The following is a 57,671-nucleotide window of genomic DNA, read 5'->3' as shown; positions in this document are numbered from 1 at the left end:
CCGCCGGGCAGCCGCCAGCGTTCGGTGACGTGGCCGGTCTTGAACGAGATGAGCGAGATCGTGCCCTCGCCGCGGTTGGTGACGTAGAGCGTTGAGGAGTCGCGGCTGACGTAAAGGCCGTGCGCGCCTTTCCCGGTGGGGATGAAGCCGGTCTTGCGGAAGGTCGCGGCGTCGATCGTCCAGACGCCGTTGGTGGCCATGTCGGCGATGTAGAAGGTCCTGCCGTCGGGGGAGGTCTTCACGTCCTGAGGCATCGCGCCGTTCGCCAGTTTGATGACGCCGGTGACCTTCTGCCGGCGGGTGTCGAGGCGCAGCACGTCGCCGGAGAACTCGCATGCGGTGAGGAAGAAGTCGCCCGATGCCGAGAAGTCGGCGTGGTTGGGGCCGGTGCACGGCACGTTCACGCGTTTGTGCACCTGCATCGTGTGCGCGTCCCGGAAGTCGATGCGCTGCAGGCGTTCGGCCATGATGATCGCGAAGCGGCCGTCCGGGGTGAAGTACATGTTGTAGGGGTCGTCGACCTTTACCGGCTTGCCGGGCTTTCCGGTGCGCGGGTCGATCGGGACGAGGTCGTTCGAGTCGTTGTCGTTGACCCAGAGCGTTCTCAGGTCCCAGGACGGGACGACGTGCTGCGGTTTCCGGCCGACCTTGAAGCGTCCGATCTGCTTGAACGTCTTCTGGTCGAGCACGATCACGTCGTCGCTTTCCGAATCGGGGATGTACACCCGCGGCGGCAGGTCGCGCACGGCCGGGTCGAGCAGACCTGGCCGGTCGTGCTCGTACAGGTCCACCGGCGAATTCGCCGCCTTCGCGACGGCGCTCTTGGGCGCCTGTGGCTCCCTGTTCGCGGCGGGGCTTTCCGACGAACACGCGGTCGCCAGCGTCCCGGCGGCGGCCAGGATCAACCACCGGCGCTTCATGCGGCCACCAGCTCGGAAACGGTGACCGGACGCAGCCCGCGCGCACGGAGGCCGTCCAGGAGGGACGGCAGCGCCTCGACCGTTGCGGCGTGCCCCAGATGCATGCTCACCACCGAGCCGCCGCGCACCTCGCGGAGCACTTTGCGGGTGATGGCCGGCGCACCCGGATCGGTGAAGTCGAGCGAGTCCACGTCATAGGACAGGCAGCCGCGATACCCCAGCGCCGCCGCCTGAGCACGGACCCGCGGGGACGCGTGCTGGGCCTGCGACGGCCGGAACCACGCGCCCGGCGTCCCTGTCAGCTTCCGCAACCGCTCGGCGCACTGGGCGATCTCGGCGTAGGAGGCCGCCGCGGGCATCGCGTCGATGTCGCGATGGTTCTGCGTGTGATTGCCCAATTCATGGCCGCCGTCCAGGAACGACCGCGCCATGCGCGGCTCCTCGTCCAGCCAGCTCCCGACCGCCATGACGGTGATGCGCGCGCCCGCCGCGTTCACCTCCCGGAGGAGCCGCTGCGCCAGAGCCGGGTCGCCGGCTCCGTGGAACGTCAAAGCCACGGCGCGGGAGGTCCGTGCCCCGTGCACGATCTCCTCCGGCCGCGATCGGGCCGGCCGGGCCGCCGCGGCAGATCCTGCCTCAGGAGCGGCAGCGTGCCCGTGGACGGTACCCGTGTCCTGCCGAGAGCTCCCGCCGCACGCGGCGCAGAGTCCCGCGCCCGCCAGTCCGGCCACACCGGTCAATACGGTACGTCTCTTGATAATCACGATCTGTAGCCTACTTTTGGCTTCGCCCGGCCAAGGTCAACCATCCCGGCAAGATCCGGCAAGAGTTGGCGAAGCCGTCCGCTCCGCCCCTGGCCGCTCGGCGGGGTCGCGGCTCGGTGGACCGGATGGCCGGGCCATCGGCGGGGACGAACTACGATCGCTGTAGTAGGTTGTGGGGCGAATGGTCGATGTGACACGTTTGCACCGAGCTGAGCAGCGCATATCCAGGCTGTGAACGCAGCGGACGCCTCGGGCGCGGACGGGTCGCCGGCCGATCGCGCAAGCCCGGAAAGCCGACCACCCGCTCCTCGTCCCCAGGGACCGGCGATGCCCTCACCCGAAAGCCCCGCCCACCGCCCCGCCCGATCCGGCGGCCCCGTTCTCAGCGTCATCGTGCCCGTCTACGAGGTGGAGGGCTATGTCCGCCAGTGCCTCGAGTCGATCCTCGACCCGTCCGTCACCGACCTGGAGGTCATCGCCGTAGACGACTGCTCGCCCGACAACTGCGGCGCGATCCTCGACGAGATGGCCGCGGCCGACCCCCGGCTCCGCGTCCGGCATCTGGACCGCAACGTGGGGCTCGGGCAGGCCCGCAATACCGGGCTCGACATGGCGGCGGGCGACTACGTCTGGTTCTTCGACAGCGACGACTTCGCCGAGGAGGGAGCCGTCCGGGCGGTCCTCGACCGGCTGGAGGCGACCCGGCCCGACGTGCTGATCGTCGACCACGAGCGCGAACTGTGGGACGGCACCCGCGTGCCGAACTCGGGCGGCCGCTACTTCCGGGACCCGCCCGCGCCCGACGCCTTCACCTGCGCGGAGCGTCCCGGCGTCCTGCGGATCATGATGGCGGTCTGGAACAAGGTGATCCGCCGCGAGTACCTGCTCGACCTGGACCTGCGGTTCAGCGTCGGCTACTACGAGGACCTCAACGTCTCCTTCCCGCTGCTGATGGCGGGCGGACGGCTGAGCCTGCTCGACCGGGTCTGCTACGTCTACCGGCAGCGCCGGTCCGGCGGCATCACGAGCAGCGCGAGCCGCCGCCACTTCGACGCCTTCGACCAGTACGAGCGGATCTTCGCGTTCATGGACGCCCATCCCGGCACCGAGCCGTTCCGCGGCCTGATGTTCGACCGGGTGATCGGGCACGCGCTGATGATCCTGGAACGCGGCGACCGGATCTCCCCGCCGGACCGCGCCGACTTCTTCGGCCGGCTCACCGAGTTCTACCGCCGCCGCCGTCCGGCCGGGGACGGCGCCCGGGGCGGGCGCCTGAAGGCCGTGAAGTATCGCCTGCTCGAGAGGGGTGCGAACCGGCCGTACCGGATCGCCGTCACGCTCGTCGGGGCCCGGCGGGGAGCCAGGACGCTGCCGCGGACGGCCGTACGGTCCGCGCGGAGCGTCGGACGGACGGGCAGACGGCTGCTCGGCAGGCTCTATTACCGCTTTCAACTGCGCATGCCGATCGACGAGAACCTCGTGGTGTACGCCGCTTACTGGTATCGCGGTGTCTCGTGCAATCCGGCCGCCATCTACGAGAAGGCCATGGAGATCGCGCCGCACCTGCGCGGTGTCTGGATCGTCAAGCCCGCAGCCCCCGGACCCGTGCCGGACGGTGTGGACCATGTCGCCCCCGGCACCCTGCGGTATTGGCGGGTGATGGCACGGGCGAAGTACTTCGTCAACAACGTCACCTTCCCGAACGCAATTACCAAGCGCCCCGGGCAGGTGCACGTGATGACCCAGCACGGCACCCCGCTGAAGAAGATGGGGCTGGACCAGATGCCTTTCCCCGTGGGCGCCAAGGGCCTGGACTTCAAGGCCCAGCTCGCCCGCGCGGACCGCTGGGACTTCCTGCTGTCCTCCAATCCGCTTTCCAGCGAGGCTTGGCGCCGCAGTTTCCCCTGCCGCTACGAGTTGCTGGAAGTCGGATATCCGCGCAACGACCGGCTGGCGGCGGCGACCCGGGATGAGCAGGCCCGGCTGCGCACACGGCTCGGAATCCCGGAGGGCAGGAAAGCGATCCTTTACGCCCCGACGCATCGGGAGTATCGAGATGGCTATCGGCCCATGTTCGACGTCGAGCGGTTCGTGCGCGAACTCGGCGACCAGTACGTCCTGCTCCTGCGCTCCCATTACTACTATCCGCCGGCGGGGAACGGCCGGCACCCGGAAATGGTCATGGACGTCTCAGGTCACCCGTCGGTCGAGGACCTGTGCATCGCCTCCGACGTGCTGCTGACCGACTACTCCTCGATCATGTTCGACTATGCCGTCCTGGAGGACCGTCCGATCGTCGTCCTCGCCAACGACTGGGAGACCTACCGGCTCACCAGGGGCGTCAACGTCGACGTCACGGCGGTTCCGCCGGGAGTGGTCGCCCGCACCGAGGACGAGCTGATCGATGCCTTCCGGACCGGCGAGCCGTGGAACGACACCGCTGCCAAGGCCCGCGACACGTTCCGTGCCCGGTTCTGCCCTTGGGATGACGGCCATGCGGCCGCGCGGGCGGTGGAACGCATCTTCCTCGGAAACTCCTGAGCGCACCTCGCCCGATACAAGCCGCGGTCGGCTCAGTCGGCTCCGCTGGTGCCCGTGGCGCTACGCGGTCCGGGTCGGGCGGCGCCGAAGACCGCGATCAGGGCCATGATGACGAAGGAGACCCTTAGCAGGCCGAGCTGGGCGTTGGTCAAAGGCACGGCATGGACGTTCGACAGCTGGCGGGAGAGGTAGAGGGTGCCCGCGGCGACGATGGTGACCAACGGGAGCCGCCGCCGGGTGGCGACCAGGTCGAACACCACGGTGCCGAGGAGGACTCCGGCCGTGTAGTAGCCGTAGACCTCGGGGTCCAGAAGGATGCGGGCGGCCGTCGCGAGCAGGATCACCGCCTCCCAGCGGCGGCGCAGCACCGCCGCGGCGCCCAGCAGCCCGCCGAGCGCGAGTTGCGCGGGGCGGTCCCACGGCGGTGTGTGAGGCCCGTGGTAGCCCAGCACCCGCAGACCCGACCCCGCCGCGTTGGCGATGGTGAAGTGGGCGGCGTGCATGGTCCGCGGGTCGTAGACCAGGAACGGCAGCCACACGGCGGCGATGGTTGCGAGGCAGACCCCGAACGCGGCGATCGCGGATCGCGCCGGGCGCACCAGGAGAACGGCCGCGAAGGCCAGCGCCCACGGCTTGGCGTCGGTCGCGGCGCCCACCAGGAGGCCCGCCAGGACGGGTCTGTCGCGGGCACGGGCGTGCAGGGCACCGATCGCCAGCGACAGCGCCAGGACGTCGTCCAGATGCCCCGCATGGGTCGCCAGCTCGGCCCAGACCGGAAGGAACACCAGGCCCGCGGCCAGCAGCCGCTCCGGACGTCGATGCGGAAGCGGGACGAGCTTCCAGATCGCGGCGAGCAGCAGCGGGCCGGTGCACGACATGAGGAACACCGCGACCGCCCGGCCCCAGGACGGCCCGAGTGCGTCCAGCGGCAACGCCACCGCGAAGGACAGCGGACCGATCTGCAGCTCCGGATGCGTCGCGTACAAGTGGAGGCCTTCGCCCCGGTCGTCACCGAACAGGACGGCGGCGCCGGTGGCGAAGTAATGCCATGAGCCGCCGGCGCCATGCGAGCGTGCCGACACCCACAGCAAATGCCACGCGCACAGACCAGCCCAAAGACCGACGCGCCCGTCGATCGACCGGACAGCCTTGCGAAGCCGGGCCGTCAGACCGCTCGGCCCTGGAGCATCGGTGGAAAGGACCTCCAGTTGCCCGGGTTCTCGCATCGCGGACTCCCTCCGGGAATTCGTGGCCAGAGGTCAGGGGGTGTCGGTGTCCTCCCAGACGTCGTCGTCCTGGGTCGCGTCGTCACCTTCGATGAGGACGACGGTGCGCGGAGGCGGAGGGCCGAGCCGTCCGTATCCCGCGCGGACGGCAAGCAGTAGCGACAGCCACGCCGCGCCGAGAAGGAACCCGCCGATCACGTCGCTGAGCCAGTGGACCCCGAGGTAGAGCCGCGACGTCCCGACCAGGACGATCACTGCCGCGCAGGCCCAGGCGAGCGCGAGGCGGGTCCGCCGCCGCAGGGTCCCGCTCCCGATGGCGAGGACGGCCAGCAGTCCCCAGCCGGTCATGGCCTGGACGCTGTGCCCGGACGGGAACGCGTAGCCACCGGCACGGGTGATCATGTCCGCGGCCGGCGGCCGAGCCCGGCCGAAGATCACCTTGCCCGTCTCGCCGAGGACCACGGCACCGGCGAAAGCGGCCCACACGAACAGGGGAGTGCTCCAGGAACGGCGGCTCCAGACCAGGTATCCGCCGACGGCCAGCAGCAGCGGTACCAGCACCGCCGTCGACCCGAGCCAGGTCAGCGTCTCCATCAGCCCGGTCACCGCCCCGTACCGATGGCCGACGAACCAGGCGTGCACCGGCCGATCCCAGCCGCCCGTGTGCTTCGCCGCGACTTCCACGCTCAGGGCCGCCAGAGCGAGCACGAACCCGAGCGAGAGCACGGTCAGCGCGGACACGGGCGTCCCAGCGGCGGCGCTGACACGCTTGAGCGCCCCCATCACCGGCCGACCGCCCAGAGCAGCCCTCCGGTGACCTGCCAGAGCGCGTCAAGAGGGTTGAGGGCTGCGTCCACACCGATCCTTGGGGCTCACCAGCATATTTCTACACGACTGTAGACAGTCGTGGAATAACACCAGGTAAGCGGCAGCCTTACTCGCCGATGGGATCGACCGGACTGGGAGCGGCGTGGCGGGGGTCTGGGCGGGTGTAGGCGGGCGGTGGTCAGGTGGTTGGGGGGATGTGGGTTGAGCCGGACGGCGTGAGCTTCTGGAGGGTGTACTGGGGGTTGCGGGTGGGGCGGGCGGTGTCGGTGAGGTGGAAGACGGCGCGGCGGCGGACCACTTCGGTGCGGAGGTCGGCCGGGTTGACGAGTTCGACGCGCTGGGCTCCGGGGGCCCAGGCGAAGCGGACGCATTCGACGTAGGCGCGGTCGCCGGTCTTCTGCCTGCGCAGGAGGGCGTAGGCCGCTTCGGTCGCGGGGATGACCGGCGCTTCGACGATGGTGATGTCGAGCCGCACCACGGCTGGTTCGACCTGTCCCGAGTCGACGTGCAGGACGAGTCGCAGGCGCTCGCCCGGGCTGAAGGGGCCGTTCAGTTTCTGGATAGCGGCCAGGGAGAGCTGGTAGAGCTTCCCCGGGACGAGGGCGCCCGCGGGGTTCGGAGCGGTCAGGTCGCGCGGGGTCTGGTCCAGGTCGATCTTCTGGAGCGTCAGCGTGACGTTCGGGGTGCCCGGGGGCGGTTCGTCCCAGTCGAAACGCAGGGCCAGCGTGCTCGTCGCGTTGCACTCGCGCCGCTCGGCGGAGAGCGTGATGGCGCGCTGCGGGCTGGTGCCGGGTCCAGGGAACTGCACCGAGACGCCGGCGTGGGCGGACGGGGAGGCGAGGCGCCGGTTGTATTCGGGGTCCTCGAAGTGGACGTGGCACGGGACCAGGGGCAGGGACGGCGCGCTCGGGTCGGCCACGCGGAGCGGGAAGCGCAGCTCGTGGCCGTAGCCGTCGTGGTACCCCTCGGCGCCGGGCTGGTGCGGGGCGAACTGCGCGGTGGCGCGCGCGAGGACGGAAGCGCCGGGAGGCAGGGCCGCGATCAGCTGGCGGGCTCGGGCGGCGCGGGTCCCCGGGTCGCCCGGAAGCGCGAACTGGCGGATCGAGAACTTCGTCGTGTCGATGGTGTCGGCGTCCGGCACGGCCACGCCGATCGCACCGAGCTGGGCGCGCAGGGGCGGAGTGAGGGCGAGGGCCGGGGTGGTGACGTCCTGGAGAGCCGTGACCTGTCCGGCGGCGACGAGGTCCAGGGCCAGGATCCAGTCGCGGATGCCGGACGCCGGGGTCTCCGGCTGCTGCCCGCCGACCAGGGGGACGCTGCCGTCGATCCGGTAGACGAAGGTCAGGACGCCGTCCCACGCCACGTCGAGGGTGTGGCGCTCGCCCGCGGCCAGCTGCATGCGCAGGCGCTGGGCGGTCTGCCGGTAGGTCGGGTTCTCCGGCGGGTCGGAGAAGGCGGCGCGGAACGCCTCGTCGGCGGGCGACGGCGTGACCAGCGCGAGCTGCTCGGGGTCGAAGTGGCCGGCCCAGGTGCGCAGCGCGACCGTCTGCCGTCCGTCGACGTTGGCGGGCAGCGGTACCGGACGCGGTGCGCGGTGCTGTACCGGCAGCCCGCCGGAAAGCATGCCGAGGCCGCGCGGACGCACGTGCTCGCCGGTCAGGACGATGCCGCTCTGGCGCAGGAGCTGGTTGCGCAACGTCACGAAGACACCGGGGCGGATGCTGGTCACCAGGTAGCGCAGCCCGCCGGGCAGGACGGGCTGCCAACGGTCCAGCGCTGGGCCCTCCGGAGCGCCTGGCGAAGCGAGGGGAGGCTGGTCGAACTGATCTCCGGTCAGCGCGGGCAGGGGCGGGTCGGGCGGTGCGGGAAGCAGACTGCGGACGGCGGGCGCCCGGAAGCGGCGCGGCAGGCCGCCGGTGGGCCGGTCGGTGTGCAGGGCGGAGCGGAACTGCACCGTCCGCTGGACGGTCTGCCACCAGAGCGTCTGGCCGTCCGTGCCAGGGGCGGCCGTGCCGATGACGCCCTGCTCGTCCTTGGTGTAGCGGACGCCGACGCGCAGCGCGCTCAGACCCCAGGGCCACGCAGGCAGGTCGGTGCGAGGGCGCTGGGTGAGGTAGAGCGGCTGCACCCCGACCGTCTGCGGTGGCGCGAGCTCGAAGTCGCGGGTGCCGGCGGGCAGTGCCGCGATGTTGCACTGACCCTCGCGGTAGCGTAGGGCGGCGAGGTCGGGACGGATGCGGAACAGCCGCTTGGCCAGCGGTGACGCGCTCGTCACCGGGACCAGGGCGAAGGCGTAGCCGGTGGTCAGGGCCGCCTCTCCCAGGTTGTCGGGGCGGGTGTTGTCGCTGATGATCCGGTAGCGCAGCACCGCGATCGGCGACTCCGGCGCCAGCAGGCGCTGGGACTGCGCGGCCCAGCTCTGTGCCTGGGCGCGCAGGTGGCTCTCGTCGGCCAGGTCGGGGTTGTCCGGTTGGACGCTCCACATGCGGCTCGCCACCGGCTGCAGCCGTGCGGTGCCGGGCGCCAGGCAGAGCAGCTCGGCTACCAGAAGCCGAGGCGCCAACGGAGACGGCCCGCCCGCCGGGATCGCCGGGGCCGGACGCCACTGGAGTCCGAGGTACGGGCTGACCACGATGTTCAGCGGATGCGGGTTGGCGGCGCCGTCGAGCGAGAGCGGGGCAGGGATGAGCGTGGCCGCGGGATAGCGGCGAAGGCCGTCGGCGGGAGGCTGGCCGAGCAGTCCGCTGCTCGCGATGAGCGCCGCGGCCAGCGCCCAGCCGTAGGGCGGCTTGCCGGTGGGCGTCAGGGTGCTCACCGACTGGGTCAGCAGCAGTTCGTCCTCGCGCCAGACCGGGTCGGCGTACGGCGAGGGTGCGGGCAGGTCCGGCAGGCCGGACGGCCGGGGCGGGTAGAAGGGACGGCGCGGGTCGAAGGCCTGGCGCAGGGCGGCCGGGCGGCTGAGCCGGGCCGGGGTCTCGGGCAGCGCCGCGAGGACGCTCTGGAGCAGGTCGTCCTGCGGTTCGGGCGGCGGGTTCTGCGCGCGGAACCAGCTCTCCTCCAGGGCCGGCGGGTCGAGCCGGGCGAGGCTGCGGCCGACCGCGGTGTCGAGGCCGGCGAGGGTGATGGGCAGCGGCGTGCTGTCGGCCCAGCCGCACAGGGCGAGGGCCAGGGTGGGCAGGGCGGTGGTGGGGGCGCCGGCGCGCAGGCGGGAGACGAGCAGCAGCGGGTCGGTCTGCAGCGGGCTCGGCTGCTGCCCGGCGGGCGGCTGGGCCAGGTCGCGGGAGGTGTCCTGCAGGCGTCCCAGGAACGGCATGGTCAGCAGCAGCCAGCGCGGATCGGCCGGGTCGCCGGGCGCGTAGTCCGCCGGGCTGCTGAGCAGGGCGCCCTGGCTGCCGGTCGGGAGGTACTGCAGGGTCGTGGCCGCGCTGTCGGGGGCGGGGACGAGCCCGACCAGGTGGTGCCCGCTCGCCTCGATGAGCAGCGTGTCGCGGGGCAGCGCGTCGAGCGCCGCGCCCGGGTCGGCCAGCAGCGCCGACAGGCCGGCGGCCAGGTAGCCGCCGCTGACGCCGCCGAGCGGGCTGACGCCGGTGACGGGGTCGGTGGTCTGGAGGCCGGCCAGGCCCCGCAGGAACTGCGCGGCGCGCTGGGGCGCGAGCAGCCGCACCTCCTGGACGGACGTCCAGCGGGTCTCGCGGCCGAGGGTGCCGCCGCTCCCGTCGGCCGCCGGGGTCACCTCGACCAGCTGGTGTTCGACGAGGGCCAGGGGCTGCCAGCTCTGGCCCGGGGCGAAGGTGAACAGCAGCGGGCCGTCCGCGCCGGTGAGGACGGAGGCGGGCAGCTCGTGCTGGTTCAGCAGCACCCGGATGGTGTGGCGCAGGTGGGTCAGGGGCGGGGCTCCGGCGACGCGGGCAGCGGGCAGGGTGATGCGCACGTTGGACGCGTCGTAGCCGAGTTGCTGCGGCCAGGAGACCAGGTCGGTGGCGGTGAGCATCCCGTTGAGCAGGAAGCGCTCCTGCCACTCCGAGCCGTCCAGGCGCGAGGTGTAGCCGACCACGAGGTCGCCGGCCGAGGAGCCGTACAGCCGAGCCGCGTCGGCGGTCCGGTTCGGGACGGGATCCTGCAGCGAACGGCCCCAGTGGGCGACGAGCAGAGCCTCGACGAAGGCGCCGGTGAGGGGGAGCCGGGGCAGGTCGTCCGGCCGGGCGGTGGCGCGGAAGGTCACCGTGGCGAAGCCGGGGGCGGCGCGTTCGCTCAGCCCGGGCGTCCCGGCGTCGGCGAGGCGCATGCCGGGCAGGAACTGGAGACCGTCCGGGTGCGGGGCGCTGTAGCCGTTCCATCCGAACTGGAGCGTGGTGTCGCCGGCCAGAGCGGCGGGGGAGCCATCGGGATGGGTGACGGCGAGGGCGAGGTCGTCGAACAGGTTCGCGCCGTCGAGCGTGAACCGCTCCGCCCCGGCCTCGTCGGAAGCCATCAGGTTGAAGGTCAGCGCGGCCGCCAGGGCCTGACCCCGGGTCGTCATCGGCGCGGAGGCCGGGCCCGAGGCGAAGCGTGCGGCGACTTCCTCGGCGGTGAGGGCACGGTCGTAGAGCGCGACCATGCGGTAGGTGCCCAGCCAGGCCCGTCCGCCGGTGATCTCGTCACCGAGTGCCAGCTCGAACCGGTCGTTCCAGGCGGCCAGGCTTCCGCCGACGGTGTGCTCGGCCGTGAGCCGCCCGTTGAGGTAGATCCGGGTGCGGCCGTCGGCGGAGCGGGTGAAGGCCACGTGGGTCAGGGCGGAGCCGAGCGACCCGGCCGGGGTCGCCAGGTCGGGACCGCCGGCGTCGTCGGTGGCGTCGGTGCGCAGCCAGGCGTCCAGGCTGGACGAGTCGAGCAGGCCCTTGCTCTGCTGGAGCGTGACGTTGCGGTGCGCGTCGTCGGACGCGACGGTGAGGATGTCGAACTGCCCGTTGGTCAGCAGGCCGGTGACGGGCTTCACCCACGCCTCGATGCTGATCTCGTTGCTCGCCTTCACCGCCGCGTGCAGCTTCGCGGCGGGAGCGCCCGAGCGGATCAGCGTCGGCTTGGTGAGCGTCAGGCCGCCGGCGCTCCAGCTCATGCCCTGGGTCGTCGCCGCGGTCAGGTGCAGCGGCGCGCCGATGCCGGACGAGTCGTGGACGGTCGCGCCGCCGCCCTCGTCGAAGCGGTAGAGGGCCTGCAGCCCGGTCGGCGGCCTGCCGACCCGGACGGCGAGGGTGAGGCTCAGGGTGTGCTCGCCGCCGGTCATGTCGAGGCCGAGCGCGACCCGCTGCGGCACGATCGGGTCCTGGGCGGACGCGCCGGGCAGGGTGAAGGGCGGCGTGGCGGGATCGGGGAAGGCGATCGCCGGCAGTGCGACCGTCCACTCCACCTGGAACAGATGGAAGGACAACCGCACCTGGTCGACGGCCAGGCCGGTGCCACCGGAGGCCAGGGCGACACCGCCGACCCGCAGGCGCGGCGCGTCCCCGGCCTCGCCGGCCGAGACGGCCAGCGGCCACTCCAGCGCGGAACCCTCCAGCCCGATGGCGCTCAGGCTCAGCGAGGTGCCTGCGCCGGGACCCCCGGGACCGGCGCCGCCGGCGCCGGTGAAGGTCAGCCGCACGCAGTTGCTCAGCTCGGTCTGCTCGCCGGCGGAATCGGCCACCGGAAGCTGCAGCCGCCCGATCACCTCGACGGTGGCGACACCGTCGCCGGCGAGCAGCACGCGGTCGAGCACCAGCGGGAAGAAGCGCAGGCCGAACAGGTCGAGACCGGGCGCGGGCGCGTCGGGATCGTCGTCGAGCGGACGCAGCCGCCACTCGTATCCGGTGCGGTGCTCGTAGTCGCTGCTGCGCGCCTCCGGGTCGTTGCCGTCCAGGTCCAGCTCGACGGCTTCGGGCGAGCGGGCGGACGCCTTGGTGAAGGTCGGCCCCTGGGCGGGCAGGTCACGGAACCACAGCCGCCACGACGCCGTCCCGTGACCGAGGGTGAGCGGGACGCGGGTGGTGGTCAGCTGCACGTCGCCCGCGGTGGGGTGGCTCAGCGGCGTCCGGATCAGGTTGGACGCGGGCGCGCTCGCGCCGCGCACCAGCCCGCGCTGGTCGGCGAATCCGGTGCCGCTGACGGCGCGAGCGGCCATGCTGCCGGCCGTCAACCGGTACTGGGCGGCGCCGGCCGGCGCGTCCGCGGGCAGGCGGCGCAGCCCGGTGGCGCCGTCGGCGAAGTCGCCGTCGATCCCGCGCAGCGCCGCCTCGCCGGTCAGCGCCAGCGGGGCGCTCTGCGCGGGGTCGGCGTTGTCGAGGCGCAGCTCGCCGGGGTAGCCGTCCAGGGCGAAGGTCGCGTGGACGGGCCAGGCGCGCGTGGAGGCCAGGAAGCGCAGCACGGTCTGGCCGTCCTGGCGGGCGAAGGCGGTCACGCCGTCGGCGGCGGCGAGATCGGCGCGCTCGGCGAGGCGCCGCCAGTGCGCGGTGTAGTCCGCGCGGGTGAGCGGACGCGGCGGATCGGGCCGCGCGGTGTCGGGCAGCGGCGAGCTTTCCCGCGGGTCCCTGGGGATCCTCGGAAGCTGGGCCAGCGCCTGGATCTCGTCGGTGTAGGGCAGGTCGTGCCGGTACTGGACGGCCAGGCCGAGCGCGGGGTCGCTCTGCGGCGGGTCGCCGTCGGGGCGCGGGTCGAGGACCAGCCCGGGCAGCGAGAGCGCTGCCAGGGGCAGGTCGTACAGCTTGTCTGCGTCAGTGCCGAGCCATTCGCGGGCGGGCGCGGACGCGCCGCCATAGCGCGGCCATGCGGCGGCGCCGTCGGCGGCGAAGCGCCACGAGTCGGGCAGGTCCAGGCCGTCCAGGCGGGTCACCGGCAGCTCGAACGGGGCGAGTTGCCGGCCGGCGATCGGCACGTTGGGCGGGTCGATGCTCTGGGTGAGCGCCAGGGCCTGCACCATCGGCAGCGTCGGGTGGCGGCGCCAGACCAGCGGCAGCGCCGCGCCGAGGGTGCCGGGAGCCAGGACGCCGCTGGTCACCAGCGCGCGCAGCAGGACCGGGTCGACGCCGTACTGGAAGGCCCAGGCGCCCAAGGCGGCCGACGGCGCGGGGGTCCCGCGCCAGGAGAGGCCGATCGCGTCGAAGGTGAGCCGCACCAGCGGCGCGAACAGCTCGCGTCCGGTCACGGTGCGCAGGGGGACGGTCGTCAGGCCGCCGATCCAGTCGCCCAGGTCGGGCAGGGCGTCGGCCGTGGTGGGCGCCTGGGTGCTCAGCCAGAACAGGCCGTTGAGCGCCACCTCGGGCGCGTCCAGCGTCAGGTCGGCCGACTGGAGCCGGTACTCGGCGCCGGCCGGCGCGAGCACCCAGATGGCGGTCATGTGCCGGGCGGCGGCGAGGGTGAGGCTCCAGGGCTGCTCGCCGGGCGCCTGGCCGAGCCCGGAGGAGTCGTCGTTGCCGTAGCTGACGGCGCCGCGCAGCAGGTTGGCGGGCGCCGGGACGGGCTGCGCCTGGGCCACGCCCGCGTCGAGGAAGATCTGCTCGGACAGGTTGGGCAGCGGAAGCTGCGCCCAGCCGTCGTCCAAGGGCATGAACCCCCACAGCACGGGCGGATCGACGGGAGCGGTGGTCCCCGCCGCCGGCCGGGTCCAGGACGGTTCGGGCTCCTGCAGGGTGGCGCGGAGCCGTCGCGCGGTCTCGTTCGGGTCGAAGGCCAGCGTGGTGGCGGCGAGGGTGACCCGCTCGCTCCAGCCGGAGCCGTCGCGGACGGCGCGGTAGCCGAACGTGCCGGGGGATCCGGTGGGCGGGTCCCCGGCCGCCAGCTCCACCCGCAGGTTCGCGCCGTCGGCGGAGATCCGCGCGCCCGCCGGGGTGATCCGGGCGAGCGTGTCGGGCTGGACGGCCGGGTCGTAGGGCTGCCGGTCGCTCAGCAGCAGGCCGAACGTCTCGCCCGGGAAGCCGATCGGGCGCGTGCCGGGCTGCTCCTGCCACGGCGCGATCTCCCAGAACAGGCGCGGGACGGTGAGCGGGTCGGCCAGTTCGAGGGTGGCCCATTGCGGTGCGGGCACCGGCTGGACCGGCCCGTTCAGCGGGTTGCCGGGGTTGAGGTAGCGGTTGAGCCGCCGCCAGGAGGTGAGGAGCGCCGCCTGCTCGGCGCTGGTCAGCCGCTCGGTCTCGATCGTCATCCGGAAGCCGCGCACCGCCGGCCCCGGCGCCGGAGCCGGGTCGGGGACGACCCGGGCGAGCTGGAACACCGCGCTGACCGGTGCGCTGTCCCAGAGCAGGCGGATCTGGCCGAAGGCCGACAGCCCCCCGGAGTGGACGGCCAGGGCGCCGAGCAGGTGGGCGGGGCCGGTCCGCTGCGCGATCGCCGCCGGGGTCAGGCCCAGCGCCGTGTACAGCCGCTGGACCGCGCCGGCCTGGGGCGTCATCGCGTCGAGGACGATCTCGCCGCCGAGGCAGGAGAAGACCGGCAGGTTGCCGGTGATGCCGGTGGGCCACCCGTCGGCGGGGGCCTGAAGCAGCAGCAGGCTCGCGGTGCCGGCACTGATCGCCGCGCGGATCGCCTGGGGCGGGAGGTGCCCGTCGGGCTTGGTGCCGCTGCGCGTCCACACGTACTGCGGTGTCGCGCCGTTGGTCGGGTTGATGGTGACGCTGGTGACGTAGACCAGCGCCAGCAGGGAACCCGGCAGCAGCACGTTGTTCTCGCCCACCGCCTTGCGCGGCGTGGTATCCACGAACAGGGTGCGGAAGGCGAAGTTCGTGGCCGGGTCGGCCAGCCGGATCACGTCGGCCTCGGCCGTCCAGAAGGGGCCCGCGACCCTCACCTTCGGCAGGTCGGGAAGTTTCGCCATCTGCTCCTCCTGGTCCGCTCGTGGCCGGCGGGCACCGCCGGTTCCGGCCGTGAAAGGGCCGTCACAGGTCGGTCGGATCGATCGGTCGCGGGTCGCTCGGGGCGGCGCTGCCGCGCCGGGCCCGGATCACCAGGGACCGGCCGCGCATTCCGCTGCCCTGGCTGGTGCGGTGCAGCCGCCGGAGGGCGAGCTGGTCGGGCCGTCCGGGATAGGACGCCGCCAGCGCGGCCGGATCGTCCGCGCGCATCATGCCGTGGTAGCGCATCAGCACCGCGCCGAGCAGCAGCTTGTCGGCCAGGACGCCGCTGAGCCCACCCTGGACGGGACGGACGGCGACCGTGAACGGGACGGTGACCGACGGCGGCGGCGGGGTGCCCGTGCTCGCGTCGTGCACCGCCGCGATCAGCTTCTCGACGGCGTCCGCGAACTCGGGGAAGCGGGCCCAGCGGCGCAGCGCGGCGATGTCGTCGCCGCTCATCGCGCCGGTCCAGGTGATCCCGGTGTACCGGGTTCCGGACGCGTCGCGCGCGAGCGCTGCCTTGTTCTGGAGCTCGTCCGGGATCTGCTCGGGCCCGGCGGGGATCTCCACGCGGGTGACGGCGTCCGGGGCCGCGCCGGTGGCCTGGGTGATGATCTGCGCGATCGCGCCGGTGAAGGCGCTGTCGCCGGGGAGCCGCCGCAGGTCCGCGGCGGCCGCGTCCGAGGGACCCTGCCAGACCAGCGTCAGCACCGGCGCGGGCAGGAAGTCGATGAGGGCCCGGAGCCGGTCGGGCAGGTTCGCGGCGGGGGCGCTGACCGGCTCGGTGGTGTACCAGCCGTCGAAGAGGTTCCGGATCTTGGCCGCGTCCGGTTCGTGCATCAGCTGGACCAGGGCGTCGCGGTCGCCTCTGGTCATCACCCCGGCGAGCAGCAGCCGTCCGTGCGCGTCGATGGCGACCCGGTTGCGCGTGTCGAGCGGCAGGCCGCCGGTGTCGTAGCCGGTGCTCAGCTGCTCCTCGCTCACCTGGACGAGATCGACCGCGAGCGGGAAGTCGCCGAGCGCGCCGGCCGGAGGCGCGAGCGCCGTCTGCGCCACCAGGAAGTGCTTGCCGAGCTGGCGGTGGGTGAACCTCCGCGCGACCGGGTCGTAGAAGCACTCGGCCTGCACCTCGATGTTGCCGCTGAACAGCTCGACGATCTGGTAGACCACCTCGGGGTCGGGCAGGGCGCCCGGCTTGCGCGCGGTGGCGGTACCGCCCGCGGCGTCGGGCGCCTCGGCGGGCCAGCGCCGCTGGGCCTCGTCGGGCAGGCTGTCCCAGAAGCGGCGCAGCGGGATCGTGATGGTGCGGACGCGGGTGTCCTGCTGGACCGCGCCGTCGGCGCGGAGCAGGGGCGGGAACGGCGGCAGCCGGTGCCACACGATGTCCGTTCCGCTGACGGTCGCGCTCGGCAGCGGCGAGCGGTAGGTCAGGTCGCGCTGGGTGACGCCGTTGACCGGCGACACGGTGCCGTCGGTCTGGGCGATCACCAGCAGGCGGTGCTCGTAGTAGAACGGCAGGGCCCGCCACTGCAGGGCGAGGACGCCCTGCGAGAAGTCGCCGACGCGCTCGGGCAGGTCGAGGCCGCGCAGCTCGTCCTGGTCCGCCGTGCCGTCCAGGACGAGATGGTCCGGCGCGCCGGGCAGGGAGTCCGGGACGGGCGGGTAGGCGTCCTCGACCAGGCGGACGGGCAGCTCGCGCTGGTGGTCCTTGGCGAAGCCGCGCACCCACGCGTACCAGTCGGGGTAGCCGAAGCGGCGCAGCAGGGTGAAGGCGACCTGCCGGAACGAGAGCCGGCGGAGCAGGGTCTGGTTGCGTTCGGCCAGGGTCTGCTCGTGATGCTGGGCGATGATCACCTCCCAGATCGCGCCGGGTGCGGGCGGACGCGCCGGGGTGGCCGGCTCGTCCAGCCGCCGCGAGCCGAGGACGAGCGGGGCGTCGACGGCCTGGCTGCGGTCCAGCACGACGTCCAGCCCGCCCGCGTCGGGATCCACCTGCACGACGGGGGTGTCGGCCTCGCTCGCCGCGCGGCCGGGGAACAGCGTGGGGGAGCGGCGCAGGCTCTGCCACAGCAGGTCGTAGCGGCCGTACGGCTGGAGGTAGTAGCGCAGCGTGTGCGCCCAGCGGTCCTCGATCAGCTGCGTGTAGGTCAGCCGCCCATCGGCGCCGGGCGTGGCCGGCGCGGGCGAACCGGCGCGCGGGTAGGCCGTGGCGGTCCAGGGACCGGCGCCGGTCGCGCCGAGGCCGTCCGCTCCCACGTCCACCGCGCCGCTCGCGTCGAAGAACCGCGCCGTCCAGGCGAGGACGTCGGGCAGCGTCCTGGCGATCCCGGCCGCGTCGGTGGGGAGGGTGACCTTGCCCGAATCGGGCACCTTGGGGTCGTTGCTGTTCAGCGTCTCCAGGTAGTACTTGAGCCGCATCCACTGGACGTGCTCGGGGACGCCGTCGCCCGGTCCGGCGAACGCGGCGGCCAGCGCGCCGGTCGCGACGGTGAAGTGGTGGGTGCGCTCGTCGGCCGGGCCGAAGTCCTCGGTCCGGACCGTCCCGGCCAGGTTCTCCGCGGCCGGCAGGTCGGCCGGGGCGAGCGAGGGGCGCAGCAGCGCCAGCTGGTCGGCGCTGAGCAGGGTGCGGGCGCTGAGCAGCTTGCGGCCGGGGTCGTAGTCCAGCAGCGGCGCGATCGCCGGGTCGAACGGCGCGGGATCGGTGGTCAGCCGGGCCTGCGGACGGACCTCGACCGTCGCGGGCAGCGTGGCGCCGCGCAGCAGCAGGGCCGCCTCCCCGTTGAGCGGCAGCCGGATCGTGCGGGCGATCGGCTCGGGCCGCGGTTCGAGCTCCTGCTGCCCGGTGCCGCCGTCGGGCCGGGTGACCAGGCTGCACGGCGCGGAGAGGGTGAGGCGCACCTCGACGTCGGCGTTGGAGTGTCCGGTGAGGGTGACGGCGCGATAGCGCAGCCGCTGCCGTACGGCCGGCCGCAGGCTGATCTGGACGAGCGCCAGCAGGTCGTCGCCCGCGGCCGGACGCTCGCCGAGCTGGATGCTGCGCCCGGGCTGGAACAGCAGCTCGACGTGCAGGTGCCGGCGCAGCGCGGCGAAGGCCGCGGCGTCGGGGTCGGCAGGGGTGCTCTCCAGGTGCGCGAAGAGTTCCTTGAGCAGTTCCAGCAGCTTCGGTCCGCGCACGGCGCCGGTGTCGGGGTCGTGGAGGCTGAAGGTCACCGATAGTCCGAGACGTTGCAGCGCGCCCCAGCCGTAGCGGTCGGCGCCCGGCGGGCAACTGGCCAGGAAACCGGCCAGGTCGTTGGGCAGCGTCGGCGGGCTGAGCTGCAGGGCGGCGGCGTAGCCGTCGGCGACCCGGCCCTGCGGGTCGGTGACGCTGCCGGGGCGCAGCGCGCGCAGCCGCTCCACCAGGCGTTCCAGCAGCGGGTGCAGCGGCGTTTCGCGCTTGCCGCCGGGTTGGGTGACGCCCGGCCATTCGGGCCATTCGAGGTAGGAGTCCTGCCAGGAGTACCACGGACCGCGCTCGTCCCGCACGCCCTGGGCGGACGGGTCGGGCGGGCGGCGCCGCTGGACGGCCCCGGGGTACCACGCCTCCCACTGGCTGGTGTCGAGCGTGTCGCCGGGCACCAGCGGCAGGTCGTCGGCCGGGAGCATCTGGACCTCCTGCCGCAGCCGCAGCTCGGCGGCGAGCCGGGCGGCGCTGGCGAAGGTGTCGGTGGTGGCCGCGTCGATGTCCAGCTCGTACAGCCGGTAGCCGGCGTTCAGCTCCAGGGGGTAGGCGGCGTCGCCGCTGGGTCCCTGGTTCCAGCGGAACCGGATCGCCCGGATGCCCAGGGGATGCGGCCGGAACCCGACGCTCGCGCCGATGTCGCCGGTGAACACGAACGGCGGTGGGCCGCCGTCCGCCGTACCGGGCAGCGGCATGGGCGCGTGTGCCAGGCCCGGCTCGGCGCGTTCGTCCTCCGGGCGGACCACCGCGAAGCCGGTCGGGCGCGGCAGCCACTCCAGCTCGGCCGGGCGGCGTTCCTCGCGCGGGTTGCCCGAGTGTTCGATGCGGTCGGTCGGCGCGGGCGTGGCGGGCGGCGCGGCGACCGCTTCCGCGGCGAGCAGGAGCTGCACCGGCGCCAGGGCCGACGGGACGTCCCGGTCGGAGATCGTCTGGAAGAACACCCGCCACGCCTCGGGACGCCAGGCGCCGCCGGGCAGCACGCCCGCGTCCCGCAGCGCGGCGACCGGGACCACCGCCGCGCGCGCACCGGGCGGCCCGAAGACATGCTCGAGGTTGATCTTGATGTCGGTGGGCAGCGGGCGGGCGTTGGAGGTCGGCAGCCCGGCGGTGCGGCCGCGCTGGGTGGTGCTGTCCAGGCCGTAGGAGCCGATCGGGACGGTGCTCTCGCGGCGGAAGACCAGCCGGTAGGTGCGGATCGGCACCGCCGGGCCGTCCTGGCGGGCCGCCTCGCTCCACTCGACGTAGACCTGGCGCGGCTCCATCACCTGCGGGGTCACCGCGCCGGTCGGCGCCAGGTCGGACGGGGCGATGCTGTAGCTGACGGTGAGGTCGCCGTCCACCGGCACCGCCGGGGGCGTGGCCGGGTAGCGGGTCGCGATGAGGGTCAGCGGGCGTCCGGCGTTGCCGGCGAAGTCGACCGGCGTGATGGTGTACACGTAGCCGCGTCCCTCGCGCGGCAGCGCGGCGCGGTCGGCGGCGGTGTCGGGGAAGTGGTCGACCACCTGGAAGCGCGGCTGGAGCTGCGACAGGGTGTCGGTCGGCGTGACCCCGCCCGCCGCGGCGACGCCGGTGGTGTGGCGGTGCAGCACCTTGACCGGTTTCACCGTGGTGGTGCGCTCGGCCTCGGCACCGTCCAGGGCGCGCCGGCGCACCAGGTAGTGGGCCAGGTGGTGGTCGGGGTCGTTCTGGACGCGGCTGACCCCCGGCGGTGCCTGGCGCTGCCAGCCCAGCTCCCAGGCCAGGGCGATGGTGCTCGCGTCGCTGTACTGGCGCACCTGCTGGAACTCGGGCGGGAACAGGTCGAACCGGGTCTGGGCGACGTTGAAGGACCGCACGTCCTGGCCGGCGGCGCCGGGGCCGGTGGCGTCGGGCCGTTCGCGCTGGCTGATGGACGGCTGGGCGTCCAGGCCGGCGGCCACCTGGTCGAGCCAGGCGGGACGGCGGCCGTCGGCGGTGCGCACCGCGAACACCAGGCCCATCTGGAAGGCCAGGGACCCGGCGGCCAGCGCGGCGCGCCTGGCCGGGTCGGGTTCGGCGTGGAAGGCGCGCAGGTCGGCGATGATGTCGTGGATGATCACGCCGCGCAGCTGGTGGGCCTGCTGGTCGGCCTCGACGGCGCCGACCGTGCCGGGGTCGCCGCCGTCCTGCGCGGTGCCGTCGGCGGCGTAGATCGTCGTACGGGGGTCGAACGCGGCCTCCAGCAGCTGCTCGTAGAGCTCCTGCGGGTCGCGCTTGAGGTAGGGCGAGCCGCGGAACTGCTCGTAGGCCCCGCGCACGGCCGCCTCGAAGGAGCTGTCGGAGGGGTTCTGCACGCGGGGGTCGCCGACCGGCGGACGGTAGCCGGGGAGCGCACCGGGATCGCCGACCGGGTGCGCGACCGCGGTGTCCCCCGCGCCGGTGTAGGTCTGCTTGAAGGCGTTGCCGAGATGCTGGGCCAGGCTGAGCCCGTCCTGCAGGGGCGCGGGGTCGCTCGCCTGGCCGGTGGTCGGGTTCACCACGCGGCGCTCGGCCGCGCCGCCGGTGTACATCCGCGCGGCCCAGTTCACCGCCCAGGTGATCGGACTGCCGGCGGTGACAGCGCTGGTCACGTCGACGAACTGGGGCGTGGGCAGAGGCTCGAAGTGCCGCAGGGTGTAGCTCTCGCCGGCCGCCGGCTTCGGGACGCGCAGCGAGAAGTCCTTGGCGACCGTGGTGCCGTCGGCGGGCGGCGGCGGCAGGAAGCCGAGCTCGGGCTCGGTGATCGGGAAGCCGTCCTCGTCCGGGATCAGCCGTCCCTGCGCGTCCCGGTGCAGCCGTTCGGCCTGCGGCAGGAGGACGAAGTAGATCTGGTGGTCGGCGTCCCAGCTCGGCGCGTCCCGCAGCACGAACAGGACGTATCCGGGCACGTGGAACACATCGGGAGCCGGTGCGACCGCCCGCTCGCCGATCACCGCCGCCAGCGCGCGCGGCGGCAGGGCGGCACGGCGCGCGCCCAGCGCGGACGTGAACCGCGGCGCGGCGTCTAGCGCGCCGCCGGTGCCCGGTACCGGCTCGACCTCGGTGGCCTCCAGCCCCAGCGACAGGAACTGCCTGGTCCGGTCGAGGGCCGCCTCGACGTTCCCCTCCTCGAAGGCGATCTTGACGGTGGCCTGCAGGCTGTGGCCGCAGCAGGAGACGCCGACGGTGCCGGTGCCGCGCACGCCGGGAATGCTCAGCCCCTTGACGCCGATTTCCAAGCCCGCGCTGAAGGTGATCTCAAGGCTGAAGCTGAATGACAGCCGGATGGTGGTGAACACCAGCGGGATCTTGATCCAGAACTCGATGGCGAAGGAGACCTGCACCTCCAGCCCGATCGCGCCGTAGACGGCCGAGTCGTTCAGCGGGTCGCGGAAGTCGACCACGCCGATGTAGCGCGCCCCGAACGCCACCCGCGCGGTGGCGCTGATCCGCATGCCGACGAGCCCGAGGTCCACGCCGGCGCTGAGGTCGAGCCGTCCGCGGGCGAGGAAGCTGGTGCCGAGCACCATCTCGGTGGTGGAGACGCGGAAGATGAACCCGCCCTCGACCTCGACGGCCAGCGGACCGAGCGTGGTGTGCCAGCGCAGCATGTTGGGCCAGCCCAGCTCGTAGTGGAACAGGCCCGGCTCGATCAGCAGGGTGGCGGAGAAGCGGCTGCTGGCGATCGCGTCCCGGACGAAGTCGGGCAGTGGCGGGTGGACGCCCGGCTTGCCGCCCTCCGGCTTGGAGATGTGGGCCAGGAAGCGCTTCTGGCGCGGCGAGAGCAGCACGAAGCCGCTCAGGATGGGGTTCTCGCGGGCGCCGTCCTTGTTGTCGACGTAGTCGGCGTAGTTCGTGTTGAACCAGCCGCGCACCGCCATGAAGAAGGTCAGGTCGCTGCGGAACGCGATGATCGCGTCGACGAGGAAGACGCAGGCGAGGTCGGCCTCGGCGAACGCGTCGTAGCGCAGCGGCGACGCCGAGGCGGAGGTCTGCGAGATCATCGCTCGGAGCACGATCGTCCAGCGCGGGTCCTCTCCCGCGTCCTCCAGGTCCACCGCCCAGCGGTCGCGCTTGGACAGGTCCCCCTGGGTGCGCGAGAGGCCTTCCAGGGTCTTCAGCAGCTTCTTCACGTCGTTCTCGGCGTCGGCGGCCTTGATCGACGCGATGGTGAAGCGGTAGCCGAAGCCCATCCCGATCTCGCGCAGGTAGATCTGGACGACCGGGATCATGAAGCTGACCTGGCGGATCTCCAGGTAGAGGAACCAGGCCCGCAGCCAGGGCGAGCCGGGGCCGCGGCGCACGCGCAGGAACCCGAAGCTGGCCGCGATGGTGGGCAGGCCGTGGATCTGCACCACGCCCTCGCCGACCAGCCCGGTCTGGTCGGGCTCGTCCACGAAGTCGACCACGCCGCTGAGCCGGAACGCCGCGCCGATGGCGAGGTTCACCGGCAGCCGCGTGAAGTGGATGCGCGGGACGAGCTCGCCCGGTGCCGGCAGGCCGATGAACAGCTCGTGGTAGTCGGGCCGCGAGTCCGGCGTGTCGCCGGGGCCCTGCGCGAACTTCAGCTGGCCGGTCACCTGCATGGCGCCGTCGCCGTCGAAGAACTCGCACTGCGGGACGAAGCCGATCGCGCGCAGCTCCATCTCGAAGCAGCCGAGGAAGCTGAACGTGACCGGCTTGGGCAGCTCGACCAGGAACTTCACATGCTCGGCGATCACCTTGGCGTCGCCGGTGAGCGGGCACTGCACGAGGTCGATGCGGATCTTGCCGAGCAGCCCCAGCGGCCCGTCGGCGTCGTCGCCGGGGGCCAGGACGAACCGGGCGGAGCCGGTGATGGTGAAGTACAGGTGGAAGGCGCCGTCGTCGACGAACCGCAGGCCGAGCGCGTCCACCGAGAACTGGAAGCGCGTGCCCTTGCAGTCGAGCAGCTTGACGCCGCGCAGGTTCGCGGCGCCCTGCACCAGGGTCAGGTTGCCGCCGTCACGCTGGGCGAACTGCAGGGCGATGTCGGCCGTGGCGTCGCCGACCAGGTCGGGCGGCAGCGGGCCCGAGCCCGCGATGGTGAAGTCGGCGATGCGGTTCTCGCGGATCACGAAGCCGCTGTCGGTGAAGCGGAACCGCGTGCGCAGGCCGTTCAGCCGGGCCGGACGGTCGGTGACGGTGGCGGCGAGGTTGACGCCCTTGGGCGTGAGGGCGAAGTCCCGCACGCTGAAGGTGATCGGCTCCTCGCTGGCGCGGGTGAAGTCCAGCTCCAGCACCGCCCCGTCCGGCTGCTGGAGCTGGTAGTGGTAGTCCTTGGTGGCGAGGGTGAAGTAGTGGAAGGTCCTGTCGCCCAGGTCCTTGCCCCTGAACCGCCAGCGCAGCCCGAACAGGTCGGGGAACTGGCGCTCGGCCCCGCGGACCGCAGCTGGATCCCCTGGTCGTGGTCGACCTTGAGGGCGAACGTGGCCAGGTCGAACGTCAGCCGGCACAGCAGGTCGAAGCCGATGCTGAGGACGCGCAGCCGCACGCCGATGTCGAAGCTCACCTCGCCCTGCGGCAGCGTGATCGGCAGGCCGGTGAGAGGCGTGGTGGTGTAGAGCTGCAGGAACTGCGCGTCGGTGCCCTGGCCCTGCTTGAGGAAGGGCAGGGTGAAGCCGCCGCCCGCGTCGAGGTTGACGCTCAGCTGCGCCGTCCAGCCGTCCCCGAGGTCGGCCGGATCGAACACGACGGGCTTGCACAGCGAGGCGGGATCGTTCAGGTCGAGCGGCGGGATCGGCGTCGTGAGCTGCTGGAAGAAGCCGGGCAGCTTCGGCGCGCCGAGCGTGACGTCGAGCAGCACCAGGCTGCGCGGGCCGTCCGCCGGTGTGAGGGAGACGGCGAACAGCGGCTTGTCGGGCGGCTGGGGCGGCTCGTCGTTGTGCAGCTCGCGGTCGCCGTCGCGGCCCCACGCGAAGGTGCTGCCCGCCGTCACCGGGTCGGTCCCGGGCAGGGTGACGACGAACGCGGCGCGGCCGAGGCCCGCTCCCTGCCGCATCAGCAGCAGCGAGAACCGGCTGGACGCCGGGACGTTCACGCTGAGCCCGGGGAGCGCGAACGCGGCGCCGCCCGCGGCCGCCTGCCAGTCCAGGCGCGCCTCTTCGAGGCCGCCGGCGCCGATGATCAAGCGCAGCGTGACGTCCTGCTCGCCCGCCGGGCTGCGGTCGCCCAGGTTGGGGACGAACTGGCCGAGCAGCCTGCTGAGCGCGCCCTCCTTCCACTGCAACACCAGGCATGCCTTGCCGCCCGCCTGGTGGAAACCGACCGTGGCGCTGTCGATCACCACGCCGGTGTCGGCGATCTGCACCGGGTAGGGGAGCGCGGCGGTGAACGGCGTGTCGGACTGGATGCCGTCCTTGCTGGCGGTCCCGCTGAGCTTCGGCACCGCGAACTCGACGAACGGGCGTCCCGGATCGGGCTCGTAGCGGGCGTCGCCGCCGCTGGTCACCTTGCGCATGGGGCCCAGCAGCGTCGGGCCGAACCGCAGCGCCACGGGCGCGTCGGTCACGCGCAGCACCGTCTGCGGGAAGAAGTCGAGCTCCAGGCCCAGCCCCTCGGGCTCCGCCGAACCACTGGCGTCGCGCTGAAGCACCACGCTCACCGCGTCGAACCCGGGCAGCGCCAGGACGAGATCCTGCTCCAGGAGCAGGCGGCTGAGCAGGTTGACCTTGTCCGGCCGGACGGTCGTCTGCGGCGGCTCGATCCAGATGTGGGAGAGGACGGCGGGATCGGACGGCTTGGGCAGGAAGGGCGGCCACTTGTCGCCCAGGTAGTCCTTGAGGGTGATGAAAATGGTCATGCCGAGCACGCTCCCCATGCCGTGCGCGAGTCGACGTCCGCGAACAGGTCGTACCTCTCCTGCTCCTTGTCGGTGAGGCTCGTCGCCAGGAGGGGCAGGTCGACCGGGGCGACGCTGGACGGCAGGAGGACCCCGCTGCCGCCCGTCCCCCAGGAGACGTTCCAGACGTTGAGCGCCTTGCCGATGTCGGCGATCTTCGGCTGGTCGGCCGCGGCGAGGCGGAAGGCGTCGCTCCAGAGCTGCACCCGGTACTGCCGCACCCGCGCGCCGTCCCCGTCGATGAAGGCGACCGAGTGCTCGATGTCGGTGTAGAGGCTGCGCCGGGCGAAGTTGGCCGAGCCGATGATCGCCCAGTTGTCGTCGACGATCGTGGACTTGGTGTGGACCACCACGTCGCGGGAGAACATCGCCACCTGGGTGCGCTGCGCGGTGGTCAGCCCCTTCAGCAGCCCCTGGGTCAGCGCGACCAGCCCGTACGGCGGGTAGACCGGATCGGTCGGGTCGGCGACCCCGGCGACCAGGAGCACCTTGAGGTCGGGTTTGGCCTTGATGGCGTCCCGCAGCGCGCTCATCAGCTCGATCGACCAGAACGCTTGGTCCTCGATGTAGATGTAGCTGTCAGCGGCCTTGATCGCCTTGAACCATGCGGTGCGGATCTCGAACACGCCGGCCGGGGCGAACGAGATCTTGTCGTTCTCGGGCAGCCGGTTGGTGCTCGTGTAGGTGAACTGGGGCAGGGTGCGCAGCGACTGGACGTGGTGGTTGCCCGGCGACGTGGTCGGCAGGGTGCGCGCGGCGAGGGCGGGGGAGCCGGGGGTGTGGCTGTCGAGGTTGGCGGCGCCGAGGCGGAAGGGCCGCACCTTCCGGCCCCTGACCTCGTTCCACATGTCGCGGAAGAAGTCGTGCATCGCCTGCACCACCGGGCCCTCGACCTTCGCCTGCACGTCGTGCCACTGCCGGGCGGGGTGCGGCTGGGAGCCGTGGCGGTCGCCCACGAAGTCGAGCCCGCCCGTGTAGCCGACGGCACCGCCGCCGCTGCCGGCGACCACCAGCTTGGTGTGCGCGGCGCCCGCGGTGTGGGTCAGGATGTTCACCCAGGCCTTCTCGGCGAGCGCGGGTTCGGTGCGCAGATCCTCGATGGCGGCCAGGGTGGCGATGTTGATGTCGCGGATCCAGCCCAGCCCGCCCTTCACCGCTTTGGTCTGGACGAAGTCGTCGGCCATGATGGCGAACGAGGCCCAGCCCAGGATCCGGACGTCGACTCCGGCTCTCGCCTTGGCCTTGAGCAGCTCCGCCATGGCGGCCGGTGCCGCCGGCCCGTCGAGCGAGAAGCGCTTCTCCAGCTCGACCGCCGGCAGGGCGGTGCCCGACGAGCCGGGCGCGGGGAGGATCTTGCCGCCCATCAGGTGGAGGTCCCAGCCGGCGATGTAGATGAACTGGCCGCTGTTCTCGCTGGGCGTGCCCGTGCCGAGGGTGGCGAGCTGCGTCTTGAGGTCGTCGAAGTAGGTGGTGCCGTCGATCAGCGGGGTGATCTTGCAATTCGTGAAGGTCGCGGGGAGCGGCTGCGAGGGCGGAACGGTGTCTTCAGGCTGGACGAAGTACTTCTTCAGCAGCGCATCGATATCGGCCACCAGAAAGCCCCCGAGGCTATATGTGCGACTCCCCGGCACGATTCAGCATTCTGGCAGCAGAAGGCGGCGACCGGCCATTGGCCGCTGATCGCAGTCAAGCCGAAGAATCATGAAAGTGAAGTCAACGGTTAAGCAACCTTCACACGGGAGCCTCGCTCCGGGCAACGGTTCGGCCTGATCCGGACGGGAACCGTTCCCTGACGTGCGGTCACGTCGCCGTGACCGTCGAGCCGCTTGTTTCGTACGGGCCTGCGCCAACGCCCCTTGCCGGCGCGTGGCCCGTTCCGTTGTGCGGCAAATGCGACAAGTAACTAAATAAAGGGCTTTTGAGTAAATGTCCGCCACCGTCGCCCGCGGTGCCCGCTCGCCTCGGCCGCTGAAACCCGCGAGGCGGCTGTCTGGTCTCGGCCCGGCGACCCGCTCCGCTCCTGCTGGACCTGTGCTGGGTTAATCGGCTGCGTCGTCGAGGTCGCCGACGAGCGCGTCCGGCGCACGCATGCGCCAGGCGTCGGTGACGAGCTCCTCCAGGCGGTCGACGTCCACTTCGCCCAGCCACAGCATGACCAGCGGCATCCCGTCGTAGGCGGGTGTGGTGAAGAAGCGTTCCGGCTCACCGAGCAGCAACGCCTGCTTCTCCGCCTCGTCGCCGACGTACAGGACGGCGACGTCGGTCCGGATGACGCGCGGCTTACCCGGCCTGCGCTCGGGGTAGGACCAGACGAACCCCTTGCCGCCGACCCGGAAATCGAAGCCGTCGCTGTCGATCTCGACCACGTGGGGGAGCGCGAGCGCCAACCGGCGAACGTCTTCGGCGTCAGCCATCCTGGTCGCTCCCGGACACCGGTTTCTGCACACGTGCAGGCTATCGGCCCACGAACGGCGAAGGTGCCCGAGGTACCCGCAACTGCCGCAGCCGCGCCAGGCAGCTACGCCGGCAGCAAGCTTTCACGGCCAGCGCGTATACCGGACGTGTACCGCCGTACCTTACGTTCGGAAGCGAACTCTGCCAGGACGCGGTCGAGTCCGGCAGCCGTCGAACACGTCGCTCCGGAGCCATACGGTCTTGTAAGACTTTCCGATAATCAACTCGGCGTCGACCGTAGGGGGTAGGTGATGGCTCGGCGGATAGTCGTGATCCTATGTTTCGCCGCTGGTGTCATATTTTTTGTCAACGGAGTGCATGACCTGAACGAAACCATTCCAAGCTGCAATGGGAAAGTGATGGACCGGGGCAGTGAATGCCTTTGGTCCGGGTCAGGCGGCTCCGGGGCGAGCACATACGATCAAATGCTTGCCGGGTCACGGAAAAGAGGCCGCATCTTCGTCGGCCTCGGCGCATTGCTGATCGCCGGAGGCTGCTGGCAGTCGGTCGTCCTCTGGCGCAGGCGGAAGCCGGGGACCGCTCCGATCCACGGCAGGGGCAGGATCGTCTTGACTCCGGGGAAGGCCAGAACCGGCACGACCAGAAAGGTCACGGTCAGTACCCGGAAGATGTGCCGGCACTGCCACGGCAGTACATGGGTGGCCGGCGAGCGTTGCCGCCGCTGCCGAGCCAGCGGACTGGGGGGACGAACCTGGAGGAGAGTGACCCTTCGAGTGCCTGCAGGGATCCGCAGAGGCACCACGCTGAGGGTCCGCGGCGCCGGGGTACCGGGCGTCCCCAGCGTGCGGCCGGCAGGTGACCTCCGCGTACGCGTCCACATCCTCGGATTCGGTAGGTCATTGGCGGCACCAGCCCGACAGTCCGGTCCGAACGGAGCGGTGGCGGCCGACGTCATCACCGGCCGCGATGCTCGGACGCCGAGGGCCCCGAAAGCTCGATCCGCTGGAACCACCACCCGAACAGGCGGACGACCGGATTCGGGCGCCACGCAGCGCGGCGGAACGGTGGCCGGTCGCGTGGTCCAAGTGATAGCGGACGCAGACGGCTTCAAGGTGATGCGGAACCTGCGCCGGGACGTGTGGGAAACCGACCTGGAAATGCCGTGGCCCGAGATAAGGCGGCTGGCTTTCGACACCGCTCCCCACGACCCGGTCATCGCCCTGTACGCGTGGACGTCCGAGGGCTCCCGTCGCTACGTATGTGACGCCGCACATCTCAACAAGGAACAGTGGCGCACCCTCGCGACGTACGTCGAAGTCTGCACGCGAGGAAATGTGGCCCTGGACCTGACGAGCCGCGACAAGCCCCACTTCATCTGAGCCCGGTTCGCCGGTGGCTGGCTCCACATGGTGCGAGACCAGGGAGAAGCCGCCGAATGCCCGGCGGACGCCCGAGGAGCGCCCAGGCCCACTCACGCCGACAACTCGCGACACGTCGCCGGACGCAGCCGAAGCCGCACGCTAGCATCGGGCCGGTTGGACGTCGCCGGGTCACCCGTCCGGGTGAGAGTGCTTTTCTTAGGTACTTAAGAAGAAGGCAGCACGAGGGCGTTTCACCTGGGAGGGAACGATGCTGTTCAGGCGGGAGGTCCTCGAGGGGATCGCGGGCGGACGGATCGACCGGGTGTTCCGGGTGTGGGCCGAGCCCCGGGTCCGCGCGGGAAGCACGCAGCGCACCTGGGCGGGGATCATCGTCATCGACTCCGTCACGGCCGTCACCCCCGAAGAGATCACCGAGGAGGACGCCGTGCGGTCGGGCTTCCGCGACCGCGCGGCGCTGCTCACCGCCCTGTCCAAGAGCACCAAACAGGGCGGCTACCACCGCGTCATGCTCCACCTCGGCGGCCCGGACCCCCGATCGGAGTTGGCCGCGAACGCCGACCTGACCGACGGGGAACTGGCCGACCTCAAAACAGCCCTGGACGCCATCGACGCCCGCAGCCGCCGCACCCCCTGGACCCGCGAGGTCCTCCGCCTCATCGAGGAACATCCCGGCCTGCGCGCCCTGGACCTGGCCGAACGCCTGGACCGCGACAAACTCCCGTTCAAGGCCGACGTCCGCCGCCTCAAGGCCCTCGGCCTCACCGAAAGCCTGGAGACCGGCTACCGCCTTTCTCCCCGCGGCAAGGCCCTTATGGCCTACCTACGCTCCTTGACCGAATGATTCATCCCGGGCGCTGCTTCAGCCCTGACGTCCTCTCTTGCCGCGGCTGGAACGCTCGGAGGCGATTGCCCGCCGGATTCACCGGCACGCCGCAGTTCCCCGAAGGCCATGTTCCGGCAGCGACGGGCGTCTAGAGGTCGATGACGACCTTGCCGTGCACGTGCCGGCCGGCCTGGAGTTCGGCCGCGCGGCGGATCTGGTCGACCGGGAAGCTCGCCGCGATGGGCACCCGGAGCCGGCCCGCCGCGACCAGGCGGGCGATCTCCTCCAGGGCGCCGGGGGCGGCGTTCGCGCCGTTGGCCGCCGAGACGCCGTCGACCTGCGCGGCGATGGTGCAGATGCGGCGGTCCGGGACGCCGAGTTCCCTTGCGGCGTGCACCGTCTCCGTCCCGTGCAGGTCGAGGGCGGCGGTGACACCGCCGGGTGCGAGGGATCGGACCCGGTCGGCCAGGCCGTCGCCGTAGGCGACCGGCTCGGCTCCGAGATCGCGCAGGAAATCGGACGATGCCGCCGATCCCGTCCCGATCACGCGTGCTCCAGCGATCCGGGCGAGCTGGACGGCGAACACCCCGACCCCGCCCGCCGCGCCGCCGATCAGCACCGTGTCGTCCGGGCCGGTGTCGACGACGGCGAGGGCGGCGGACGCCGTGCGGCCGGCGATCGTGAGGGTGGCGGCGGTGCGGTCGTCGACGCCGCCGGGAGTGTGATGGGCCTCGTTCGCCGCGGTCTCCGAGGCGGGGTCGATCACCACGAAGTCGGCGACCGCGCGGGACAGGGCGCCCCCGAACACCCGGTCGCCGGGCGCGAAGCCGGTCACCCCGTCACCGACCTGGTCGACCAGCCCCGCGTAGTCGGTCCCGAACCCGGCCGGGAGGCTCAGGCCGAACCGGGCGGCGGTGTCCGCGTCGGCGGTCATGATCCAGTCCATCGGGTTCAGGCCGGCCGCGGTGACCCGCACGCGGATCTGTCCCGGGCCGGCCTGCGGCGCGGGGACCTCGCGGACGTCGAGCACGTCGGGACCGCCGAATGAATCGAGCCGGACCGCCCGGCTCCTGCCCGCCGGCGGTTGATCGCTCTGTTCCTGCATGTGCGCCTGACTCCTTGGGAACGAGGGAACGCCTCGAAACGGACTATGCTCCGTTTCCATGGACGACCGTAACACAACCGGAGCGTGATCCGTTTTGAGTGAGGCGGAGATGCGCGCGCCGCGGGCGGACGCCGCCCGGAACCGCGACCAGTTGCTCGCGGTGGCGACCCGCGTGTTCGCGTCGGCCGACGGGGAGCCGTCGATGCGCGCGATCGCCCGTGAGGCCGGAGTGGGCATCGCCACGCTCTACCGGCACTTCCCGACCCGCGAGTCGCTGGTCGACGCGGTCTACCGGGACCAGGTCGTGCGGCTGACGGCCGGCGCCCGCGAACTGCTCGCCCGGCTGGCCCCGGCGGCGGCGATGCGGCGCTGGATGGACCTGTTCGGGGACTGGATCGCGACCAAGAACGGCATGCTCGACACGCTGCTCGCGATGATCGAGTCGGGCGAGATCGCCCATGCGCGGACCCGGAGCGAGCTGCTGGCGGCCATCACCACGATTCTCGACGCCGGCCGCGCGGCGGGCGACATCCGCTCCGACGTGACGGCCGAGGACGTCGCCGCCTCCCTCATCGGCATCTTCACCGTGGCTCCCAGGCCCGAACACGAAGCCAGGGCCGGTCGTCTGCTGGACCTCCTGATGGACGGCCTCCGCCCCCCGGCCCGGCCGGCCTGAGCCTGGATCGCGGCGGCGGGGGGTCTTCTGCCGCGTGCCGGTGTGAGCACAACGCACTAAAGGGGGCTAAAGGCGTTTAACTGGAGTAAGGCGCACAAGATTGTTGGCCGGCCGAACGCCATCCTAGGGTTCACGATGGCACGATCATCGCTGCTCGGGGATGTCGGGGAAGGCGGCAGGCGTGATCAATTGATTGTGCCGAAAAGGCGCATCGGATGGCTTTCGTCAGGCCAAATACATATAAAACCGATCGAGAATTGAATATTGGGCGCGTGTCCGCATTGCGTCACTTTCATGGGTTGCCTCCGATGAGAGCGGCCCCTTATGTTTCTGGGGTTCGCGACCGAAGGAATCCGTTGATCGGAGGACCCTTTGCGTGTGGTGATCGCGGGATTCGGAAAGGCCGGGCGGCAGCACGCCGAGGCGATCCGGCAGGTGCCGGGCGTGGCCGTGCACTCGGTCCTGGAATCCGATCGCGACGTCGGCGTCGAACCGTTCACCAGGGCGCCCGGATGGCCGGCGGTCCTGGCGGACCCGGAGGTCGACGCCATCGCCCTGTGCCTGCCGCCCGGGGGACGCGCTGAGCTGGCCGCCGCGGCCGCGGAGGCCGGCAAGGCCGTGCTGCTGGAGAAGCCGCCGTGCATGTCGGTCGCGGAACTCGATCGGCTCCCCGGGTCAATGGGAGTGATGTTGCAGCATCGTTTCCGGCTTCCGCGAGAGCTGCTCGACCGGCCTTTCAAGGACGCGACCGGAACGCTGCTGGTAAGCCGCCCGAGAGATGCGGCGACGCATTACACCGGGTGGCGAGCCGATTCCGGGCGGGCGCTCGGCGGAATCACCGCGCATCTCGGCGTCCACTACCTGGACCTGGCCTGCCAACTGCTGGGAGAGGTCGAATCGGTCGATCTGCGTGATCATCGGGAATGTGCTCCCGGCATCGATGTGCGGGTCAGCGGGCTCATCCGGTTCACGGCGGGCTCGACGCTGGCGTTCACCATCGCGGCGGACGTCCCGGCCCGCGCCGAGCACCTGGTGATCGCCGGGGACGGCCGGTCCGTGACGATCGCGGACGGTGCGGTGCAGCTGCGCGACGAGGACGGCACGCGCACGCTCCCCGCCGAGCCGACCGGCGCGATGCGCGCCAAGGTCTACGAAGAGTTCGCGCACGGCCCCGACCTGTGCTCGCTGGAACGGGCGCGGCCGGTGACGGTCGTCCTGGACGAGATCCGGAAGGCGGGGGCGCGATGACCGCGCGCCTCGGCCTGTCGTCCGGCTCGGCGCCGGGGCTGGACGCGCCGGAGTTCGCCGCCCTGGTCCGGCGGGCGGGCGGGACGGTCGCCGACCTGCGGGCCGGCAAGGGCCACCGCTGGGAGGAGCAGGGCCTCGCCGGGCTGTGCGGCCTGCCGGTGTCGTTCGTCGGGATATCCGTGACGCTCGGACGCCCCGGCCGAGACGGCGAGGCCGCCGAGCGGTTCCCGGGCGAGAGCGTGAAGGTCTTCGCCGCACCGGGGGCGCTCGACGCGGACGCGACCGCCGGCCAGATGCGCGCGCTCACCGCCGACCGGAAGCCGGAGCAGGTGCTGGTCGAGACCCATCGGGGCGGAGCCGGGCCGGACGAGCTGGTGAGGCTCTGCGAGCGGTACGGGTGCCGCCTCGTCCTGGACAACCTGGGCCTGGACGACATCGCCGCCGACTTCCGCGGAGCGCTCGGCGATCTCGCGCCGCTGACGGCGGCGGTGCAGGTGAAGGGGTTCGAGCCGGACCGCGCGCACCGGCCGCTGACCGAAGGGGACCTGGGCTGGCTGGCGGCGTTCCGCAACGCCCGTGTCGACGTCACCGTGGAGTCGCGCGCCGGGACGCCGCACCAGGACCTGCGCGTCCTCCGGACCGCCTGGGAGGCCGTGGAATGCGCCTAGCCGTGATCAACGACGAGGTCGACCAGGACCTCGGCCGGGCCGCCGACGCGGCCGCCGGGTGCGGGTTCGCCGGGCTCGAGATCCGCTCGGTCGGCAACGTCCCGCCGCACGAGCTCACCGACGAGCGGCTCGGCGAGGTCGTCCGGGAGCTGGCGGGCAGGGGACTGGCCGTCGCCGGGTTCTGCCCGCCCGCGCTGAAGGTCCCGCGCCCGCGCACGGACGAGGAGGTCGCCGAGGCCCGCGCCGTGCTCGTCCGGGCCGTCGCGCAGGCACGCGTGCTCGGTGCGCCGCACGTGCGGATCTTCACCTTCTACCGGGACGGCGACCCCGATCCCGCCGGGGCGGCCGAGGCCGCGAGGCGGGTGCTCGACGGGGTGGACCTGAACGGGGTGAAGCTGCTCGTCGAGACCGGGACGCGGACCAACACCCCGACCATGGAACTCGTCCTGCGGTTCCTGGACGCGGTGGACGTGCCGGGTCTGGGCGTGCTCTGGGACCCCGGCAACAGCGTGTTCAGCGGCATGCACGCGGCGCCGTTCCCGGCCGAGTACGAGCTCGGCAAGGACCTGATCGAACACGTCCATGTGAAGGACCCGGCCGGGACGAGCGGGTACGTGCGGCTCGGCGACGGCGACCTGCCGTGGGGCGACATCGTCGACACGCTGCGCGCCGACGGCTACGCCGGATGGCTCTCGCTGGAGACGCACTGGCGCATCGGCCGCGTCCTGAACCAGCGGCAGCGCGACACCCCGTGGGGCGACGACTTCACCGACGGCGGGCACGAGGCCAGTGTCGAGTGCATGCGCCTGCTCAAGGAGCTGGTGGACCGGTGACCGCATTGCTGCTGCTGGGGGCGCAGCGGTCGGGCACCACCGCGCTGGCCCACGCGCTGAGCCGGGCGTACGCGGACGCGGGCGGCATCTTCACCGTGAACGGGAAGCTGCCGTACCTGCTGCCGCGCTGGACCACCGCCGCCGACCTGGCGGGACGGCACTTCCGCGCCGACGAGATCGCGCACGCGCTGCGGCGCCGCCCGCCCGCCGGCGAGGGCGCCGACCGCTGGCTGAAGGGCGTCGACGACGTGCTCCGCGACGCGGCTGCCGCGGCCGCCCGAGGAGCCCACGACGCGCACGGCGCGGACGACGCGCACGGCCCGGCTCACGCGCACGGCGCGCCCGCCGATCCGGCCGCGGCGCTCGTCGCGGACATCATCGCCAGGGCGTACGCGCCGTGGCCGCGCTGGGGCGACAAGTACAACGAGTACCTTCTCGACCTGCCGGCCGTGCTGTCGGCCGTCCCGGACGCGCGGCTGGTCCTGCTCGTCCGGAACCCGCTGGAGGCGGCGGCGTCCCAGCTGGAATGGACCGGCGACCGGCCCTGGCGTCCCCGGACGGTCGAGGACGCCTGCGCGAAGTGGGCGGCCTGGCACCGCCCCTGGCTGGAGACCGCTCCCGGCCTGGACCCGGACCGCGTCCTGGTGATCGGCTATCGGGCGCTCTGCGAGGGGCGCGCGACGGGCCGGCTCTCCGCCTTCTGCGACCTCGATCTCGAACCGTACGTGACGGGACTGCGGGCGACCCGGCCCGACCCCGGCACCGACCATCTGCCCGCCGGCACCGCCCGGGTCTGGCGGGCCCTGTGTGAAATGGAGAGCTCGACGACATGACGGACTACGAAATCTCGGACCAGGGATACGGGCCGGACCACGAGTCGCCGTTCGGCTACGGGCTGCACCACGTGCAGATCGCCATCCCGCCCGGCAGCGAGGACGAGTGCCGCCGGTTCTACGTGGACGTCCTCGGCATGATCGAGATCCAGAAGCCGCCGGTCCTCGCCGCGCGGGGCGGGCTGTGGGTGCGTGCCGACACGCTGGAGATCCACCTCGGCGTCGAGCAGGACTTCCGCCCGGCGCGCAAGGCGCACCCCGGCATCCGCGTGGCGGACCTGGACGGGCTGGCCAAGCGGCTGACCGGCAACGACGTCGAGGTCACCTGGGACGACAACTTCCCCGGCCACCGGCGCTTCTACGCGTTCGACAACCTGGGCAACCGGCTGGAGTTCCTGCAGCGCGACGGTTCCCGCCCGGAGTGGTGAGCGTGAGCGGGCTGCTGGGCCGCCTGGTCGGCCTTCCCGACGTCCCGGCCGTGCGGCGCTGGGCGTGGGTCGCGGTGGCCGACTCGCTCGGCACCGGGCTGATCACGCCGCTGGTCATCATCTACTTCACCCAGCAGATCGGGATGAAGGCCGTCACGGTGGGGCTGGCGATGAGCATCGCCGGCATCGGCAGCGCGGTGCTGGTCCCGTTCGGCGGGGTGTTCGTGGACCGGTTCGGCGCGAAGCCGCTGGTGATCACGGCGTTCGCGCTGGCGGGGATCGGCACCACCGGGTACATGTTCGCCCGGAACTTCGGCGTCCTGGTGCTGACGGTGCTGCTGGCCAACATGGCGGACGCGTCGGGACGTCCCGCCAAGCACTCCTTCATGGCCCAGATCGCCGACGGCGAGGCGCGCAACCGGCTGCTGGCGTTCAACCGGTCCGTGCGCAACGCCGGGTACGGCGTGGGCGGGCTGCTGGCCGCCGTGGTGCTCGGGCTCGGCTCGCACTTCTGGTACGTGCTGGCCTTCGGGCTGGACGCGCTGTCGTTCTTCGTCGCGATCGTGCTGGTGGTCGGCATCGTCCCGCCGCCGCTCGCGAGCGCCGCGCGGGACGGCGAGGACGCCGCGCCGGCGAAGGCGCGCGGCGGCTACGCGGAGGTGCTGTCCGACTGGCGCTACACGCTGCTGTCGGTGCTGAACGTCCTGGTCCTGCTCGAAGCGACGATCTTCACGGTCGGCGTCCCGCTGTGGGTCGTCCAGCACACCGACGCTCCCAAGGCGGTGGTCGGGGTGCTGTTCACCGTCAACACCGTCATGATCGTCCTGCTCCAGGTGCGGGCGACCAAGGGCCTGGAGGGGCCCGCCGACGTCCGCCCGTCCTACCAGCGCGCCGCGCTCGGCATGACGATCGCGGTCGCGGGCTACCTGCTCGCCCAGTACGTCGGGGCGGTCCTGGCGGTCGTCCTGCTGGTGCTGGCGGTGGTGCTGCACTCGGTCGGCGAGCTGTCGGCCTCGGCCAGCGAGTGGACGGTCTCGATCGGCCTGGCCCGCGAACGCCTGCGCGGCCGCTACCTGGCGGTGTTCGCGCTCGGCGACTCCATCGGCAAGGCGGCCGGGCCGGTGGTGGTGACGTTCCTGCTGTCCCGGGCGACCTCGGCGGGCTGGCTGGTGCTGCTCGCCCTGGTGGCCGGGAGCTGCCTGGTCAGCGCCGAGCTGGCCGTCCGGCATCCGCGCAACCGGGCGCCCGAGGGCGCGCTCTCGGAGATGACCGCATGACGGCGCGCACCGTCCCGATGCCCGCAAGATCGATGCCCGCGAGAAGGAGGGTGTCCTGGTGACCCGTCTGCTCCCCACCCAGTACCGCTGGACCCGCATGGACTTCGGCGAGTGGCGGCACTTCAACCTCGGCACGCTGTTCACGGTCCCCGCCGGCCTCTCGGACGGGACGCTCGCCCGCGCCGTGCAGCGGGTCGTCGAGCGCAACCCGGCGCTGCGCACCGCCTACCGGCGCGGCGCCGCCGGCTGGGCCGCCGAGGAGCGGCCGGCCGATGCCGGCACCGTGCTGCGGAAGGCAGAGCTGCCCGACTACCAGGGGCGCGCCGGCGCGATGGAGGACGAGATCGCCCGGCTGCAGGGCACGCTGCGCCCTGACGAGGGCGAGGTGTTCCGCGTCGTCCACTTCCCGTTCGGCGACGGACCGGGACGGCTGCTGGCCACCGTCCACCACCTCACGCTCGACGGCTTCTCGATGGGGCTGGTCGGCGGCGAGCTGGACCGCGCGCTGCGGGACCGGGAGCCCGGCCCGCTGTGCGCCGCGCCCGCCGACTACGTCGCGGCCGTCGAGAAATGGGCCGCGTCCGACGAGGCGGCGCAGGACGCCGGCCGGTGGCTGGACCGGCCGTGGGACCGCGTCGCCAACCCCCCGCCCGACCTCGACGGGGACGCCACGCTGCCGACGATGCGGATCGACAGCGGCGAGCTGGAGGCCGACGTGACCGCGGCGCTGGCCGCCGCCTGCCGCAAGGCCGCGCTGCGGCCGAGCGACGTGCTGCTGGACGCCGCCGCCCAGGCGGTGATGGCGCGCTGGGACCTGCCCGCGGTGGCCGTCGACGCCTACCACATCGGACGCCACCTGACGCCCATGGGCATCGACGTCATCGACACGATCGGGTACCTGCAGAACACGTTCCCGATCGTCTTCACGGCGCGCGACCGCTTCGACCCCGCCGATGTCCGCGCCGTCCCCGACCGCATGTTCGGCTTCGACGCCCTGCGGTTCTTCAGCGGCCGGCTGGACGACCTGCCCGCCACCACGCTCCGCTACAACTTCCGCGGGCACATGGGCCGGCTCAACAGCAGGCCGGGCGCCTACCTCGGCGAGGCGGACGAGCCGATCCGCCGGCGGCGGGCGCAGGGGCAGACCGAGGCCTACACGCTGATGCTGGAGGGCGACGTCATCGACGGCCGGCTCGTGCTGCACATCAAGTACAGCACCGGCCAGTACGAGCCGGACAGCATCGCCGGCCTGCTCGCCGGCGCCCTGGACCGGGTCCGGGCCACCACCCGGGAGCTGGCATGCTGACGATCAGCGATCTGGTGGTGACGGTCGGCGGGCCGGGCGACGAGCTGGTCCTGCTGCGCGGCGCGGACCTGCGGGTCGCGGACGGCGACACGGTCGTGATCCGCGGTGCGCGGGGCGCGGGCAAGTCGACGCTCGCCGCGGTGCTCCGCCGCGAGCTGCGGCCCCGGTTCGGCCGGATCGACGGCCACGCGCTGGTGATCGACGACGCCGACCGGGTGCCGCCGGACCGGCTGGCAGAGCTGCTGGAGTCCTGCCGGGCCCGCGGCGAGACGCCGGTGCTGCTCGCGGCCGACGAGCACTTCGTCGGGGCGCCGCGCCCGGCCGAGGTCGTCCTGCGGCTGGCCAAGGGCATGCTGATCGCCGAGCCCCGCCCGGACCGCGCAGACCGCACCGACCGGGCGGACCGGGCGGCTCCGGCGCCGGCCGAGCTCCGGATGGCGCCGGACGAGCTGAAGCGCAAGGCGGCCGCCGCGCTGCGGGAGGCCGGATGCCCGGACGACCCCGCCGAGCTGGTCGCGGACGTGCTCGTCGAGGCCGACGTCCGCGGACACCACTCGCACGGCATCGGGCTCCTGCCCACCTACCTCGCGCGGGTGGCGGCGGGCGGCGTCGACCCCGCCGCCGAGCCGGCCCTCACCGAGGAGGGCGCGACCGCCCGCGTGGACGCGCAGGGCGGCTTCGGGCAGCCCGCGGCGGCGCTGGCCGCCGAGTGGTGCGCCGCGACGGCGGCCCGGCTCGGCGTGGCCGCGGTCGGCGTGCACAGCAACAACCATGTCGGGATGATGGCCGCCTACCGGTGGCCGTTCCAGCGGCACGGCGTCGTCGGGCTGCTGCTCAACGTCTCCGGGCCGAGCCTGGCGGCGCCGGGCGCGGTCAAGCCGACCCTCGGCAGCAACGCGGTGTGCATGGTGACGCCGACGGAGAAGGACGAGCCGTTCGTCGTCGACTTCGCCACCGGCGTCGTCGCGATCGGGAAGATCCGGGCGGCCGCGCAGCGCGGCGAGCCGATCCCGGCGGGCTGGCTGCAGGACGCGGCGGGCCGTCCCACGCTCGACCCCGGCGACCTGGAACGCGGCGGCTCGGTGCCGGTGTTCGGCGACTACAAGGGGCTGTGCGTCACGCTGATCGCCGAGGTGCTGGCCGGGATGCTGGGCGGCCAGACGGTCAGCCCGCTGGTGGCCAAGCAGCGCGCCCAGCCCGCACGGCCGATGAACTGCGGGCAGCTGTTCGTCGGCATGTCGCCCGGCGCGTTCGGGCTGGACCAGACCGACAAGCTCCTCGGCGTGCTGCACGACGCGGTGCTGGACGGCTATCCGGACGCCCCGCCCGACCTGCACTTTCCCGACCAGCTGGAGGCCCGCAACACCGCCGCCGCCCGGGCGGACGGCGTCCCGGTGCCGATGTCGGTCGCGTCCGCGCTGGGCTGGGCCCGATGACGGTCCTCGACGATCCGATCTCGCCGGAGACGCCGCCCGAGGTGCGGCAGGCGGCCGCGGGCGCGGCGCCCGGCTGGCCGCTGGTGCTGTACTTCCACCACGTCCACCCCACCCTCGACCACTACACCTCGCTGACGCCCGGCGCGTTCGAGCGCGGGCTGGAGACGGTCCTCGCCGAGTACGGCCCGGCGCTCGACCCGGCCGACGTCCGCGCGGACCTCGACCCGCCGGCCGGGCCGCGGGTCCTGGTCACCTTCGACGACGGGCACCGCGACAACCTCGACCACGCGCTGCCGGTGCTGGACCGGCTCGGCGTGCGGGCCCTGTTCTTCGTCATCACCGGGCTCGCCGACGCCGCCGCCGACCGGTCGATGACCTGGGACGAGGTGGCGGACCTCGTGGCGGACGGGCACCGGGCCGGCTCCCACACCGTGACCCATCGCAAGCTCCCCGCCCTGGAGCCGGACGAGCAGCGCACGGAGATCACCCGGTCGCTGGCGGCGGTCCGCGACCGGCTGGGCGACCCCGCTCCGCCGCTGGCCCACCCCTACGGCCTGCGCCCCGCGGCCGGCGCGGTCCCGGACGGCGTCCTCGCCTTCGGCACCGTGAAGGCCCCGCCGCTTCCCTGGACGGCGGCACCGCACGACATCCGACGTACCTACCTGCCGGTCGGCCGCGAGGAGTCGTGGCCGCGGCTGTGTCGCGATTGGAGACGGCAATGGTGGCACCCATCACCGTGATCATTCCCAGCAGGGACCGGTACCGCGATCTGCGCCGCTGCCTGATCGCGCTGGCCGAGTGCGACGGCGGGCTGCTGCACGAGGTGCTGGTCGTGGACGACGGCTCCCGGCCGCGGATCACCGACGCCGTCGCGGTCGGCGACCTGCCGGTGCGCGTGCTGCGCAACGACCGGCCGATGGGTGCGACGCCGGCGCGCGCGCACGCCGCCGACCATGCGCGCTCGCCGATCCTGGCGTTCCTGGACGACGACGCGCTGCCCCGGGCGGACTGGCTGACCGAGATCGCCGCGCAGCTGACGCCCGACCGCGGCGCCGTCACCGGGCGGGTGCTGCCGTTCGACGCCGGGCTGCTCTCGGAGGCCCGCCAGTCCCGCTACCTGGAGCGCTACCGGGGCCTCGGGCCCGGTCAGCGGGTCACCTTCTTCGCCGGCGGCAACAGCGCGGTCTGGCGGGAGCACTTCCTGGCCGCCCGCGGCACCGCCGTCAACGTCCCCGGCAGCGACAACGACCTGGTGAGCGGGTTGTCCCGGCTCGGCCTCGGGGTGCACTTCGCGCCCTCGATGGTGATCGTCCACCGCAACGGCAAGGGGCTGCTGCGCGCGTTGCGGGACGCCTACGGGTCCGGGCACCACGCGCGCCCGCTGCCGGTGCGCGACGCGCTCCGGGACATGGCGCGCCCGGTGCCGGGGTCGTCCCCGCAGGTGCGGCTCACCAACCGGATGCTCAACCTCGTCCACCTGGCCGGACGCAGCGTCCCGCGCTCCACCAGGCAGCATCCCTGACCCGCCCGGCTCCTCCGTCCAGCCGACCGTTCAGCCGACCGTCCCGCCGACCCGATCGATCCCCCCCGCCCGGCCCGCGGTGGTTCCCGCGCGGCCGGAGTGTTCCGCGAACAAGGCAAGGAGTCCGATATGTCCGTGTCCCAGGCCGACCCGGCGGTGCTGCAGACCCTCAGCGAGCTGTGGGAGGAGGTCCTGGAGGTCGACGGCGTCACCGCCGACGACGACTTCTTCGAGCTGGGCGGCGACAGCCTGCTCGGCGTCACCATGATCGGCAAGGCGCGCCATGCCGGCCTGTCCTTCTCCTACCAGGACCTGCGGGACAACCCGGTGCTGGGGCGGCTCGCCGCCGTCGTGGCGGGCTGACCCGTGTCCCGCACCCTGACCGGGCTGTTCGGCCGGCACGCCCGCGCGCACCCCGGCCGGCCGGCCGTGCTGGACGGCGGCCGCGCCCTGACCTACGCCGAGCTCGACGCCGCCTCGGACGAGGTCGCCGCCGGGCTGGCCGCGCACGGCACCGGCCGCGGCGACCGGGTCGCGCTGCGGCTGCCCCGGTCCGCCGACCTCGTCATCGGGGCCCTCGGCATCCTCAAGAGCGGCGCCGCGTACTCCCCGCTCGACGTGGCGTGGCCCCCGGCGCGCGTCGCCCGGATCACCGAGCTGCTCGGCGCACCGGTCGAGGTGGACGCCCGCACCCTGCCCGAGCTGCGCGCGCGGGGCCGGGCCGCCGCCGCTCCGGCCCGTCCGGAGGTGCGGGAGGACGACCCGGCGGTGGTGCTGTTCACCTCGGGATCCACCGGCGAGCCCAAGGGGGTGCTGTGCCCGCACCGGGCGATCGGCCGCCTGATCCCGCGCGCCGGCCATCTCGACCTGACCGCGCCCGTGGTGATGCCGCTGGCGGCGGCGGTCCCCTGGGACGCGATGTCGCTGGAGCTGTGGAGCACGCTGTGCTCCGGTGGCACCCTGGTCGCCGTCCGGGACCTGTACCTCACCCCCGGCCGGCTCCGCGAGCTGGTGACCGAGCACGGCGCCGACTCGCTGGTGCTCGCCACCTCGGTGTTCAACCTGCACGTGGAGGAGGACGCCGGGGCGTTCACCGGCCTCCGGCAGGTCGCGGTCGGCGGCGAGCAGCTCTCGCCCGGGCATGTCGCCGCCTTCGTCGCGCGGCACCCGGACATCGCCCTGATCAACCTCTACGGACCGGCCGAGAACGGGATCCTGACGACGACGCACCGCTTCACCGCGGCCGACTCCGCCGGGGGACGGGTGCCGATCGGCGTGCCCGTCCCGGGCACGTCCGTGCACCTGGTGGACGGGGAGATCTGCGTCAGCGGCGACGGCCTGGCCCTCGGCTATCTCGGCGATCCGGCCGGCACGTCCGAGCGGTTCACCGAACTGACGATCGGCGGACGCGCCGTCCCCGCCTACCGGACGGGGGACCGCGGGCACCGCACGCCCGACGGCCTCTACCACTACGCCGGGCGCACCGACCGGCAGGTGAAGATCCGCGGCCACCGGATCGAGCCCGCCGAGGTGGAGCACACCGCCGAACGCCTCCCGGGCGTCACCCGTGCCGCCGTCGTGCCGGTCGACGGGCCGGACGGCCGCGCCACCGGCCTCGCCCTGTTCTTCACCGGCGACCGCGACGGCGCGGACGTGCTCGCCGACCTGCGGGACCGGCTCCCCGGCTACCTCGTCCCGGCCCGCGCCGAGCACGTCGGCCGGTTCCCGCTGACGGGCAACGGCAAGCTGGACCACACAGCGCTGGTCGAGTCCGCGGCCGGGTCCGGCGCGGCTCGTGCCGCGGCGCGGCCCGCACCCGCCCTCGACGGCGCCGGCACGGACGCCGAACGCGTCGCCGCCGTCTTCGCGGACGTGCTGGGCCTTCCGAGCGTGCCGCCGGACGCGGACTTCTTCTCCCTCGGCGGCGACTCGCTCGCCGCCGGGCGCCTCAGCGGCCGGCTCGCGGCGGCGCTCGGCACGCCGGTGCCGCTCTCCGCCGTCTTCGAGTCGCCCACGCCCGCCGGCCTCACCGCCCTCATCGCCGGTCGTCCGCGTACCGGTGGCGCCCCGTCCGGTGAGAGCGACCGGCGGGACGCGTCGGACGGCGCCGTCCCGCTGCTGCCGTCCCAGCTGGGCTTCTTCGTCGCGCAGCAGATGGACCCCGACGACCTCACCGCGCTCTGCCCGATCGTCTGGGACCTCGACGGCGCCCTCGACGCCGCGGCGATGCAGCAGGCGCTCGATGACGTGAACGCGCGCCATGAGGCACTGCACAGCCGGTACACGGTGCTGGACGCGCCGGTCGCGGTGCGCCCGGCCGGCCGGCCGCCGCAGGTCGAGCTGATCACCGTGGCGCGTCCCGGGGACGTCCTTCCCGCGCTCATCGCCCCGCTGGACATCCAGGACGGCCGGGTGTGGCGGGCCGCGCTCGCGCCGGGCCGGTTCGGGATCGTCGTCCACCACATCGCGTTCGACGCGCGGGCGGCGTCCGTGCTGGCCCGCGACCTGTCGGCCGCCTACCGGGCGCGGGCCGAAGGGCGGGAGCCGCGGTTCGGCGGTCCCGCGCCGGGCCTCGCCGAACTGGCGTCCGGGTACCGTCCGCCCGCGCCGGACGATCTCGCCGAGCAGCGCGCGTACTGGCGCACCGCGCTCACCGGGGCGAATGCGGTGGAGCCGCCGCCCGGGACGGGACCGTCCGGCGGTCTCGCCGCGACCGTCCGGCGGTTCGACGAGGCGGCCCTCACGGCGGCGGTCCGGTCCCGGGGGACCACCGCGACGGTCGCGGCGCTCGCCGCCTACGCGCACGCGGTCGCCGACCTCACCGGCCGGACGGACGTCGTCGTCGGCCTGCCGGTCGCGCGGCGCGGCGACGCGGCGGCGGAGCGCGCGGTCGCCTGCATGATCGAGATGACCTGCGTCCGGCTGCGCGCGCCGGCGCTCGGCGCGGCGCGCGAGGCGCTCGTCGAGGCGTTGCGCCATCCGGACGTCCCGGTGCACGAGATAGCGCGCCTGGCCAAGCTGCGGCCCCCCTACGACACGGTCGTCTCGGTTCAGGACAACCCCGAACCGATGCTCGACGTGCCCGGGGTCCGCGCCCGGCACGTGTGGGTCGACACCGACGAGCTCGACACCGGCCTTCTCGTCGAGCTCCTGCCCGGCGGGCGCCTGCGGGTGAGCCGGCGCCGCGAGGCGGTGTCCGCGGGCTACGCCGACGCGCTCGCGGACGCGATGGCCGGTTTCCTTTCCGGGCTCGCGGACCGGGAGCCCGTCGCCGCCGCGAACGGGACGGCGACCGGCACGGCGAGCCAGGGGGTGAACCGGTGAGCGCCCGGCGCAGACGGCTGTGGGAGCAGCGGGTCCTCGACCCGTCCGGTCCCTGGCACGACATCAACTTCACCGTGGACGTCACGGGCGGCGCCGACCGCGCCCGCCTCAGCCGGCTCACCGCGCTCCTGCACGACCTCGCGACCGGTCCCGCCACCGAGCCGGAGGGCGGCTTCCCGGCCACGCCGTCGGCCAGGCTGGAAGACGGCGTCGTCACCGCCACCGTGCCCGCGATGTGGGGCACACCGGACGACTTCGTCCATGCGCTGGCGACCGGCGCGCCTCCGGACGACCGCGACGCCACGCTCGCCGACCTGGACCACTGGGCCGAGAAGCTCGCCGACGCCGTCGACCCCCGGCTGCCCGAGGACGGCGACGCCACCAAGGACACCGGCCCCGCCGGAGTGCTCGCTTTCGGCGACGCACCCGCCGGCGCGGACGACGGTCTGCTGCTCGCCGCGCTCGCGGTCGTCGCCTGGCGCTGGACCAGGCTGACCGACCTGGCCATCGGGGTGCCCGAGGGACTGGTCCGGCTGGAGGTGGACGCCGGGACACCGCTCGGCGAGCTGACCCGGCGGGCGCGCGAGGCCAGGGCCGCAGCGGCACGGCACGCCGGGACGCTCGAACGGGCCATGGAGGAGTCCAGGGTCCGCCTCATTCCCAGCCTGCGGCTGATGGACGCGGTGCGGGACGCCCCCGTCCACGCGAACGGACTGACGCTGACGCCGCACGTCCCGCCGCACGGGCCGGTCGGGTCCACGCTCGCCGTCGGCCCCGCCCATGCCGCCTACGACGCGCGCCGGCTCTCGGCCGGCACCGTCGAACGGATCGTGGCGCAGATGCGCATGGTCATGGGCGCGGCGCCGGACACACCTCTGGGCGCGCTGCCGCTCATGGAACCCGCCGAACGGACGACCATCCTCACCGGTTTCAGCGCCACCGCCCCGGCCGCGGGCGACGGCCGCGCGCTGCACGAGATCGTCGACGGCCCGCCGGACGCGACCGCCGTGGTCTGCGGCGACGACCGGCTGACCTACCGGGACCTGGACCGCCGCTCCGACCGGCTCGCCCGGTACCTGCTGGACGCCGGAGTGCGCCGCCAGGAGGTCGTCGGGGTCGGCATCGGCCGGTCCGCGGACCTGGTCACCGGCTTCCTCGGCGTGCTCAAGGCGGGCGCCGCCTACCTGCCCCTCGACCCCGGCTACCCGCCCGACCGGCTGGAGTTCATGCGGGCGGACGCGAAGGCCGGCACGATCGTCACCGGCGAGCTGATCGCCCGGCTCGACGCCGCCGGCGCGCCGGGCCTCGATGAGCCGGTCGCCGTCAACGAGGCGGACCTGGCGTACGTCATCTACACCTCCGGCTCCACCGGCGCGCCGAAGGGCGTCCAGGTGGAGCACCGGCAGATCGTGAACTCCACGGCGGCCCGGTACTCCGTCTTCCCCGGCCCCTACGACTCCTACCTCGCCCTCGCCGGTCCCGCGTTCGACGCCCTGGGCGCCGGGATCTACCTGACGCTCAGCCGCGGCGGGACGCTGGTGCTGCCGACCGACGACGAGGTGACCGACCCCTGGTCGCTGGCCAAGCTCGCCGACCGGGAACGGGTGACGCACTTCGACGGGGTGCCCGCCCAGTACGCGGCCGTGCTCGACGCAGCGCCCGACGTCCTCGCCGGGATCCGCTGCGCCGTCGTCGCGGGCGAGGCCTGCCCGCCCGGGCTGCCGGCCCGCCATTTCGACGTCACCGGCGACGCGGTGCTCATCAACGAGTACGGGCCGACCGAGGCCACCGTCTGGGCGCTGTGCCACACCTGCGAGCGCCCGTCCGGGACGGCCGGGCGGCGGGTGCCGATCGGCAGGCCGGTCGCGGGCGCGCTGGCGTTCGTCCTGGACGACGGCCTGAACCCGCTGCCGATCGGCGTCCCGGGGGAGCTGTGCATCGGCGGGGCGGGGGTGGCCGTCCGCGGCTACCTCGGCCGGCCCGAGGCGTCCGCCGAGCGCTTCGTGGCGAACCCGTTCGGCGAGGGCCTGCTGTACCGCACCGGCGACATGGTCCGCTGGCGTCCCGACGGGACCGTCGACTTCCTCGGCCGGATCGACCAGCAGGTGAAGATCCGCGGCTACCGGGTGGAGCCCGGCGAGGTCGAGGCCGCGCTGCAGCGGCATCCGCGCGTCCGGGAGGCGGCGGTCGTGCCCGCCCGGGTGGGCGACCACATGCGGCTGGTCGCCTACGTCGCCACCGCCGGCCCGTCCGTCGCCGACGCGGAGCTGACCGCGTTCGCGGGGAGCCGGCTGCCCGCCCACATGGTCCCGGGCGTGTGGATCCGCCTCCCGCACCTGCCGCGCACCCGCAACGGGAAACTGAACCGCGCGGCCCTGCCCCCGCCGCGGCCTCCCGCGCGCGGCGGCGCGTCCGCCGCCCCCCGCACCCCCCTGCAGCACGCCGTGCTCGACCTGCTCGGCTCCCTGCCGGGCGCCGGCACGGCCGCCGACCTGACGGCCGAGGTCCCCGCGTGGGCGGGCTCCCGGTACGGCCCCGCCCTGGTCACGGCGCTGCTGCGGGACCGCTTCGGCGATCCCGTGCCGCACGTGTCCGCAGGCGACACCGCCCGCAGGATCGCCGCCGAACTGCGACGGCTCGGCACCCCCCTCCAGTGACGCAGCGAAGGAAAGGACGACGATGGACGAACCCGTCTCGTACTCGATGTCCCTGGCCGACATCGGCGAGCTCGAAGCACTGATCGACAAGATCGATGCGCTGGACATCGACCCCGCCGCGCCGCGGTTCTTCGACCAGGCCTGGGAACTGACCGCGATGGTCCCGCACGGGGTGCGCCGCTTCCTGGCCGAGTTCTGCCTGCACGAACGGGCGGCCTTCGGCATGGTGCGCGGCTGGCCCGTCAGCGACCGGGCGATCGGGCCGACCCCCGCGAACTGGGCGCAGGCCGCCGAGCAGGCGCGCGGACGCCGCGAGGAGTTCGTCCTCGCGCTGTTCGCGATGTGCCTGACCGGCGACACCTTCAGCTGGTCCACCCTGCAGGGCGGCCGGCTCATCCACAACGTCGTCCCGATCCAGGGCGACGAGTCCGAGCAGAGCGGCCACGGCCAGGTGCTCCTGGAGTGGCACACCGAGGACGGCTTCCACCCCTACCGCTGCGACTACCTGCTGCTGTTCGGCATGCGCAACCACGACCGGGTGCCGACCCTGGTCTCCTCGATCCGGGACGTCCGGCTGGACGAGGCGGACATGGAGATCCTCCGCCGCCCGCTGTTCCACATCATGCCGGACAACGAGCACCTGAGGCAGATGGCCGAGATCCATCCCGGTCATCCGAGCCTGCTGCGCGCCCGCAAGATGCGCGAGGAGCCCGAGGCCGTCCCGGTCCTGTTCGGCGCGCAGGACTCGCCGTACCTGCGGATCGACCCGTACTTCATGCGCTGCGCGGACGGCGACCCGGCCGCCGAGGCGGCGCTGCGGCGCCTGATCGACGAGCTGAATCGGGTGCAGCAGCGCCTCGAGATCGACCCCGGGACGCTGCTGATCGTCGACAACTACCTCGCCGTGCACGGCCGGGCGGCGTTCAGCGCGCGCTTCGACGGGACGGACCGCTGGCTGAAGAAGACGCTGGTCACCCGGGACCTGCGGACGTCGCGCGACATGCGCGAGTCGCCGTCCAGCCGGGTCATCGTGTGACCGCCGTGCGATCGCGGGAACCCGGGGAAGGAGCCTCGACCATGGACCTGGTCGTCGTGGGTCTCGGCTATGTCGGCCTGCCGCTGGCGCGGGAGGCGTGCCGCGCCGGGCTCACCGCCGGCGGCCTCGACCGGGACGCCGCCGTCGTCGCCGGCCTGGCGGCGGGCCGCTCCCACGTGGACGACGTCACGGACGCCGACGTGGCCGCGATGCTCGGGGCGGGGTTCACGGCCACCGGCGATCCCGCGGTGCTGGGCGCGGCGCAGACGATCGTCATCTGCGTGCCGACGCCGCTGGCGCCCGAGGGCGGCCCGGACCTCACGGCGGTGCGCGGCGCGGCACGGCGGGTGTCCGCCCATCTGCGCCGCGGGACCCTGGTCGTCCTGGAGTCCACGACCTACCCCGGAACGACCGAGGAGGTCGTCCGGCCGATCCTGGAGGAGTCCGGGCTGACCGCGGGGGAGGACTTCCACCTGGCCTTCTCGCCGGAGCGCATCGATCCGGGTAACGGCCGGTACGGTGTCGCCAACACGCCCAAGATCGTGGGCGGGTACACGCCCGCCTGCGCCGCCGCGGCCGAGGCCTTCTACGGCAAGTTCGTCGAGACGGTCGTCCTCGCCAAGGGCACGCGCGAGGCCGAGATGGCGAAGCTGCTGGAGAACACCTACCGGCACGTCAACATCGCGCTGGTGAACGAGATGAGCGTGTTCTGCAACGAACTCGGCATCGACCTGTGGGACGCGATCTCCTGCGCCGGGACCAAGCCCTTCGGGTTCCAGTCGTTCTTCCCCGGCCCGGGCGTCGGCGGGCACTGCATCCCGATCGACCCCAACTACCTCTCCTACAAGGTCCGGACGCTGGGGTACTCGTTCCGGTTCGTGGAGCTGGCGCAGGAGATCAACACCGGGATGCCGCGGTACGTGGTGCACCGTGCGCAGCAATTGCTCAACAACCGGGGCATGGCGCTGCGCGGTGCGCGGGTCCTGCTGCTGGGCGTCACCTACAAGGCCGACGTCGCCGACCAGCGCGAATCCCCCGCGCGGCGGATCGCCGAGCAGCTGGCCCGGCACGGTGCGCAGCTGTCCTACCACGACCCGTACGTCGCGACCTGGCAGGTCGGTGACCTGCGGATGTCCCGCGTGGCGGACCTGCCGGACGCGTTGCGGACCGCCGATCTGACCCTCCTGGTCACCGACCACAGCGTGTACACCGCCTCCCTGCTCGGCGAGCACGCACGTTTCCTCTTCGACACTCGCGGCCGCACCAGCGAGCGGCCGATGGCGAACACGGAGCTGCTGTGAACCCCCCGGACCTCGGCGGCGACGACCCCGCCGCCTTTCGCGCGCTGTACCTGTGGGCGGACGACCCGGAGCGCGAGTTCTGGCCGGGCCCGGTCCAGAACCAGGTGCGCGAGCTGATAGCTCCGGGTCCGGGCCGTCTCGACCCGGACGGCCTTCGGCACGAGATCACCGAATGGGCCCGCGCGCAGACGTCTCGCTTTCGGGCGTGCACCGGCTTGCCTGCGGTCCGCCGGATCGTGCTGAACTGCGCTCCGCTCGCGCTGAAAGCCGGAGCATGGCTGCAATGGCTCGTCGGCGCCGGTGACGCCGATCGGCAGTTGAGCATGGACGTCCTCGCGCTGTACGCCGAGGACGTCGGAGCCGGGCGGCCCGGCGAGGACCGCGCGGCGCGCTACCGGCGGCTGATGGAGGGCGCGGGCCTCGCCGGGCGGATCGTGCCGGAGGACCGGCTTGCCACCGACCTGCAGATCGCCGACCGGAGCTTTCGCCTGGCGGCACTGCTGCTGGCGGCGAGCCGCTACCCGGCCGCCTTCGCCCCCGAACTCCTCGGAGCCGACCTGTGCCTGCGCTGGGTCGGCGTGCTGCCGCCGCTGCACGCCGTCCGGGACGGTCTGGACCGGTCCGCCGCCACGGCGCGGACCTGGTCGGCGCTGGACCTCGGCGCGTCGGCCGACCGGTCGCTGGCGGCGGTCCGGACGTACCTGGGGGAGAACCCCGGTGACGACCGGTCGTGGAGGGCCGTCCGCTGGACGCTCGACGAACTGCGGGCGTGGAGCGACGAGCTGTACGACCTGAGCGGCCGGGCGCTCGATCCCGCTTTCGAGATGGCGGAACTGCTGCGGCACCGCGCACGCGAAGCGAGCGCGTACCACCATGACTACCGGTTGGAGGGCAGGACGCTCGCCGAGTGGTTCGGCGCCGGCGCCGACCAGATGCTCGGGGCGCTGGCACGCAGCAGGCTCGTCCGGCCGGGCCGTCCGGACGCCAGCCCGCTGCTGCGCGATCTGATCGGCGCGGGCGGTCCGATGTTCCGCGTCTTCTCGCCCGAGGACCTGGCCGTCATCAGGCGCTGGATCGCGTCCCTCGGCGAAACGGCGGCACCGGAAGCCGCCGCCCCGGCGCCCGCTGCGCTGTCCGTCGCCCCCAGTGCGCCGGAGCGCGCAGTGGTGCGCGAGGCCGCTCCCGAGGCTGCTTCCGAAGCCGCTTCCGAAGCCGCTCCCGCGACGGTGCGGGAGGCGTACCGAAGGCTGCTCCAGCGGGACGACTCGCCCGCCATCCGCGGCTACGCGCTCGACTACGCGCGCGGATGGCTGGAACGTTCGCGGGCGGGCATCGAACGGATGAAGAGCCCGCCCCGGCGATGGGAGCCCGGCACGCTGCGCCACTGGCTGCGCGAGCAGCACGACCGGCATGACGAGCAGTTCCGGGCGGGGGAGAGCCTGGCGGTCCCGCCCCGCGAGAGCGTCATCGACACCTTCCTCCAGCTCGCACCGCTCAACCTGATCGACGGCGGCTGGCTCGGCGGCTTCACCGACCACCGGCACGCGGTCGGCGACCTGGGCCGCGTCCTGTTCGCCACGTACTGGGACGAGCTGGGCAACGGCGAGCTGCCGCTCAACCACCCGCTCATCTACCGCGACCTCATGCGCGAGATGGGTTTCGACCTGCCGCCGACCGCGTCGCGCGAGTTCGCGGAATGGCCGGGCTTCCGCGACGAGTCGTTCGAGCTGCCGGTCTACTGGCTGGCGCTCAGCCGGTTCCCCCGCACGTTCCTGCCGGAGACGCTCGGGCTGAACCTGGCGATGGAGCTGTCCGGGGTCGGCGGAACCTACCGGCGCGACCGGGCCGCGCTGCGCACCTACGGGTTCAGCAGCCGCTACGCCGACGTCCACAACACCATCGACAACGTGGCGACCGGCCACTCGGCCTGGGCGGTGGACGCGATCGACTGCCACCTCGCCGTCCTGGCCGAAAGGTCGGGGAGCGAGGCGGCCGCGGACGCCTGGCTCCGGATCAGGACCGGCTTCCGCTCGCTGCGGCCACCGGCCCAGGGCGCTCCCGCTCCCTCGCGCTGACCCGGGGGCTTCTTGGGGCTTTCGGCCAGATTCACGGTCTCGGGTCAGCGCGCTTGATCGGGCCGCCAGGCGTACTCGTGCTCGGGCCGTCCCGTGCTTCCATAACGGAGGGTGACCCGGACCTTTCCCGCCTGGGCGAGGGACGCCAGGTAGCGCTGGGCGGTGGTGCGCGAGATGCCGATCTCCGTGCCGATCTCGGCGGCGGAGCGAGGGCCGTCCGAGCGTTCCAGCGCCTCCATCACCAGCTGGCTGGTGATCTGCGCGTGGCCCCTCTTCGCGGGCCGCGGGGTCCCCGGCGCGCCGTACAGCGTGCGCAGCGCCTCGTCGATGTCGGCCTGGCTCAGGTGCCCGCTGACCCCGATCTGCTTGCGGAACCGCAGGTAGGCGGTGAGCCGCTCCGCCAGGTGGGCCCCGGTGAACGGCTTGATCAGGTAGTGGTAGACGCCGCCCGACAGCGCGGTGCGCACCGACTCGGCGTCGGCCGCCGCGGTGGCCAGGATGACGTCGGCCTCCAGCTGGCCCAGCAGGTTCAGCCCCGACTCGTCCGGCAGGTAGACGTCCAGTAACACCAGGTCGGGCCGTAACTCGGCCGCCATGGCGCGCGCCTCGGCGGCGGACCCGGCCCGTCCGGCCACCCGGAACCCGGGCACGGCCCGGACGAGCTGCGAGTGCACCTCCGCCACCCGGAAGTCGTCGTCCACGACGAGCACCGAGATCTCGGCCGGCTCGCTCATCGGGTCGCCCCCGTCCGGTCGGCTCGCCCGGCCGGCCGCGTCGCGAGCACCGCGCCGGCTCGCGCCGGGGCCCGGTTCGGGAGGCGCACTACCGCGAACAAGATCATGGAGCCAGCTCTCCGACTCGATGGGGTCTTTCTGCAGCACAGCGCCGGTTGTCGCGTCCACCCCGGATGGCGCCGTGGGGAAAGGGCCGATCTCACGGTTCGACATCCTGCGGATGAAGAGTTGTAGGGGAGCGGTGCATTCGGTGCCAGCCTGTGTCATTCCGTCCGCATCCAGCCCGATCATTGTGCCGCAAAAAGCCGCCATGCGCCGATCCGATACCGAACGTCGACGGCGGTAGAACGCCGGCTCACGTGTGCGGCGGTTGCGGCGGGGCGGCGACTACAGGCAGCGGGGCAGGCCACTATCGGTCAGAAAGTGCCGAAGGACATCGGCCAATTCGGCGACGGCGCAGGTCGGCGCAGGGCAGAGATCGTGCTTGCGCGCCTGAAGATCAGCGAAATCCGTTCCCTATGGGAAAGTCGCGCCCAGGTGACACCGCCGGCGTAGATCATGTCCGGAAGCGAGGAGAGCTCGCTCCGGCCCTGCCACAGACGCCGATCTGCCCGTCCGCGACCGCGGTCCTGTCACTCCGCCTTGGGCGCGAGGCCGGTGAATGCGAGGTCGACGATGGCGTTGATGTGTTCGGTGTCGGCGATGCGCGGGGTGAGCAGTCGGCGGTAGTAGGCGGCGCCATAGAGCAGTTCGGTGACAAGGACCGGGTCGGCGTCGGAACGGACCTGGCCTTGGCGCTGCGCGCTCTTGATGCGTTCCGCGGCGGCGGCCGCAAGGTGACCGATGAAGGTGTCCCACAAGGCCCGGTGCAGGTCGGGGTCGTGCTGCGCTTCGCCGATCAGGGCGCGGTAATGCGGAAAGACGGCGGGGTCGCCGAGGATGCGCGAGGCCGCCGCCATCTGCGCCTTGATATCGGCGACGAAATCACCGGTGTCCGGGAAGGACGCGTCCATCTTCCAGGTGGACAGCAGGCCGTCCAGCAGCACGGCGGCCTTGGACGGCCACCAGCGGTAGATCGTGTTCTTGCCGACGCCCGCGCGCGCGGCGATGCCCTCGATGCTGACCTTCCGGTACCCGACCTCCTGGCACAGGTCCATGGCGGCCTTGATGACGGCGTTGGCGGCCTCTTCGCTGCGGCGCTCGGGACGTCTCGGTGACATGCGGACAGCATAGCCCTCAGGCGGCACGGAACGTTCCGTATTGACTGGGTGGGCGGCGGCGTGCATGCTGAGGCGGCACGGAACGATCCGTGCCGCCAGTGAGGGACGAGCCCCATGAAAGTTGAGTTCACCCACGACATCGCCTGCGTGTGGTCGGCGCTCGGCTACGCCCGCTTCCAGCGGGCCGCCGAGGAGCACCGGGCGGGCGGCGGCGAACTGGAGGTCGTCTTCAGGCCGTACCAGCCCGCGGTCTCCCCAGCGGGAACGCCGCCGGGCCGCGGTCATCGCCGGCGCGGCCCCGCCGCGTGGCCCGAGCAGATCGCACGGGCGGCGGCGGTCGAGGGCCTGGTGCTGAACCCCGACCGGATCGTGCCCGCCGACACCGCCCGCGCCCACCGGCTCATCGCGCTGGCGGCCGCGCGCGGCACCGCCGAGGACATGGCAGCCCTCCTGTACCGCGCCCATTTCACCGACGGTCTGGACGTCGCCGACACGGACGTGCTGCGGGACCTGGCGTCCGTCATCGGCGTCCGCTGGAACGGCGAGAACGACGGCGAGCGGCCGCCCCGCGCCGAACCCGCGCCGTCCGTGCGAGCATCCGGACCGCAGGTGCCGGTCTTCAGGTTCCCGGACGGGACCGTGCTCGTCGGGGCCGTGTCGCTCGCCGCGCTGCGGAGTGAACTGAAGCGGGCCGGCTCAACACCGTGCTCGCCCGAACTCGCCTCCGCGCAGGTGGCAGGTGCGAGGGTCGGCGGGCGCTCTTCCCCGTCCTGGGCGCGCCGGTGGAGATCGCCGGCTTGAGGACGGTGCAGGTCCCGCACTTTCTGCCTCTTGAGAGCGGACGGCCGGTCAGCCGGGTGCGGTGAGCCGGCGGGCTCGCTCCAGGTCGCGGGCGGCGCTGAGCGTGAGGGGCTGGTCGGGCCCGAGCACGGCCTCCAGCCCCAGCACGGCGTGCTCGTAGCGGGTGAGCGCCTCCGCCGTCCGCCCGACGGCTTCGTAGGCCGACGCGAGACCGTGCACGGTGATCAAGGTGTCGGGGTGGTCGCCCCCGATGACGCGTTCCTGGCGCGGCAGGACGTGCTCGTACACGGCGACCGCCTCCTCGAACCGTCCCGCGTGGTAGTAGGCCCAGGCCAGCCGTCCCTCGTCGACGAGCGCCTCAGGATGGTCGGCGCCCAGCAGCCGCGCCCTGTCGGCGACGAGCGCCTCGAACAGCTCCGCCGCCCGGTCCGGCCGCCCGGCCTCCACCAGCGCGAACGCGAGGAAGAAGCGCGACGCGAGCAGGTGGGGATGGTCGGCGCTCAGCGTCCGCGACTGGGCGGCGACGACGGTCTCGAGAAGCCGGACCGCCCCGTCCGCGCGGCCGGCCGTGGTGAGCGCCGAAGCCAGGCCCGCCCGGGCACGCAACGCCTCGGGCGCGTCCTCGCCCCGGATCCGGGACCACCGGGCGGCGAGATCCTCGAACAGGTCCACGGCCGCAACCGCCTGACCTGCGAACTCGTAAGCGTGCGCCAGCGTGTAGACGGCGTCCAGGGTCTCGGGGTGGTCCGGACCCAGGACCCGCTGCCGCCCTTCAACGACGGCCCGCGCGACCGGGACGGCGCGAGTCCCGTCATTGAGGTAGAGGAGATGCTCCGCGGTCACATGCCGGATCTTGAACAGCGTTTCGGCTGCGGCGCGAGCGTGCGCGGCGTCCTCGTCCAGAAGCGGCTCCAACGACTCCCACAGAGCGGCGGCGTGCTCGTCCACCGCGAGGATCGTGGGCAATTCCCGGCCGGTGTCCTCGTCGGCGATCCGCTCGACGAACACCAGCCGGAGGGCGGCGGCCTCGATCAGCGACGCCAGGGTGCCGTCGCGGGCGGCTTCGTCCCGGACGACCCGGCGTACCAGCCGGTGCACCAGCACCGTCGATCCGTCCTGGGAGAAGGCCACCAGCGACACCGCGCCCAGTTCGGCCAGCGCGTCGGCGGCCTCGGGGCCCAGCATGTCCGCCCTCACGCCCGACGGCGAGAACACCGCCAGCTCGCCGAGGAGCCCGCGGGCCCGCGCGCCGACCCCGTCCAGCGCCAGCGCGATCGCCTGCCCGACCCCGCGCGGATACGGTTCGCCTCTCGGCCGGTCCAGCAGGACGTCCACCGGGGTGGAACGGACCCGCGCCAGGTAGGCGGCGTACCCCACGCGCGGCGGGCCGACGAGCGCGGCCGCCGCGATCGAAAGCGCCAGCGGGAGCCGGTCCAGCTCGTCGATGAGCTCACCGACCGGCTCCGCGTCGCCGGCCGCGCCGACCCGGTCGCGCAGGTACCGCCGGGCCTCGCCGGCGGTGAACCGGGCGACCGGCAGCGGTGCAGCGATCCGCTCGAAGGCGAGGTCGTTCGTCGTGATCAGCACCCGGGCGGCGCCCCGTGCGGGCAGGAAGGGGGCCAACGCGTCGGGATCGTCGGCGTTGTCCAGCACCACGAGGTAGGGCTCGCGCCGGTCCTCCAGCCAGGCCCTGAGCTTGCGGACGACCGCCGAGGAGTCATCGGCCGCGCCCCGGAGCCCGAGCTCGGCCCCCATCAGGTGCAGCGACGCGGTCAGCTGCCCCGCGGTCTCGGCATGCAGCCAGGCGACCGGCACTCCCCGGTCGGCACGGTCCCTGGCGTACGCCGCGGCGACCTGGGTCTTCCCGACGCCCCTCGCCCCGACCAGAGCGCAGACCGCCGCCGCTCCGCCGTCGCGGAACACCTCCTCGATCCCCGCCAGGAGATCGGCACGCGGCTGGAACGCCCTGGGCTCGCGCGGGACGTCACCGATGGCGGCGGGCACCGGGCGCGGCCCCCGGGCGGGAGGATCCTCCGTTTGACCGGCCCAGATGACCAGAGGCGTCCCGGGCACCAGCACGACCAGGCTCACCACGATCCCGGCCGCGTTCGGGTCGACACCGACCATCGCGCACACCCACCAGGCCAGAGCCCCGGCGGCCAGGGGAAGAACCGTGGCGATCGTGACCTTCTCCCACCGCGGCACGACACCCCCCTCAAGGAGCACGAAGCCACCGGCGCACGGGACGGCCCGAGCCCGAAGCGAGTGTCACACAAACGCGCACGGCTGTCCGCCGACCAGACCCCTGCGTCAGCTTTCCCGCTCGGGGAGCCGGCCGGCGCGAAGGTCGCCGCGGTGGTACGGGGCGCTTCCTCACGGCATGGACCACGCTGTCTATGTCTGCGGCGCTGACATGGCCCGGTTGATGTGTGAAGTGCATACGTCATAGGTGATACGACGTCGTCCGGCCGGCGCGGCGTGCGGCGTAGCAGGAGAGCATGGCCAGGGCCGAGAGGGTCGCCATCAGCGCGAGGGCGTACCGGTAGCCGGTGACGAGCTGGGCCACGCCCGACGTGGAGATCTGTGACAGTGTTCCGGCGAAGACGTGGTCGCGCAGGGGCGCCAGTACGGGGGCGGTGATGATGGGGAAGGTCAGTGCGGTGCTGATGACGATCCCGATGTTCATGATCATGAGGCGCATCGCGTTGACGATGCCGAGGCGGTGGGAGGGCAGGGCCTGCAGCAGGGCTGTGGCGTTGGCGGGGAGGAAGGCGCCCGATCCGGCGCCCATGAGCATCAGGCCCAGCATGATCGGCCAGTAGCCGGTGTGCGGCGACACCGCGATCAGCAGGATGAGCAGGCCGAGGGTCGTCAGTGCGGAGGCGAGTGCGGCGATGGTGCGGGGGTCGATGCCGCGTTGCAGGAAGCCCGATCCGGTGGAGGCGATGACCGCGGTCGCCGGCATCGCGAGGACCTTTAGTCCGGCGGTGACGGCGTCGTCTGCTTGGACGGCTTGGAAGAACAGGGCCATCAGCAGGACGGCGCCTATCCGGGCGGTGGCGTCCAGGAAGGTGGCGAGGATGCCCCAGGTGAACGGCGGGTCGCGAAACAGGGCGGTGTCGACGACCGGGTGGGGGCTGCGCCGCTCGACGGTGATGAAGACCGGCAGCAGGACCGCGAACACGCCGACGCCGCTCAGTACGAGGGGGCTGGTCCAGCCGAGGTCGCCGGCCTGGGACAGGCCGAACAGCAGACCGCCGAGACCGGCCAGGATGAGGATGTTGCCCGGCACGTCGACGCCTCGCTCGCCGCGGGCGGGTTCGGCCGGTCGTAGTACGGCCGCGCCCCAGGCCAGGCACAGCAGGCCGAACGGGACGTTGTACCAGAACACCCAGCG

At 73.0% G+C, this 57,671-nt stretch carries 35 protein-coding genes and 1 pseudogene (1 of these 36 running past the window's edge); 22 read left to right on the top strand and 14 right to left on the bottom strand.

Annotated features, from left to right (window positions below):
• Both AB0C78_RS03455 and AB0C78_RS03450 read right to left on the bottom strand, forming a co-directional pair.
• Positions 1-920, bottom strand: partial view of a YncE family protein gene (locus AB0C78_RS03455; RefSeq protein ID WP_360741168.1) — the 5' portion only. 202 nt of this gene lie to the left of the window's left edge; only the first 920 of its 1,122 coding nucleotides appear in the window; its start codon is at positions 918-920; its stop codon lies off the left edge, out of view.
• Positions 917-1,504 (bottom strand): polysaccharide deacetylase family protein, encoded by a 588-nt coding sequence (locus AB0C78_RS03450; RefSeq protein WP_360741166.1) that lies wholly within the window; start codon positions 1,502-1,504, stop codon positions 917-919. The genes AB0C78_RS03455 and AB0C78_RS03450 overlap by 4 nt, the downstream gene beginning before the upstream one ends.
• 507 nt (positions 1,505-2,011) lie before the next feature.
• Here AB0C78_RS03450 and AB0C78_RS03445 point away from each other — a divergent pair.
• Positions 2,012-4,225, top strand: coding sequence for a bifunctional glycosyltransferase family 2 protein/CDP-glycerol:glycerophosphate glycerophosphotransferase (locus AB0C78_RS03445; RefSeq protein ID WP_360741164.1), 2,214 nt, complete (start codon positions 2,012-2,014; stop codon positions 4,223-4,225).
• A gap of 32 nt (positions 4,226-4,257) precedes the next feature.
• Here AB0C78_RS03445 and AB0C78_RS03440 read toward each other — a convergent pair whose 3' ends face one another.
• The 7 genes from AB0C78_RS03440 to AB0C78_RS03410 form a co-directional block, all read right to left on the bottom strand.
• On the bottom strand, positions 4,258-5,307 hold the full coding sequence (locus AB0C78_RS03440) for a hypothetical protein (RefSeq protein ID WP_360741162.1): 1,050 nt from the start codon (positions 5,305-5,307) through the stop codon (positions 4,258-4,260).
• Between the two features lie 177 nt (positions 5,308-5,484).
• On the bottom strand, positions 5,485-6,192 hold the full coding sequence (locus AB0C78_RS03435) for a phosphatase PAP2 family protein (protein WP_360741160.1): 708 nt from the start codon (positions 6,190-6,192) through the stop codon (positions 5,485-5,487).
• A gap of 265 nt (positions 6,193-6,457) precedes the next feature.
• The gene (locus tag AB0C78_RS03430; protein ID WP_360741158.1) at positions 6,458-15,100 is read right to left on the bottom strand and encodes a LamG domain-containing protein; all 8,643 of its coding nucleotides are present in this window, start codon (positions 15,098-15,100) and stop codon (positions 6,458-6,460) included.
• Between the two features lie 61 nt (positions 15,101-15,161).
• Positions 15,162-23,576, bottom strand: coding sequence for a hypothetical protein (locus AB0C78_RS03425; protein ID WP_360741156.1), 8,415 nt, complete (start codon positions 23,574-23,576; stop codon positions 15,162-15,164).
• A gap of 1,555 nt (positions 23,577-25,131) precedes the next feature.
• Entirely contained in the window at positions 25,132-26,766 is a 1,635-nt protein-coding gene (locus AB0C78_RS03420) for a phospholipase D-like domain-containing protein (RefSeq protein WP_360741154.1), read from the bottom strand.
• Between the two features lie 447 nt (positions 26,767-27,213).
• Positions 27,214-27,588 carry an MmcQ/YjbR family DNA-binding protein gene (locus AB0C78_RS03415; RefSeq protein ID WP_360741152.1) on the bottom strand — a complete coding sequence of 125 codons (375 nt, stop codon included), beginning with the start codon at positions 27,586-27,588 and terminating at the stop codon, positions 27,214-27,216.
• A 461-nt stretch (positions 27,589-28,049) separates the two neighbouring features.
• A complete protein-coding gene (locus tag AB0C78_RS03410; RefSeq protein WP_360741390.1) occupies positions 28,050-28,241 on the bottom strand; it encodes a hypothetical protein in 192 nt (63 codons plus the stop codon).
• A gap of 16 nt (positions 28,242-28,257) precedes the next feature.
• On the opposite strand from AB0C78_RS03410, the pseudogene AB0C78_RS03405 reads away from it, so the two are divergent.
• The 3 genes and pseudogenes from AB0C78_RS03405 to AB0C78_RS03395 form a co-directional block, all read left to right on the top strand.
• Positions 28,258-28,410, top strand: a pseudogene (locus tag AB0C78_RS03405) (hypothetical protein); the annotation flags it as partial.
• A 117-nt stretch (positions 28,411-28,527) separates the two neighbouring features.
• Positions 28,528-28,968: a hypothetical protein gene (locus AB0C78_RS03400; RefSeq protein ID WP_360741388.1), complete on the top strand. Its 441-nt coding sequence runs from the start codon at positions 28,528-28,530 to the stop codon at positions 28,966-28,968.
• Between the two features lie 250 nt (positions 28,969-29,218).
• Complete coding sequence (locus AB0C78_RS03395; protein ID WP_360741150.1) at positions 29,219-29,812, top strand: hypothetical protein; 594 nt, start codon at positions 29,219-29,221, stop codon at positions 29,810-29,812.
• A gap of 130 nt (positions 29,813-29,942) precedes the next feature.
• Here the strand turns inward: AB0C78_RS03395 and AB0C78_RS03390 are convergent, their stop codons facing one another.
• Entirely contained in the window at positions 29,943-30,899 is a 957-nt protein-coding gene (locus tag AB0C78_RS03390; RefSeq protein ID WP_360741148.1) for an NADP-dependent oxidoreductase, read from the bottom strand.
• A 109-nt stretch (positions 30,900-31,008) separates the two neighbouring features.
• On the opposite strand from AB0C78_RS03390, the gene AB0C78_RS03385 reads away from it, so the two are divergent.
• The 17 genes from AB0C78_RS03385 to AB0C78_RS03305 all read left to right on the top strand — a co-directional run bounded on the left by AB0C78_RS03385 (position 31,009) and on the right by AB0C78_RS03305 (position 51,519).
• The gene (locus AB0C78_RS03385; RefSeq protein WP_360741146.1) at positions 31,009-31,575 is read left to right on the top strand and encodes a helix-turn-helix domain-containing protein; all 567 of its coding nucleotides are present in this window, start codon (positions 31,009-31,011) and stop codon (positions 31,573-31,575) included.
• 378 nt (positions 31,576-31,953) lie between these two features.
• On the top strand, positions 31,954-32,823 hold the full coding sequence (locus AB0C78_RS03380) for a Gfo/Idh/MocA family oxidoreductase (protein WP_360741144.1): 870 nt from the start codon (positions 31,954-31,956) through the stop codon (positions 32,821-32,823).
• Positions 32,820-33,491, top strand: a complete 672-nt coding sequence (locus AB0C78_RS03375) for a hypothetical protein (RefSeq protein WP_360741142.1) — start codon at positions 32,820-32,822, stop codon at positions 33,489-33,491. The genes AB0C78_RS03380 and AB0C78_RS03375 overlap by 4 nt, the downstream gene beginning before the upstream one ends.
• Entirely contained in the window at positions 33,482-34,324 is an 843-nt protein-coding gene (locus AB0C78_RS03370) for a sugar phosphate isomerase/epimerase family protein (RefSeq protein ID WP_360741140.1), read from the top strand. Before AB0C78_RS03375 ends, AB0C78_RS03370 begins: the two co-directional genes overlap by 10 nt.
• Positions 34,321-35,157 (top strand): sulfotransferase, encoded by an 837-nt coding sequence (locus AB0C78_RS03365; protein WP_360741138.1) that lies wholly within the window; start codon positions 34,321-34,323, stop codon positions 35,155-35,157. The genes AB0C78_RS03370 and AB0C78_RS03365 overlap by 4 nt, the downstream gene beginning before the upstream one ends.
• Positions 35,154-35,585: a VOC family protein gene (locus tag AB0C78_RS03360; protein WP_360741136.1), complete on the top strand. Its 432-nt coding sequence runs from the start codon at positions 35,154-35,156 to the stop codon at positions 35,583-35,585. The genes AB0C78_RS03365 and AB0C78_RS03360 overlap by 4 nt, the downstream gene beginning before the upstream one ends.
• A gap of 2 nt (positions 35,586-35,587) precedes the next feature.
• The gene (locus AB0C78_RS03355; RefSeq protein WP_192808562.1) at positions 35,588-36,862 is read left to right on the top strand and encodes an MFS transporter; all 1,275 of its coding nucleotides are present in this window, start codon (positions 35,588-35,590) and stop codon (positions 36,860-36,862) included.
• Between the two features lie 58 nt (positions 36,863-36,920).
• Entirely contained in the window at positions 36,921-38,168 is a 1,248-nt protein-coding gene (locus AB0C78_RS03350; protein WP_360741133.1) for a condensation domain-containing protein, read from the top strand.
• Entirely contained in the window at positions 38,162-39,604 is a 1,443-nt protein-coding gene (locus tag AB0C78_RS03345) for an Ldh family oxidoreductase (protein ID WP_360741132.1), read from the top strand. Before AB0C78_RS03350 ends, AB0C78_RS03345 begins: the two co-directional genes overlap by 7 nt.
• Positions 39,601-40,344, top strand: a complete 744-nt coding sequence (locus AB0C78_RS03340; protein ID WP_360741130.1) for a polysaccharide deacetylase family protein — start codon at positions 39,601-39,603, stop codon at positions 40,342-40,344. The genes AB0C78_RS03345 and AB0C78_RS03340 overlap by 4 nt, the downstream gene beginning before the upstream one ends.
• Entirely contained in the window at positions 40,323-41,126 is an 804-nt protein-coding gene (locus AB0C78_RS03335; RefSeq protein ID WP_151538034.1) for a glycosyltransferase, read from the top strand. The genes AB0C78_RS03340 and AB0C78_RS03335 overlap by 22 nt, the downstream gene beginning before the upstream one ends.
• A gap of 129 nt (positions 41,127-41,255) precedes the next feature.
• The gene (locus AB0C78_RS03330; RefSeq protein WP_151538033.1) at positions 41,256-41,489 is read left to right on the top strand and encodes a phosphopantetheine-binding protein; all 234 of its coding nucleotides are present in this window, start codon (positions 41,256-41,258) and stop codon (positions 41,487-41,489) included.
• A gap of 3 nt (positions 41,490-41,492) precedes the next feature.
• A complete protein-coding gene (locus AB0C78_RS03325; RefSeq protein WP_360741128.1) occupies positions 41,493-44,450 on the top strand; it encodes an AMP-binding protein in 2,958 nt (985 codons plus the stop codon).
• Positions 44,447-47,107 (top strand): amino acid adenylation domain-containing protein, encoded by a 2,661-nt coding sequence (locus AB0C78_RS03320; RefSeq protein ID WP_360741126.1) that lies wholly within the window; start codon positions 44,447-44,449, stop codon positions 47,105-47,107. Before AB0C78_RS03325 ends, AB0C78_RS03320 begins: the two co-directional genes overlap by 4 nt.
• A gap of 22 nt (positions 47,108-47,129) precedes the next feature.
• Positions 47,130-48,143 (top strand): guanitoxin biosynthesis L-enduracididine beta-hydroxylase GntD, encoded by a 1,014-nt coding sequence (gntD, locus tag AB0C78_RS03315; RefSeq protein ID WP_360741124.1) that lies wholly within the window; start codon positions 47,130-47,132, stop codon positions 48,141-48,143.
• Between the two features lie 41 nt (positions 48,144-48,184).
• The gene (locus AB0C78_RS03310) at positions 48,185-49,444 is read left to right on the top strand and encodes a nucleotide sugar dehydrogenase (RefSeq protein WP_360741122.1); all 1,260 of its coding nucleotides are present in this window, start codon (positions 48,185-48,187) and stop codon (positions 49,442-49,444) included.
• Positions 49,441-51,519, top strand: coding sequence for an iron-containing redox enzyme family protein (locus AB0C78_RS03305; protein WP_360741120.1), 2,079 nt, complete (start codon positions 49,441-49,443; stop codon positions 51,517-51,519). The genes AB0C78_RS03310 and AB0C78_RS03305 overlap by 4 nt, the downstream gene beginning before the upstream one ends.
• 44 nt (positions 51,520-51,563) lie before the next feature.
• On the opposite strand, the gene AB0C78_RS03300 is transcribed toward AB0C78_RS03305, so the two are convergent.
• The gene (locus tag AB0C78_RS03300; protein ID WP_151538027.1) at positions 51,564-52,253 is read right to left on the bottom strand and encodes a response regulator; all 690 of its coding nucleotides are present in this window, start codon (positions 52,251-52,253) and stop codon (positions 51,564-51,566) included.
• A gap of 632 nt (positions 52,254-52,885) precedes the next feature.
• Positions 52,886-53,500, bottom strand: a complete 615-nt coding sequence (locus tag AB0C78_RS03295; protein ID WP_360741118.1) for a TetR/AcrR family transcriptional regulator — start codon at positions 53,498-53,500, stop codon at positions 52,886-52,888.
• A gap of 87 nt (positions 53,501-53,587) precedes the next feature.
• On the opposite strand from AB0C78_RS03295, the gene AB0C78_RS03290 reads away from it, so the two are divergent.
• On the top strand, positions 53,588-54,274 hold the full coding sequence (locus AB0C78_RS03290) for a DsbA family protein (RefSeq protein ID WP_360741116.1): 687 nt from the start codon (positions 53,588-53,590) through the stop codon (positions 54,272-54,274).
• Between the two features lie 48 nt (positions 54,275-54,322).
• Here the strand turns inward: AB0C78_RS03290 and AB0C78_RS03285 are convergent, their stop codons facing one another.
• A complete protein-coding gene (locus AB0C78_RS03285; protein WP_360741114.1) occupies positions 54,323-56,479 on the bottom strand; it encodes a tetratricopeptide repeat protein in 2,157 nt (718 codons plus the stop codon).
• 238 nt (positions 56,480-56,717) lie between these two features.
• Positions 56,718-57,671 (bottom strand): MFS transporter (locus AB0C78_RS03280; protein ID WP_360741112.1); only part of this gene is annotated, 954 nt, incomplete at its 5' end.

It is taken from the genome of Actinomadura sp. NPDC048394 (genome assembly GCF_040651755.1).
Lineage (GTDB): Bacteria > Actinomycetota > Actinomycetes > Streptosporangiales > Streptosporangiaceae > Spirillospora > Spirillospora montaniterrae.
This window is presented reverse-complemented; position numbering and strand designations above follow the sequence as displayed.

What these genes read in the sequence shown, in the direction of transcription:
- AB0C78_RS03445 (WP_360741164.1), top strand. Translation starts at nt 2,012, where the DNA reads ATGCCCTCACCCGAAAGCCCCGCCCACCGCCCCGCCCGATCCGGCGGC.
- AB0C78_RS03430 (WP_360741158.1), bottom strand. Translation starts at nt 15,100, where the DNA reads ATGGCGAAACTTCCCGACCTGCCGAAGGTGAGGGTCGCGGGCCCCTTC.
- AB0C78_RS03415 (WP_360741152.1), bottom strand. Translation starts at nt 27,588, where the DNA reads ATGGCTGACGCCGAAGACGTTCGCCGGTTGGCGCTCGCGCTCCCCCAC.
- AB0C78_RS03395 (WP_360741150.1), top strand. Translation starts at nt 29,219, where the DNA reads ATGCTGTTCAGGCGGGAGGTCCTCGAGGGGATCGCGGGCGGACGGATC.
- AB0C78_RS03390 (WP_360741148.1), bottom strand. Translation starts at nt 30,899, where the DNA reads ATGCAGGAACAGAGCGATCAACCGCCGGCGGGCAGGAGCCGGGCGGTC.
- AB0C78_RS03385 (WP_360741146.1), top strand. Translation starts at nt 31,009, where the DNA reads ATGCGCGCGCCGCGGGCGGACGCCGCCCGGAACCGCGACCAGTTGCTC.
- AB0C78_RS03375 (WP_360741142.1), top strand. Translation starts at nt 32,820, where the DNA reads ATGACCGCGCGCCTCGGCCTGTCGTCCGGCTCGGCGCCGGGGCTGGAC.
- AB0C78_RS03370 (WP_360741140.1), top strand. Translation starts at nt 33,482, where the DNA reads ATGCGCCTAGCCGTGATCAACGACGAGGTCGACCAGGACCTCGGCCGG.
- AB0C78_RS03360 (WP_360741136.1), top strand. Translation starts at nt 35,154, where the DNA reads ATGACGGACTACGAAATCTCGGACCAGGGATACGGGCCGGACCACGAG.
- AB0C78_RS03345 (WP_360741132.1), top strand. Translation starts at nt 38,162, where the DNA reads ATGCTGACGATCAGCGATCTGGTGGTGACGGTCGGCGGGCCGGGCGAC.
- AB0C78_RS03340 (WP_360741130.1), top strand. Translation starts at nt 39,601, where the DNA reads ATGACGGTCCTCGACGATCCGATCTCGCCGGAGACGCCGCCCGAGGTG.
- AB0C78_RS03335 (WP_151538034.1), top strand. Translation starts at nt 40,323, where the DNA reads ATGGTGGCACCCATCACCGTGATCATTCCCAGCAGGGACCGGTACCGC.
- AB0C78_RS03330 (WP_151538033.1), top strand. Translation starts at nt 41,256, where the DNA reads ATGTCCGTGTCCCAGGCCGACCCGGCGGTGCTGCAGACCCTCAGCGAG.
- gntD (WP_360741124.1), top strand. Translation starts at nt 47,130, where the DNA reads ATGGACGAACCCGTCTCGTACTCGATGTCCCTGGCCGACATCGGCGAG.
- AB0C78_RS03310 (WP_360741122.1), top strand. Translation starts at nt 48,185, where the DNA reads ATGGACCTGGTCGTCGTGGGTCTCGGCTATGTCGGCCTGCCGCTGGCG.
- AB0C78_RS03300 (WP_151538027.1), bottom strand. Translation starts at nt 52,253, where the DNA reads ATGAGCGAGCCGGCCGAGATCTCGGTGCTCGTCGTGGACGACGACTTC.
- AB0C78_RS03290 (WP_360741116.1), top strand. Translation starts at nt 53,588, where the DNA reads ATGAAAGTTGAGTTCACCCACGACATCGCCTGCGTGTGGTCGGCGCTC.